Consider the following 56,993-nt stretch of genomic DNA (forward strand, 5'->3'; position numbering starts at 1 on the left):
CGCGGGGCGCGGGGCGCGGGGCGCGGGGCGCGGGGCGCGGGGCGCGGGGCGCGGGGCGCGGGTTAGTTGCGGCGGCGGGTGGGGCGTAGCCAGGTCCAGGCGCACCAGGCCAGCCAGGCCAGCGACACGACGGTGGCCAGGGTCCGCTGGCGTAGCGCGCTGAGCAGCATCACCACGGCCAGCACCGCCAGCCACGGCAGGAAGGCTTTCACGACGGGGATCCTCGCACGGCCGGTCGGTGTGCGGCGTGCGGCGGGGCGTCGAAGGCCAGGTCACGGGAAGAGTGAGCTTGCCATGAACAACTTGACGAGGCTGCTGAACTGGAGGAAGGTATGGCTGCCCTAAGTTAGTGAAGGCGTGCCTAATGAACACGGAGCGGGGATGTTCGCCACCTACCTGATCGGCCTGCGGGAGGGCCTGGAAGCGACCCTGGTGGTCAGCATCCTGGTCGCCTTCCTGGTGAAGTCGCAGCGCCGGGACCGGTTGCCCCAGGTGTGGGCGGGCGTCGGCCTGGCCGTCGCGCTCTCCGTGCTGTTCGGCTGGCTCATCGAGTACACCTCGACCTCGCTGCTGGCGCGTTCCGAGGATCGCGAGCTGTTCGAGGCGATCACCTCCGTCGCCGCCGTGGTGTTCGTCACCTGGATGATTTTCTGGATGCGCAAGGCGGCCCGCACCATCGCGGGTGAACTCCGCGGCAAGTTGACCGAGGCGCTCGCCGTCGGGTCGCTCGCCGTCGCCGGGATGGCCTTCCTCGCCGTGATCCGCGAGGGCCTGGAGACCGCGCTGATCTTCTACTCCGCGGCTCAGGGCGCGGCCGGGGACAGTGGGCCGCTGCTCGCGCTCATCGGCGGCATCGTGACCGCCGTGGTCCTCGGCGTGCTGCTCTACGCCAGCGCCCTCAAGATCAACCTCAGCAAGTTCTTTACCTGGACCGGCGCGCTGCTGATCCTGGTCGCCGCCGGCATCCTCAAGTACGGCGTGCACGACTTCCAGGAGGCCGGTGTCCTGCCCGGCCTCGGCGACCTGGCGTTCGACATCACCGCCGTGCTCGACCCGACCACCTGGTACGCGGCGCTGCTGGCCGGCATGTTCAACGTGACCCCCGCGCCCACCGTGCTCGAGACCATCGCCTGGATCGGGTACGCCGTACCCGTCCTGCTGCTCTTCCTGCGCCCGACCCGCCGTACCCCGGCATCGGGCGCGGCCACGACGGGCCCGGCGGCGCCCGCCACGCCGGCGCCGGCTGCGGCCTCGGGGCCCGGTGTCGAGGCGTCCGAGCGCACGTCGCCGTCCACCACCACCGTCACCGAACGCGGGGCCGACACCGGCGCCGAGGCAGAGGCGGCATCCGCGCCGCAGCGTGCCTGACCCCACGAGGAGAGACAGCACAGATGCGTACCACCCGATTCTTCGCGCTGGCCGCTGCCGGCGTGCTGGCGACGGCCGGCGTCGCCGCCTGTTCCAAGGCCGACAGCGATAAGTCGGACGCGGCGGGCGGCCCGATCGTGGTCAAGGCCACCGACACGGCCTGCGACGTCGCCACGACCGACCTCGGCGCCGGAACGGCCACCTTCAAGATCACCAACTCGGGCGCGAAGGTCACCGAGTTCTACGTGTACGCCTCCGGCGACCGGGTCATGGGCGAGGTGGAGAACATCGCGCCCGGGTTGAGCCGTGAGCTGCACGTCGAGCTGCCCGCCGGCACGTACGAGACGGCCTGCAAGCCGGGCATGAGCGGCAAGGGCATCCGGGGCGCGCTCAAGGTCAGCGGGTCCGCGCAGCCGCTTACCGCCGACGCCGCCCTGGCCGGCGCCACCGACAACTACCAGCGCTACGTCAAGAGCCAGACCGGGGCGCTGCTGGAGAAGACCGAGGATTTCGTCGCCGCCGTGAAGGCCGGCGACGTGGCGAAGGCCAAGACGCTGTACCCGGTCGCGCGCACCTACTGGGAGCGGATCGAGCCGGTGGCGGAGATCTTCGGCGACCTCGACCCCAAGATCGACGGCCGCGAGGAGGTCATCGAGGAGGGGATGGAGTTCACCGGCTTCCACCGGATCGAGAAGGACCTCTGGCAGTCCGGCGACATCAGCAAGGACGGTCCGATCGCCGACCGGCTGCTGGCCGACGTCAAGGAGATCGTGGCGAAGGCCAACGCCGAGAAGCTCTCCCCGCTCCAGCTCGCCAACGGCGCGAAGGAGCTGCTCGACGAGGTTGCCAGCGGCAAGATCACTGGCGAGGAGGACCGCTACTCGCACACCGACCTGTGGGACTTCGCCGCCAACCTGGAAGGTTCCAAGGCGGCCCTGTCGGCCCTTCGGCCCGCGCTGGAGCAGCGTGCGCCGGAGCTGGTCAAGCAGCTCGACACCGAGTTCGCGAACGTCGAGGCGCAGCTCGGCAAGCACCGCGACGGCGACGGGTGGAAGCTGCACACCGCGTTGAGCAAGGCCGAGCTCAAGGAACTCTCGGACGGCATCAACGCGCTCGCCGAGCCGATCAGCAAGGTCGCCGCAGTCGTCGCGAAGTGACCGGGACGCAGGGGGAGTCGAGTCGATGAGCGTACGCAGGTTGACCCGTCGGCGGGCTATCACGCTCGCCGGCGCCGGGGTGGCCGGAGTCGCGGGCGTCGCCGCCGGCGCGGGCGCGCTGGTCGGCGACTCGCGTGGTCCGGCGGCGGCCAGCGACCACCCGGCGGGCGCGGTGCCGTTCTTCGGCGAGCACCAGGCCGGCATCGTCACCCCCGCGCAGGATCGGCTGCACTTCGTCGCCTTCGACGTCATCACGAAGGACCGGGCCCGCCTGGTCGCGATGCTGGAGGAGTGGACGGCCGCCGCCGCCCGGATGACCGCCGGCCGGGACGCCGGGGTCCTCGGGGCGGTCGGCGGGATGCCCGAGGCCCCGCCGGACGACACCGGCGAGGCGCTCGGCCTCCCGCCGTCGCAGCTCACCCTGACCATCGGTTTCGGGCCCACGCTGTTCCGCGACGCCGACGGGCGGGACCGGTTCGGCATCGCCGACCGCCGCCCGGCCGCGCTGGCGGAGCTGCCGAAGTTCCCCGGCGACGCGTTGCAGGCCCCGATCTCCGGTGGCGATCTGTGCGTGCAGGCGTGCGCCAACGATCCCCAGGTGGCGGTGCACGCGATCCGCAACCTCGCGCGCATCGGCATGGGGGTGGTCAGCGTCCGCTGGTCGCAGCTCGGTTTCGGTCGTACGTCGTCGACCTCCCGGGACCAGGCGACCGCCCGCAACCTGTTCGGCTTCAAGGACGGCACGGCCAACCTCAAGGCCGAGGAGACCGACCTGCTGCGCGACCAGTTGTGGGTGCAGCCCGGCGACGGGCCGGACTGGATGACGGGCGGGTCGTACCTGGTCACCCGCAAGATCCGGATGCTCGTGGAGACCTGGGACCGGACCTCCCTGGTCGAGCAGGAGGAGATCGTCGGCCGGACCAAGGGCAGCGGCGCCCCGCTGGGGCGCAGCAAGGAGTTCGACGAGCCGGACTTCGCGGCGCGCGGTGACGACGGCAAGCCGCTGATCGCCGAGCACGCCCACGTCGCCCTCGCCCATCCGAGCCGCAACAACGGCGCGCACCTGCTGCGCCGGGGCTACAACTTCGTCGACGGCTCGGACGGTCTCGGCCGGCTCGACGCCGGTCTCTTCTTCATCGCGTACCAGCGGGACCCGCGCAAGCAGTTCGTGCCGATCCAGACCCAGTTGGCCCGCCACGACGTGATGAACGAGTACCTGCGGCACGTCTCCAGCGGCCTGTTCGCCTGCCCGCCCGGCGTACGCGACGGTGGCGACCACTGGGGCCGGGTGCTCTTCGGCTGACCGGCGACGCGACCCGTCCGAGCTGTGGTGGCGGCGGACCGCGTCGAGGGGGGATCATGAGGCTGTCCGTGCCGGGTGACGCCGGTCCCACCGAACTGAACGGGGATGCAATATTAATCCCATGAGAGCCCGGGTCCTGGTGGTCGACGACGACCCCGCACTCGCCGAGATGCTCGGCATCGTGCTGCGCAGTGAGGGTTTCCTGCCCTCGTTCGTGGCCGACGGCGAGCGGGCGTTGGCCGCGTTTCGTGACAGTCGTCCGGACATCGTCCTGCTCGACCTCATGTTGCCCGGAATGAGTGGTATCGACGTGGCCCGGTCGATTCGTGCCGAGTCCGGCGTGCCGATCGTGATGCTGACCGCCAAGAGCGACACCGTGGACGTCGTCCTCGGGCTCGAATCCGGCGCCGACGACTACGTGGTCAAGCCGTTCAAGCCCAAGGAGCTGGTGGCCCGGATGCGGGCCCGGCTGCGCCGTGGCGAGGACGTCGCACCGGAGATGCTGACCATCGGGCCGCCCGGCAACCAGATCAGCATCGACGTGCCCGCCCACACCGTCAGCCGCAACGACGAGGAGGTGAAGCTGACGCCGCTGGAGTTCGACCTGCTGGTCGCGCTCGCCCGCAAGCCGCGTCAGGTCTTCACCCGCGAGGTGCTGCTGGAGCAGGTCTGGGGCTACCGGCACGCGGCCGACACCCGACTGGTCAACGTGCACGTGCAGCGGCTGCGCGCCAAGATCGAACCAGATCCGGAGCGGCCGGAAATCATCCTCACCGTGCGGGGCGTGGGCTACAAGGCGGGCACCGGATAGCCTGGTCGCACTGTGTCGACCTCGCCGCCCCCGCAGAACACCACAGCCCGCCGGCTCGCTGCCGGTCGGGAGGTCTGGCGTGTGCTGAGCGGCCGGGTCGCGCGGCTGCTGGCCCGGGCGCACCAGACCTGGCGGCGTTCGCTCCAGGTCCGGGTGGTCACCATCACGTTGGTCGCCTCCAGCCTGCTGGTGGGCGGATTCGCGTACCTGATCGCTGACAAGATCACGACGATCCTGCTCGACAACGCGCGCACCGACGTCCAGCTGCGTCTCAAGGGCGGCGCCGGGTACGCGGCCAAGCAGGTCTCCCTCTACGGCCAGCCGCAGGAGGCGCAGCTCCAGGAGACCATCGAGGGCACGGTCAACTACCTGGCCGGGGGTGACCCCCAGCAGACCAGTGGCGTGGTGGTGGCCATCACCGCCGCCGACTACCCGACGATGATCCAGACCCGCACCGCGCCGGCGGCCAACGTCCAGCCCCTGATCAGCAAGGAGTTGCGGGCCGCGGTCGCCAGCGGCAAGGTGGCCAGCCAGATCCAGACCGGGCGGCTCACCGGCGAGCCGACGAAGTACCTGGTCTACGGCTCGCCGGTGCCGACCCGCTTCGGGCAGATCGAGCTCTACTACCTGGTGCCGCTGACCCGTCAGGACGACACCGCCGCCGACGCCCGGGCGACCGTGGTCGGCACCGGCATCGCCCTGGTGATCCTGCTGGGGCTGCTCGCCGCACTGGTCACCCGGCTGGTGGTCAACCCGGTCCGGGTCGCCGCGCGGACCGCCCAGCGGCTCTCCGCCGGCCTCCTCGACCAGCGGATGGTGGTCAACGGCGAGGACGACCTCGCGTTGCTGGCGGCCTCGTTCAACCAGATGGCGACGAACCTGCAACGGCAGATCCTGCGCCTGGAGGAGATGTCCCGGTTGCAGCGCCGCTTCACCTCCGACGTGTCGCACGAGCTGCGGACCCCGTTGACCACGGTCCGGATGGCTGCCGACCTGATCTTCGCGGAGCGCGACGAGTTCGATCCCGCGGTGGCGCGCAGCGCCGAGCTGCTCCAGGCCGAGTTGGACCGTTTCGAGGAACTGCTCACCGACCTGTTGGAGATCAGCCGGTTCGACGCGGGCTTCGCCATGCTGGACGCCGAGCCGACCGACCTGGTGCCGGTGGTGCACCGGGTCGTCGACCGGTTGGCCGGGCTGGCCGAGCGGGTGGGCGTGGAGATCGAGCTGGACCTGCCCAGCACCCCGGTGATCGCCGAGGTCGACCCCCGCCGGGTGGAGCGGGTGCTGCGCAACCTGGTCGGCAACGCCGTCGAGCACGGCGAGGCCCGGCCGGTGCTGATCACCCTCGGCATCGACGAGACCGCCGTGGCGATCACCGTCCGCGACCACGGGGTGGGGCTGAAGGTGGGCGAGGAGAAGCTGGTGTTCAACCGGTTCTGGCGGGCGGACCCGTCGCGGGCCCGCCAGACCGGCGGCACCGGGCTGGGCCTGTCGATCAGCTTGGAGGACGCCCGTCTGCACGGTGGTTGGCTGGAGGCCTGGGGAGCGCCCGGTCAGGGCGCCCAGTTCCGGCTCACCCTGCCGGCCCGCGCCGGCGACCGGCTCACCACCTCGCCGCTGCGGCTGGTGCCCGCCGACGCGGCGCTGCCGTTCGGCGGCCCACGCGACGGCGGCCCCCTGGCCATCGGACCGGGCAGCGGCGGAGCGTTGGCGATCGGCCCGGCGCCGACCGACAGCGGCGAGCGGGAGGAGGTGCGATCGTGAGGGCTCGACCACTGCTCGGCGCTTTCGGCGCGGCGCTGCTCCTCAGTGCCGGTTGCGGCATCCCGGCCTCTTCCGACGTGCGGGTCGACGGCAAGGCCGGCACCGCGACCGAGGCCGGATCGAGCAACGGCCGCAGCAGCGAGCCCCCGTCGCGGGCCGCCAGCGGCAGCGACAACGCGGCCTTCGTGCGCAACTTCCTGTCCGCCGCCGCTGGCGAGCCGGACCGGGCGTACGAGCGGGTGAAGGCGTTCATCGCCCCCGAACACCGGCCCCGCCTGCAGGACAAGAAGGGCAGCGAGGTCGCGCTGAACGTGGTGCGGCTGCGCGAGACCGTCTTCACCTTCAACAGCGACTCCACCACGACCGTCAAGATCACGGTGCAGCAGATCGGCGTGCTGCGGACCAACGGCACCCTGGCGCCCCCGGTCGCGACCGAGACCCAGTACGAGTTCCGGCTGCGCAGCGCGGCCCTCGGCGGCGCCGGCAGCGACGAGCGCGCCGGCCAGTACCTGCTCGACCCGCCGAGCGTGCTGCTGCTCAGCGACGTCGCCCTCCAGCAGTACTACCAGGACGAGTCGATCTACTTCTGGAGCTCCGACCGCACCCGGCTCGTGCCCGACCAGCGCTACCTGCCGTACGCGGTGCCGGACGAGCGCCGTGTCAACGAGGTCGTGCGGTGGCTGGTCGGCGGCCCGTCCGACTGGCTGCGGCCGGGTGTCGTCGGTCTGCCGGACGGCACCGAGCTGATCAACAACGCCACCGGCGCGAACAACCGGTGGGAAGTCAACCTGGACATGTCCGGCGACGACCAGAGCCGGATCGACCAGGTGATGACGCAGCTCGCCTGGTCGCTGGGTGACCTGCCGGGCGAGCTGGAGCTGAAGATCAGGAACAACTCCCAGCCCGTGCGGGACCTCGACGAGCTTCGGACGGCCCAGCAGCTCTACCCCGTCCGGGAGGAGCCGCAGCGGTACGGCGTCTACGAGGGCGCGATCCGCCCGCTCGACTTCGCCGGCGAGCCCAGCGGCGCGGTGCCCCTCACGCCGGAGGTCAACCGCGGCATCGTGTCGGCCGGTCTCGCGCGGGGCGTCAACCGGGTGCTCGCCGCGCTGGTGGTGACCGGGGGCAAGGACCGGCAGCGACTCGCGGTGGGCACGGGGGCGGACACGGTGGCCACCCTCGGCCGCAGCGCCGGGGAGTACGCCTCGATCGGGCGCCCGGTCTGGCTGCGTACCGTCGACACGCGTCCCGCGCAGGGGCTGGTGGTGGCCGACGGTCGCCTCTACCGCTTCGACGAGGCCGCCGGGATGGCCGAGGTGCCGCTCAACCTGCCCTCGCCGGAGGTCACCGCGGTCGCCTCCGCGCTGGACGGTCAGCGGGTCGCGTTGATCGCCGGTGGGCGGCTCTACGTCGCGGCGCTGAACCTCGACGGCTCCGGCAGCGGGGTGTCGATCGGCCCGCCCCGGGCGCTGGTCACCTCGTTGACGAACCTGACCGCGGTGGACTGGATCGGGGAGGACCGGCTGGTGGTGGCCGGCTCGGCGGGCCAGCCGGCGATCTACGAGATCAGCGTGGACGGCGCCCTGGAGACGCCGCTGCGCACCGATGTCGGCGCCAAGGTCAACCATTTGACGGCGTACCCCACCAACCGCAGTGTGCGCGTGCCCACCGGGTCGTACATGTACGAGGCCAACAAGGTCGCGTACCGCAGCAGCCCGTTCGAACGGATCGCGCCCGAGCAGGTCCGCGATGTCCCCACGCCGCCGGCCGGAGTCCGCCCGAGCAACCCGTCGGCTCCGTTCTTCCTCTACTGACGTCGTGCGCGGGCTCTGGGCGGACCTCGCCGACCTGGTCCTCCCCGCTGACTGCGCCGGCTGCCGGGAGCGTCGCCAACGGATGCGGCAGGGGGTCTGCCCCTCCTGCGTCGCGGCGCTGAGCGCGCTGCGTCCCCGGGTGACCCGCCCCACCCCCGCCCCGGCCGGCCTGCCGCGCTGCGTCGCCCTCGGCCCGTACGACGGTCCGCTACGGGAGGCGCTGCTGGCGTACAAGGAACACGGCCGGCACGGTCTGGCCCGTCCGCTCGGCGCGCTGCTGGCCGAGGTGGTCGCGGCGGCGGTCGGCGAGGTGCGTCCGCTGGCGCTGGTGCCGGTGCCGGGCACCGCGGCTGCGGCGCGTGGCCGCTACGGCGACCACCTGGACCGGCTGGCCCGGCACTGCGCGGCCCGGCTGGGCCGGTGCGGCTGGCCCGTACGGGTGCACCGGCCGTTGCGTGCCCTGCCCCGGCCCGACTCGGTGACCCTGGACAGCGCGGGCCGTGCGGCGGCCGCCGAGGCGGCGTTCCGCCCCCGTTCCGGCGCGTCGGATGGGCCGCGCCCGTCGGACGGTGGGCCCGCCGTGGTGCTGCTCGACGACATCGTCACGACCGGCGTGACACTGGCCGCGGCGGCCCGGGTGCTGACCGCGACCGGATGGCGACCGGGTGTCGCCGCGGTTCTCGCCGCAACCGAGAAAAGACTCCGTTTGTAACAGACCGTGTTTCCGTTTCACCCGTTGGTGTATGAGGTGCGAAAAATACCGGGCGGTCTTGGCAACAAGGGGTGACTGCCGGGCGAACAGGAGTTAGCGTTTCGCTGTCGGGGGTAGGAGGTCGTTCCATCCCGCCCCGGGCGGTGAGAGGAGGCGTAGCCGTACTGACCGGTCGACGCCAGCGGGTCTTCCTGAGGCGCACGACCGGGAGAAACCGGATCGAAGACGTCCGAACAAAGGAGGTCACGTGGACATCGTGGTCAAGGGCCGCAACGTCGAAGTGCCGGACCATTACCGGGTACACGTAGCCGAGAAACTCGCAAAGGTCGAACGTTACGACCACAAGATTATTCGCATCGATGTCGAGCTGTTTCACGAGCGCAATCCGCGCCAGGCCGACCACTGCCAGCGGGTGGAGATCACCTGCGTCTCGCGTGGTCCGGTAATCCGGGCCGAGGCCTGCACGAACGACTTCTACAGCGCGCTCGACGCCGCCATCGCGAAACTCGACACCCGGCTACGCCGCGCGGCGGACCGCCGGCGCGTACACCGTGGTCGGCACGCGCCGATCTCCGTGGCCGCCGCCACCGCCGACCTGCCGGTCACCGACCTGGTGGCCGCCCCGCTGTCCGCGTCGAACGCCCGCGCCGGCACCGCCGTCGCGGAGCGCGTCGAGGAGGAGTACGACCAGCCGTGGCACCTCGCCCGGGAGAAGGTTCACCCGGCCGAGCCCATGACCATCGACGACGCGTTGTTCCAGATGGAACTCGTCGGCCACGACTTCTACCTCTTCCAGGACAAGGAGACCGGCCGCCCCAGCGTCGTCTACCGACGTCACGCCTACGACTACGGCATCATCTCCCTCGACACCTGAGGCGGTTCGACCCGTCGAGCGCGGGGGTCGTGGCGGTCGTCCGTCACGGCCCCCGTGCTCCGTCAGCCCAGGTCGGCGGGGAGCAGGGCGAAGGTCAGGTCGTCGAGGCGAGTGCCCGCCAGGCCGGGCAGACGCCCCCGTTGCAGGCCCTCGCGCTGGAAGCCGACCCGCTCCAGCACGCGGTGCGAGGCGGTGTTCTCCGGCACCGTGCCGGCCGTCAGCCGGGCGAGGCCGGCCGGCCCGAACGCCCAGGCCGCGAGCAGCCGGACCGCCCTGGTGGCGTAGCCGTGCCCCCGCCACCGGGGGAGCAGCGCGTAGCCGATCGACCCCTCCCCGCTGGTCACCTCGGTGTACGACAGTCCGCAGCTGCCCGCCGGTTCGCCGGTGGCCACGTCGACGATGAGGAGCCGGGCGATGTCGCCGGTCAGCCACGCGCTCTCGGCCAGCCGGCAGCGCCGCTCGATCGACTCCCGCGTCGGCGGCACCGGCGGCGCCTGGTTGGCGACCACCTCCGACCGGCTGTGCAGCCCGTACATCATCTCCGCGTCCTGCGGCGCGAGCCGGCGCAGCGCCACCACCTGGTCGGTGAGCATCCCGTCGGGCAGGTCCGGCAGCAGCCGAGGGGTCGGGCCGGGCGGATCCTCGGCGAGGCGTACCCACGTCAGCAGGTCGTACCGTCTGCCGTTCCGGTCCTGACCGGCGGACCGCCGCAGGCCCTCGTAGCGGAAGCCGGCGGCCAGCGCGACGCGCTGGCTGGCCGCGTTCTCCGGCTCGGTGTGCAGCTCCAGCCGCCGCGTTCCGGTGTCGAAGGCGTGCTCGCTCAGCGCGCGGGTCGCGGCGACGGCCAGTCCGCGTCCCCGCGCGGCCGGCCGCAGCCAGTAGCCGATGTCCGCCTGACTCCGGGCGGGCATCGGGTTGCTCAACCCGGTAGCGCCGAGCAGCCGGTCGGTGGCCGGGTCCGCGATGGCGTACGCGGCGCCGCCGCCGGCCCAGACCGCCGGCGCGCCGGCCTCCACCCACGAGCGGGCGTCGACCTCGGTGTACGGGGACGGCATGGTGGACACGAACCGCTGGCTGAGCGGGTCCGCACACCCGTCGACCAGGTCCGCGATGTCGTCGGCGCGGAACGGCCGCAGCCGTACCCCGTGTGCCTCGACGACCGGCGGCGGGACCGTCACGTCAGGTCCTCGGCGAGCAGCGCGGCCACCCAGGCGTCGATCCGTTCACCTCGGTGCTGGACCCCGCCCCGGGCGGTCCCCTCGAAGGTGAAGCCCGCCTTTTCGGCGGCCCGCCGGGAGGAGGTGTTGCCCACGTTCGCCTTCCATTCGATGCGCGCCAGGCCGAGGGCCGTGAAGCCCCAGGCGCTGAGCGCGAGGAGCGCGGCCGGCAGGTACCCCCGCCCGCGTGCCGCCGGGGCGACCATGAAGCCCACGTCCCCGAGTAGCGGGTCGGCGGGGGAGAGCCGCAGGTCCAGAGTGCCGACGTAGGTGTCGTCCGGGTCGGCGATCACGAAGCAGGCGGAATCTCCCCGTGCCCAGGCATCCTGGGCGTAACCCCGGTAGCCCTGCGCGTCGGAGAGGTCGTACGGGTCCGGGACCGTGGTCCATCGGATCGTCTCCGGGTCCCGGCAGGTCTGCACCACGGCGTCGAGATCGCGCTCCTCCATCGGTCGGAGTCGTAGCTCGTTGCCGGCCGAGGTGGCGAACAGCGTCGGCTGTGGGCGACCGAAGACAGCGGCCCGGCGTGCCGCCAGGGTGCCTCGGGCGGCCGGCCCGGTCGACCCTGCTTCGGGTACCTCGCCGGGCAGCAGTGTGCCGATCCAGCCGTCCACGCCGCCCTCCGGCGCCGGGTTCGCCCGCCGTACCCGGCCGTCGATCCGGAACCCGGCCCGCAGCGCGACCAGCCGGGAGGCGTGGTTGCCCACCTCCGCCTGCCACAGCAGCCGGCGCAGCCCCAGCTTCTCGAAGGACCAGCGGGACACCGCCCGGGTGGCCCGCACGGTCACCCCCCGGCCGCGCGCCCACGGGGCCGTCCAGTAGCCGATCTCGCCGGTGCCGGCGTCGTCGATGGAGATCAGCCCGCACGAGCCGAGCAGGTCGCCGTTGGCCGCGTCGCAGACGGCGAACGGCGCCCTGATGCCGTCCGCCCATGCTCGCGGGCTCAGCCGCGTGACGAAATCGTGGGCGTGTTCGCGAAGGTACGGGCGCGGTACGGTGGTCCAACGCTGAATGTCCCGGTCCTGGCAGGCGCGGTACACGTCGTCGGCGTCCGCCTCCCGCCAGGGCCGCAGCAGGACGCCGTCCTCGATGATCTCCACAGGCTCCACCCGTGCATCGTGCCGGAACGTTCGCCCTGGGCGTAACCGGATAACGTCCCGGGCGCGGCCCGTGCGCGTGTTATGTCGGGTTCGGCGGAGCGGACCACCGCCACCAGTGACCATCGCGCCGATGTTGCGCCTACGATGGTTCGAGACTGTCTAGGGGAGCGTTGATCCGTGTCGATTCTGGAAAAGGTCCTTAACGCGGGCGAGGGCCGCATGGTGCGCCGGCTCAAGGCCATCGCCGCCGCCGTCAGCTCGATCGAGGACGACTACGTCAACCTCACCGACGAGGAGCTGCGCGGCATGACCGAGCAGTTCCGCGAGCGGCTCGCCGACGGTGAAACCCTCGACGACCTGCTGCCGGAGGCGTTCGCGGTGGCCCGTGAGGCGGCCGCCCGGGTGCTCGGCCAGCGGCCGTACGACGTCCAGGTGATGGGCGGCGCGGCGCTGCACTTCGGCAACATCGCCGAGATGAAGACCGGTGAGGGTAAGACGCTGACCTCGGTCATGGCCGTCTACCTCAACGCGCTCTCCGGCGACGGTGTGCACGTGGTCACCGTCAACGACTACCTCGCCCAGCGCGACGCGGCCTGGATGGGTCGCGTGCACGAGTTCCTCGGGCTGACCGTCGGCGTCGTGCTGCCCAACCGGCCGGCCGCCGAGCACAAGGCCGCCTACGAGTGCGACATCACCTACGGCACCAACAACGAGTTCGGCTTCGACTACCTGCGCGACAACATGGCCTGGTCGAAGGACGAGCTGGTGCAGCGGGGCCACAACTTCGCGGTCGTCGACGAGGTCGACTCGATCCTGATCGACGAGGCGCGCACCCCGCTGATCATCTCCGGCCCGGCCGAGCACTCGGCCCGCTGGTACGGCGAGTTCGCGGGCGTGGTGGCCCGGCTCCAGCCCGGCACGGATGGCGAGGGCGACTACGAGGTCGACCACTCCAAGCGCACCATCGCGGTCACCGAGCGCGGCGTCGCCAAGGTCGAGGACCGGCTCGGCATCGACAACCTGTACGAGTCGGTGAACACCCCGCTGGTCGGCTACCTCAACAACGCCATCAAGGCCAAGGAGCTCTACAAGCGCGACAAGGACTACATCGTCAGCGACGGTGAGGTCCTGATCGTCGACGAGTTCACCGGTCGCATCCTGCACGGCCGTCGGTACAACGAGGGCATGCACCAGGCGATCGAGGCCAAGGAGGGGGTGGAGATCAAGCAGGAGAACCAGACCCTGGCCACCATCACCCTCCAGAACTACTTCCGCCTCTACAACAAGCTGTCCGGGATGACCGGTACGGCGCAGACCGAGGCGAGCGAGTTCAACAAGGTCTACAAGGTCGGCGTCGTGAGCATTCCGACGCACCGCCCGATGGTCCGTGAGGACCGGCCGGACGTCATCTACAAGACGGAGAAGGCCAAGTTCAACGCCGTCATCGAGGACATCGCCGAGCGGCACCAGATGGGCCAGCCGGTGCTGGTCGGCACCGTCTCGGTGGAAAACTCGGAGATCCTCTCCCAGCTGCTGCGCCGCCGGGGCATCCCGCACAACGTGCTGAACGCCAAGTTCCACGCCCGCGAGGCGGAGATCGTCGCCCAGGCCGGGCGCAAGGGCGCGGTCACCGTCGCCACCAACATGGCCGGCCGCGGCACCGACATCCTGCTCGGCGGCAACCCCGAGTTCCTGGCGGCCAACGAGCTGCGCCAGCGCGGTCTCGACCCGCTGGAGAACGAGGAGGACTACGCCAAGGCGATGGAGGAGGTCCTGCCTACCTGGAAGCAGGCCTGCGACGCCGAGGCGGACGAGGTCGCCGCCGCCGGTGGCCTGTACGTGCTGGGCACCGAGCGGCACGAGTCCCGGCGGATCGACAACCAGCTGCGCGGTCGTGCCGGCCGGCAGGGCGACCCGGGCGAGTCCCGGTTCTACCTGTCCCTGCAGGACGAGCTGATGCGCCGCTTCCGGGCCGGCGCGGTCGAGGCCGTGATGGAGCGCTTCAACATCCCGGAGGACGTGCCCATCGAGTCGAAGATGGTCACCCGCCAGATCAAGAGCGCCCAGGCCCAGATCGAGGGCCAGAACGCCGAGATCCGCAAGAACGTTCTGAAGTACGACGAGGTGCTCAACAAGCAGCGCCAGGTCGTCTACGCCGAGCGGCTGCGGGTGCTCAACGGCGAGGACCTGTCCGACCAGGTCCGCAACATGATCGACGACACCGTCGAGGCGTACGTGCGGGGTGCCACCTCGGACGGCTACGGCGAGGACTGGGACCTTGAGCAGCTCTGGTCCAGCCTCAAGCAGCTCTACCCGGTCGGCGTGACGATCGAGGAGTTGGAGGAGGAGGCCGGCGGCTCGCGGGCCGGCATGGACGCCGACTTCCTCGTCGCCCGCCTCAAGGATGACGCCAACGCCGCGTACGACCGCCGCGAGGAGCAGCTCGGCACCGAAGGGGTGCGCCAGCTCGAGCGGATGGTGCTGCTCCAGGTGATCGACCGCAAGTGGCGCGAGCACCTGTACGAGATGGACTACCTCCAGGAGGGCATCAACCTCCGGGCGTACGCCCAGCGCGACCCGGTGGTGGAGTACCAGCGCGAGGGCTTCGACATGTTCGCCACCATGATGGAAGGCATCAAGGAGGAGACCGTCGGTTTCCTCTACAACGTGGACGTCCAGGTCACCGAGCCGGAGCCCGAAGCCGACTCGGAAGAGGTCACGCTGCTCGACAAGCCGGTGGAGATCCGGGCCAAGGGTCTGAACCGTGCGCCGCAGCGGCAGGGTCTGCAGTACTCCGCTCCGACCATCGACGGCGAGGCCAGCCCCGGTGCTGTCGCCTTCGAACAGGAGCAGCAGCAGGCGCCGGCGCTCGGCGTGGGCCGCCCGGCCCAGGGCGCTCCGGCGGCACCCGGGCAGGGCGCACCGTCCGCCCCGCAGCGGCCGGCCTCGGGGCTGCGCGGCCCGACGCTCCCGTCGGCGGGGTCCCGGCGTCCGGCCGCCAACCAGGCCGACGCCGGCAACGGCCCGTCCCGCAACGCGCCGTGCCCGTGCGGTTCGGGTCGCAAGTACAAGCGCTGCCACGGCGCACCCAACGGCGGCAACTGACCGACACCGCGTCCCGATGGGCCCCGGCCGACAAGGCCGGGGCCCATCGGCGTCTCCGGCCCCGGTCGGCGTCTGGCCCGGGAGTGAGATCGACTCCGCTTCCGGGAAGTCGGTGTGTCAACGGCCGGTTGATGCCGCGCTTTCCTGGACGTCGAGCTGATCAACGCGGTCAGAGGACCTGCAGGGCGGTGCACAGCCAGCGGCCCCGCCGGTGCTCCAGGCGTACCGCCATGGCCCAGCTGCGGCCACCAGGGCCACTCACCACGGCGGCTGCCTCCACGGCTGCCTCGCGAGGTTCGCAGACCCGCAGCCGGGTGAGCCGCAGTGCCGGCCGGGTCGCCCGACGCCGCGCCGGCCCGGCCCGCCCGCTGGCCCGAGCGAGTTCGGTGAGCAGGTCGGTCGCCCGGCCCGGGTCGAGCAGAGGGCGTACCTGTGCCGGCGAGCGGTAGCCGTTGACCACCTCAAGGCAGGTGCCGACGAAGCGGTGCGCGGCCCGGGTGGCCTCGGGCGCCGTCGTCGGGGGCAGGGGAGTGCCCGGCTGGTTGGCCGGATGCGCGGGCGTACGGCGTGGGGCCGTGCGGCGCACCGCGGGCCGGACGGGATCCGGTCGTGTCGAGGCGAAGAGGTCGAGGGCGAGCTGACCGTGGGTCGGCCCCGGCCAGTACGTCTCGTCCTGGTACGGCGGGTCGATGGGCGGGACGGGACGCAGGCGCACGGGTGGTCGGGAGACTCCGGGTCGCCGCTCGCTCATCGCTGCCTCCCGTGATCTTGCGTTTGCCTTCGTTTGCCTCCGACTAACTAGATTCTCGGACATGGAGTGGCCCCGGTCAATGGCGCCTGCGGCGAATGGGCCGCGCATCTGCATGATCGACTCAGGTTCGCGGAGGTGGTGGTATCCGGGCCGATCGAACGGCGCGACATCGGTGATCTGGAGTGGATCACCGAGCGGAGGGCCGGGCGTGGCTACTCGGGGTCGCGGTCGACGAGGGGATTCTCGCGTACCCAGTCGGCGGTCTCGGCGTACTTCTGCGCGATGTACTCCTCCAGTCGGGCCCGCTCGACCCGCCACTGACCGCGCCCACCGACCTTGATCGCCGGCAGCTCCCCGCTGCGGACCATGTGGTAGACCTGCGAGTCCGACACGTTCAGCTCGGCGGCCACGTCGGAGAGCAGCAGGAACCTCGGCTCCACAGGAACTCCCGGGGTTGACGTCGTTTGCCTCAGTTTGCCACCGACAGGGCTCACCACCCAACATCGCCGCGGCCATCGGTGGCGGACACACCGGCGGGAAACTTCCACCGGCCGGAGGCGAGGTGTATGACGGTCACGGCGTGCGGCATGATCTGCGCCCGTGCCGGCTACCGCCGGCACGGAATCGAGCGGGGAGACGACCGGTGACCGACGAGCTTGTCCGGGTGTACGTGCCGGCGACCGTACCCATGCTGGCCCGCCTGCGCGAGCAGGGGCTGACCGCCGACACCGCGCACGCGGTGACGCCCGCGCTGCGCGAGTGGTACGCCGAGGGCGACGAGGAGGAGTTGGAGTACGTCGCGTTCACCCGGGCCGCCCAGGACGCGCTGCACCTGCTCCGGGAGGATCCGGCCGCGCCACGCCGCCGCGTGGTCGTCTCGGTCGATCTGTCGCCCGCCGCGCTCGGTCGTGGCGACGGCGAGCTGGGCTCCAGCCTGGTGACGTTGACCGACACCGTGCCGGTGGGGGCTGTCGCGGCGATCCACGTGGACGGCACGGACGCCGTCGAAGAGGTCGCCGCAGCGGCCGACGTGGTGACCGAGGCCGCCGCCGGTGACCCGGACGCGCAGTTCACCGTCGACGGCGCCGAGGATCACGAGCTTGAGTGGTACGACGTGACGGAGTTGGACATCCTGCTGCGCGCCGCCGGCTGAGCAGCCGCACGCGTCTCAGCGGGCCGGGTCGGCGTCCGCCTCCCGGACCGCCGTGTCCGGCTCGTCCTCGTCGACGTCGCCGGTGGCGCTCGCGGTGGTCGCCGGCCCGGTGCCGGGTCGGCCGGTCGGGGCCGGCTCGTCGTCGATCTGTGCTGGGCCGAGCGTTCGGCCGAACGCGACGAGCGCGGTCAGCGCCCCCACGAACAGCACCCAGATGCCGTTGTCCACCCGCGAGGTGCCCAGCGACGTCTGCGCCACCGCGTCCGCCTCGCTGAGCGCGCTGGCCAGGTCGAGCAGTGAGCGGCCGCCGATCCGGATGATCACTTCGGCGAGCAGCAGGAGCAGGCCCGGTCCGGCGCCCGCGAGCAGGTACGCCGGCCAGCGCAGCGCGCGCGTCTGCGGATCACGCCGCAGGGCTCGACGCCGCGCCCAGGTGAGGTAACCGAAGGCGAGTAGTCCGGCGACCAGGCCGCCGAGGAGCGACTCGGTGCGGGACACCCACTTGGCCGCGCCGACGAGCGACTGCTGGGTGTCGCCCGCGCCGAAGAGGTCGAACAGCGGGTCCCGGGCACGGCTGAACGCCACTACGAAGACCAGCGTGCCCAGCGCGGCGGTCACCACCGCACCGACCGCCGGGGCGGTCCGGGCGCCCGCGATCGCCCCGCCGATGATCGCGGCGGCCGCGGTGGTGCCGGCGATCACGTTCGTGGTCGAGGTGTCGAAGTAGGTGAGGTTGATCGCCACCGCGGCGAGCAGCCCGACCACCATCCCGGCCCCGATCGCGCCGACGAAACGCAGCGTGGTCCCGTCGCCGTACCGGCGGGACAGCAGGTTGCCGAAGGCCAGCGCGGTGGCCGCGCCGGCCACGAGCGCGGCCGAGATCACGCCGGGCAGGGCGAACGCGGACAGGCTTATCGCGGTGATGCCGGCCGCCGCCGAGGTGATGGCCTGCCGGGTCGACCAGAGCATGGCGGCCAGCCAGCCGAGCGCCAGCAGCGCGAGGACCGCCGCTCCGGGCGCCGGGAGGGACCGGCCGGTCGGGCTGGTCGCGTCGACCGCCGGCTGGTCCGACTCCGCGGCTGAGTCGCGGCCGGGCTGCTTGGTCATCGTCTCCCCTTCGAGGCGCCAGGTCACCGACCATTCAGGGTACGCGGACCCCCGCGCCCCGCAGAGTACGAGCCACACCCCCGGGGTACGCCGGCCCGCCACAGCCGACCATTGGGACCAGTCGAGCCATCAGGACAAGTCGAGCGCCGTCGAACGCCCCAGGGGTAGGGCACGGCTGCAGCTCCGCAGGACGGGCGGCGCGTCGAGTTCGCAGGATGGGCAGCGCGTCAAGGCGTACCCCAGGGCTCGTCAAGGCGTACCGCAGGGCTCGTCAAGGCGTACCGCAGGGCTCGTCAAGGCGTACCCCAGGGCTCGTCAAGGCGTACCCCAGGGCGCGTCAAGGCGTACCCCCGAAGAACAGCGACGGGCGCGCGGACGGCAACCAACGTCGGGGCTGGGGCGAGCGTCCCCGGCGGAGGGATCAAGCCTGACCGCCCGGAGCCGGGGACGGTCGCCCCAGCCCCACCACGGCGAGCCGCACGGCGAGCCGCACAGCGAGCCGCGACCGGTAAGGAGAGAAGGGCCAGTCGGTCCTGAGCCAGGCAGTGACGGCGGCGGCAGGGCCAGCACCGACGCGTGAAACAATCGCGGGAGGTCCCGCCGCTGCTCGGCTACCCCGCGCGGCGTCCGGTGTCCGACTATCCGGTCGGTGCCCGCGGGTCCGGTTTCGCCACCGCTGTCGAGATCGCCAGGAGCCTTGATGGATGCCGTGTTCTCCGTTCCCGAGCCGCGCAACGAGCCGGTCCGCAACTACGAGCCGGGCAGCGCAGACCGGGAGCGGCTGCGGCGGCGGCTGACCGAGCTGGCCGCCGAGCGCATCGACCTGCCGATGACCATCGGCGGGCAGCAGCGGATGGCGGCGGGCGACCCGATCAACGTGGTGCAGCCGCACAAGCACGCGCACGTGCTGGGCGTGACCGCGCACGCCTCCCACGACGACGCCCGAGCCGCGATCAAGGCGGCCAAGGACGCCGCGCCGATGTGGCGGGCGCTGCCGTTCGAGGAGCGCGCCGCGATCTTCCTGCGCGCCGCCGAACTGCTCGCCGGCCCGTGGCGGGACACCCTCAACGCCGCCACCATGCTCGGCCAGTCGAAGACCGCGATCCAGGCGGAGATCGACTCGGCCTGCGAGTTCATCGACTTCCTGCGCTTCAACGTGCACTTCGCACGGCGTCTGCTCGAGGAGCAGCCGGCGTCGTCGCCCGGCGTGTGGAACCGCTTCGACCACCGGCCCCTGGAGGGCTTCGTCTACGCGGTCACCCCGTTCAACTTCACCGCCATCGCCGGCAACCTGCCTTCCGCGCCGGCGCTGCTGGGTAACACCGTGATCTGGAAGCCGGGCCCGACCCAGCAGTTCGCCGCGCACTTCACCATGCGGCTCTTCGAGGCCGCCGGCCTGCCGCCCGGCGTGATCAACATGGTGACCGGCCGGGGCGAGGAGGTGTCCGATGTCGTGCTCGCCGACCCGGACCTGGCCGGTATCCACTTCACCGGTTCGACGAAGGTGTTCCAGCACCTGTGGAAGACCGTCGGCGACAACATCGCGCGCTACCGGGGCTACCCGCGGTTGGTCGGCGAGACCGGCGGCAAGGACTTCGTGGTCGCGCACACCAGCGCCGACGTGGACGCCCTGCACACCGCGCTGATCCGCGGCGCGTACGAGTACCAGGGTCAGAAGTGCTCGGCCGCCTCGCGGGCGTACGTGCCGCGCTCGATCTGGGAAGGTGGCCTGCGTGACCGTCTGGCCGCGACCGCCGACTCGCTGACCTACGGCGACGTGGCCGACTTCGGCAACTTCGGTGGCGCGGTGATCGACGACAAGGCGTTCGCCCGGCACACTGCGGCGCTGGAGCTGATCAACGGTGACGACAGCTGCCGGGTGCTGGCCGGTGGCACGGCGGACGACTCGGTCGGCTACTTCGTCCGGCCGACGCTCTTCGAGTGCTCCGACGCCGCGCACGAGACGTTCACCACCGAGTACTTCGGGCCGATCCTCGGCGTCCACGTGTTCGACGACGCCCGCTTCGACGAGGTGGTCGCGCAGGCCGAGTCGATCGCCCCGTACGCGCTGACCGGGTCGGTGTTCGCCACCGACCGCCGGGTCGTCGACGCGGTCGGCGAGCGCATGCGGTACGCGGCCGGCAACTTCTACATCAACGACAAGCCGACCGGCGCGGTCGTCGGGCAGCAGCCCTTCGGTGGGGCCCGTGCCAGCGGTACCAACGACAAGGCGGGCTCCTGGCTCAACCTGGTGCGCTGGGTGTCGCCGCGCACGATCAAGGAGACCTTCGTGCCGCCGACCGACCACACGTACCCCCACATGGGCTGAAAGGAAGGGCCCCTTGTTAACGCCTGGTGCATAACAAGGGGCCCTTCCTTTCACCGGTGGTCCATCGATAGTCCTCTACGGACAGTCTGTCGCCGACAGTGCACTTAGGAAGTCCTTCTTGGGTGGCAAACCGCCAAATCCTGGACGCCGGCAGCGCAAAGTGGCAGCGTAACGGGCATGGCGGAATCCGGAGTCAACCCCACGGCGGCGGCCCTTCTCGGGCTGCTCCACGAGGGTCCCATGACAGGCGGCCAGTTGATGGCCGCCGCAGAGCGCCGGCTGGCGCCCTACTGGTCGATGACCCGTAGTCAGGTCTACCGCGAGTTGCCGGTCCTGGCCGAGCGGGGCTACGTACGGCTCGGCAAGCCGGGCCCCCGAATGAGCCAGCCGTACGCGCTCACCGCCAGCGGGAAACGGACGTTCTCCCGTTGGCTGGCGGAGAACCCGGGGCGGGACACCATCCGCAACCCGATCGCGCTCCGGATGGCCTTCGGCAACCTCCACTCGTCCAGCCAGCTCAAGAGCCTGTACGCCTCGGCCAACGAATACCACACCGAGGCCCTCGCCCAGGTCCGGGAGCAGGTCAAGAACGCCAAACGGGACGGCGAGACGTACGACGCCAGCGCGCTGGAGTTCGCCGTCGCCTACCACCGGGCGGCCCTGTCCTGGCTGAAGTCCGCCCCCGCCGGGTGACCGTCGGCGGTTTCACGGACACCGAACGGGCCGCGGCTTCCGGAACGCGGAGTTTATTTGGCGCGGACCTGCGGGGCTCGCAAGCTCACTCCTCGTCCGCGCAGTACGCTTGTCTGTCGTGACCGCTGCCGATTACGCCGAACAGCTCAAGGAACTCGACGCGACCCTGCGCAACATCGAGGCCGTCCTCAATCTGGACCGGCTGCACGAGGACAAGGCCCGCCTGGAGCAGGAGGCGTCCGCCCCCGACCTGTGGGACGACCAGGCCAAGGCTCAGCAGGTGACCTCGCAGCTGTCGTACGTCAACGGCGAGATCAGCAAGCTGGGCAGTCTGCGCTCCCAGCTCGACGACGCCCGGGTGCTGCTGGAGTTGGCCGAGGCCGAGTCCGACCCCGGTGTGCTGACCGAGGTCGAGGCGGAGATCACCGGGCTGACCAAATCCATCCAGGAGATGGAGGTCCGCACCCTGCTCTCCGGCGAGTACGACTCCCGGGAGGCGCTGGTGGCCATCCGGGCCGGCGCGGGCGGTGTGGACGCGGCGGACTTCGCCGAGATGCTGCTGCGGATGTACCTGCGCTGGGCCGAGCGGCACGGCTACCCGACGGAGGTCTACGAGACCTCGTACGCCGAGGAGGCGGGCCTGAAGTCGGCCACCTTCGCCGTCAAGGTGCCCTACGCCTACGGCACGCTCAGCGTCGAGTCGGGCACCCACCGGCTGGTCCGGATCAGCCCGTTCGACAACCAGGGCCGCCGGCAGACCAGCTTCGCGGGCGTCGAGGTGCTGCCGGTCACCGAGCAGACCGACCACATCGACATCCCGGAGAACGAGGTCCGGACCGACGTCTACCGCTCCTCGGGCCCCGGTGGGCAGAGCGTCAACACCACCGACTCGGCGGTCCGACTCACCCACATCCCCACCGGCATCGTGGTGACCTGCCAGAACGAGAAGTCCCAGCTGCAGAACAAGGCCTCCGCGCTGCGGGTCCTCCAGGCACGGCTGCTGGAGCGCAAGCGCCAGGAGGAACAGGCCAAGCTGGAGGGCCTCAAGGAGAACGCCGCCGGCTCGTGGGGCGACCAGATGCGCTCGTACGTCCTGCACCCGTATCAGATGGTGAAGGATCTCCGAACCGAGCAGGAGACCGGCAATCCGAGCGCCGTCTTCGATGGCGAGCTGGACGGTTTCATCGAGGCCGGTATCCGTTGGCGTAAGCAGCGGCAGCTCGCCAGCGACAGTGCGTAACGATGCGTGGGCGGAGCGCGTCATCGATCTCCAGGTGAGAGCCTGATTCGACGACGCGCGCCCCAACTGCGGGGCGTGGGGCTTGGCTCAGTTGTTACACCGCGTAGACTCACCACCCGTGATTCAGCTTGAGCAAGTGACGAAGACGTACCCGAAGGCGTCCCGGCCTTCGCTCGACAACGTGTCCGTCTCGATCGAGAAGGGCGAGTTCGTCTTCTTCATCGGTCCATCCGGCTCCGGCAAGTCCACCATCATCAAGATGCTGCTGCACGAGGTGACCCCCAACAAGGGACGCGTCATCGTCAACAGCAAGGACGTCACGTCGATGCGCTCCTGGAAGCGACCCCACTTCCGGCGTTCGATCGGCTGCGTCTTCCAGGACTTCCGGCTGCTGCCGAACCGCACCGCCTACGAGAACGTGGCGTTCGCTCTCGAGGTGATCGGCAAGACCAAGGCGGTCGCCCGCCGGGTCGTGCCGGAGGTGCTGGAGCTGGTCGGGCTCGGTGGCAAGGAGCATCGCTATCCGCACGAGCTCTCCGGTGGTGAGCAGCAGCGGGTCGCCGTCGCCCGGGCGTTCGTGAACCGTCCGCTGATCCTGCTGGCGGACGAGCCGACCGGAAACCTGGACCCGGACACCTCGATCGAGATCATGCGTCTGCTGGACCGGATCAACCGCACCGGCACGACCGTCGTGATGGTCACGCACGACTCCAACATCGTGAACCAGATGCGCCGCCGCGTCATCGAGATCGAGAGCGGCCGCATCGTGCGTGACCAGGCCCGCGGCGTCTACGGGTGAGCCGGCGCTTCACCCCTTTCGCAGCCTGACGACGAACACCTCATGCCGGAGACCCGGAGGAAATCCCGATGCGCGTGAAATACGTCCTGTCCGAGGTACTGGTCGGACTGTGGCGCAACGTGACCATGACCGTCGCGATGATCATCACGATGGCGGTCTCGCTGACCATGCTCGGTGCCAGCGGTCTGATGTACCGCCAGGTTGACGACATGAAGGACCTCTACTACAAGAACATCGAGGTCTCGATCTTCCTGACCCAGGAGGTGAGCGAGCAGCAGCGCACCGACCTGAACGACAAGCTGAAGAACGACCCCCTGGTCAAGGACGTCATCTACGTCAACAAGGACGAGGCGTACAAGAAGTTCCAGGAGATGTACCAGGACGCGCCGGACCTGGTGAACGCGGTCAAGCCGGATCAGCTTCCGGAGTCGTTCCGGCTCAAGCTGAAGAACCCGGAGCAGTACAAGAACATCTACGACCAGTACAAGGAGACCGAGGGCGTCGACGAGATCGTCGACCAGAGCCGGCTCCTGGACAAGATCTTCGACGTGCTCACCGCGATCCAGAACATCGCCCTGGCCGCCGCGGTCGTGATGGCGATCGCCGCGCTGCTCCTGGTGGCCAACACCATCCAGGTCGCCGCGTACAGCAAGCGGCGCGAGGTGGCGGTCATGAAGCTGGTCGGCGCGTCCAACTGGTTCATCCAGGCGCCGTTCGTGTTGGAGGCCGTGGTAGCCGGTCTGATCGGCGCACTGCTCGGTCTGGTGGCGCTGGTGGCAGCGAAATATCTGCTCTTCGACGGGTCACTCAAGGCGTTGCAGGGTCTGCTGTCGCCGATCAGCTGGGGCGACATCCTGGTCATCTTCCCGCTGATGGCCTTCGTCGGTGGCCTGGTCAGCGCCGCCACCGCCTGGATCACCCTGCGCTTCTACCTGCGGGTCTAGGTCCTGTTTCACAAGAACTGGTCGGCCTGCGGCGGGCCCGGACGACGACCGGCGGCGTTGCGGGGGTGTCCGGATACAGCACCGGTATCCGGACACCCCCGCGCCTTGCCGGATCGCCGCCCGGACTCCGCCTCGGCTCGACCGCCCTCATGAAACAGGACCTAGTCGAGTTCGTCGTCTGACAAGGACCCTCCCGCCGCCGGAAATAAACGGCGCGGGAGGGTCCTTGTTACTCCGGTAGCATGATCGGTTGTCCGGCCGGGGTGACCCGCGGTCGGACGAACCAGGGAAGGGGGTGGCGCCGATGCCACGGGAGAAGGGGCGCAAGGTGGTCGCCTCCAACAAGAAGGCGCGCCACGACTACGCGATCCTCGACACGTACGAGGCGGGCATGGCGTTGACCGGCACCGAGGTCAAGTCGCTGCGGGCCGGGCGGGCGTCGCTGGTCGACGCGTTCGCCCAGGAGCGCGACGGCGAGCTGTACCTGCACGCGATGCACATCCCGGAGTACACCCAGGGCACCTGGACCAACCACGAGCCCCGGCGTACCCGCAAGCTGCTGCTCAACCGTGGCGAGATCGACAAGCTGGTCGGCAAGACCCGGGAGGGCGGTCTGACCATCGTCCCGTTGCAGGTCTACTTCTCCGACGGTTGGGCCAAGGTGGAGATCGCCCTGGCCAAGGGCAAGAAGTCGTACGACAAGCGGCAGGACCTCGCCAAGCGGGACGCGGACCGGGAGATCGCCCGGGTGTCCGGTCGACGCGGCAAGGGAATGGACGACTAGTTCATCCTGTTTGTCCGGGTCGGCGTGCCGCCCCGGGGCTCGGGATGAAAGCGGTTGCGGCAGGCGTTAGGCTTGTCAGTGCCACCACATCGGTGGCCTGTCGAGGGGGTGACTGGTTTCGACTTCGTACGCAGCGACAGGGGAAGCGAGCCGAGGAAGCCGACGTCGTCTCGAGAATCGGTCGTCGGAAACTTATAAGCGCCAAGAACACTCGCGCTGACTTCGCTCTCGCCGCCTGAGGCGAGTAGCTAAGTCTGTCGGCCTGGGAACGCCTTCGTCCCAGTAGCCGGCATCAGCTAGAAGGCTGGCCAATCGGACCCGGTCGCGGGGTCCGTGCGGCGAGATCAATCAGCGACTGGGCCCGTCACACCAACTTGCTCGCGTGAGCGGTGGGGCCGAGTAGAGGCACAGCGAGCTGCGCTCGGAGAAGCCCTGACAAACCGGCGAAGGACCCGGGTTCGATTCCCGGCACCTCCACCACCTCGAAACGATGCGCCCCGGCCCACCGGCCGGGGCGCATCGTCGTATGTGACGAGTGGGGCTTCGCCGCCTACGCTGCGGCTGTGGCGAACCAGGGACTGCGTCTGTCGGTCGGCGCGTCAGCCGGTCAACGCACGCTCGCGGTGGTGACGGGGGTGCTCGTCGCGGCGGTCGGGGTGGCATTCGTGCTGGGGCCGGTGATCGCCGGCGGGCTGCTGCGTCGCCTCACCGGCCCCGGGGACGGGTTCGCCACCTACGAGGAGGCCCGCGATCTGCCGCCCGGCATGCTGCCGCCCGCGCTGCGGGAATCCGGAGGCGGGTCGGGGCGGGGGCTGTTCCTCGGGCTGTGTGGGCTCCCGTTCGTCCTGCTCGGTGTCTACCTGGTGCTGCGGGTGCTGCGGACGGCCGCGTGGTTGGACGGGAGCCGGGTGCACGTGCGAGGTGCGCTGCGCAGCCGAACCGTCGATCTCGCCAACGTACGCGTCGACCCCGGGCCGTACCGCGACCCGGAGGGCCGTGGTGGTCCTTCGGCCATCGTCGTCACCGATCGGGTCAGCGGGCAGCGGGCTACGATCCCGCTTCGGGGCATGGGTCTGCCGGTCCTGCCGCCGCCCGAGCTGCGCGCGCTGGCTGACGCGTTCGTCGCGGGTGGGCCCGAGGCTGCACCCGACGCTCGCGCCGTCGCCGCCCAACTGTGCCGACTGGCGGACGCCTGAGCTGCCGCGACCGGTGCCGGCGCTGCGACATCCGCGACCCCTGGGCCACGAGTGGGCCTTGTGACTGATGAGGTGGATGAGCACCAGAAGGACCCTGGACAGGGCGAACGGGCGGGTTCACCATCACGGTACGGGGTAGCGGCGCGGGAGGTGCCATGGTCACCGGTGGAGTCCAGCAGCCGTCGGGCGCGACCCGTCCGCATCCGTCCGACCTCGCCGCCGGGCCGATTTCCGCCGGGCTCGCCGCCGACCTGCACGCCCTGACCCGGGCCGTCGCCGTCGTAACGACCGAACCTCGTTGGCGCGATACCGTGCTGCTGCGCCTGCGTCCGGTCCGGCGGGACTTCGCCGAGCACGTGCGGGTCACCGAGGGGTCGGCCGGCCTCTATCGGGAACTGCTCACCCACTCGCCCCGCCTCGACCACGGCATCCGGCTGCTGACCCGGGAGCACGCCGCGATCGTCGCCGCGATCCTGGCCGTGCAGCGGGTCGCGGAACGGCCCGAGGCCAGCCCCGACGAGCTACGCCACTTCACGGGTCACCTGCTGGGGGTGCTCGCCCGGCACCGGCGTCGTGGCGCGAACCTGCTGTGGCAGGCGTACCAGACGGATCTGGGTGGCGAGACCTGAGCCGACGCCGGAACCGACGCCGCGGCGGCACCGTCGAACCCGGCATGCGTCGACCGGTCCTGCTGCTCGTTCTGCCCCTGCTGTCCATGGTGGCCTGCGCCACGCCCGGCCTCGGCCCCGCCGCCGATTCCGCCGTCGGCCCCACCGCGTCGACCCACCGTGCGTTCGACGACCGGGCCGCCGCGGTCGCTGCGGCCTGGCGGCCCGGTCCCGGTTGGATTGACGGGTACGTCCCTCTCCAGGCCCCGACCGTGCTCACCGGCGATCCGCGTTTCACCCCGGACACCGAGACGGCCTTCCGATCCGGCTGGTACCGCGCGCAGGTCGCCATCCCGTCGACCGGTGTCAGTGGCGAGATCCGTTTTCCGGACGGCCGGTTGACCCTGCCGCTCATCAGCGCCGCCGAGGCGTACCGGCAGCTCGCCCAGGGCGACCCGCTGCCCTGCCCGGGTCGGCCGAAGCGGCCCGGACTACCGACCCCCGGCGGTCCCACGGTCGAGCCTGGGCCGGACGGTTGGGCCACCAGCACGACGCAGACGGCCTGCCTCCCGCTGACCGTCACCGGGGTGACCCTCGGCACCGTGCCCGTCCGTACGAGTCGGGGCGAGGCGCAGGTCCCGGCGTGGCTGTTCACGGTGGAGGAGTTGGCCACCCCGGTGGCCCAGCTCGCCGTCGCGCCGACGGCGGTCACACCGGTCCCCTCGGTGTCCCCACCGACGCAGCCGCCACCGGACGGGGTGGTCGCCGCACAGGACCTCGTGGCGGTGGACGGCGCACGACTGACCGTCCGCCTCGGCGTCGGCTCCTGTGACACGGGCATCAGCCCGCTGGTGTCGGAACGGCCGGACGTGGTGGTGGTCGGCGGCACGGTCACCCGCTCCACCGGCGTCTGCAACGCCATGCTCAAGCTGCAGCCGGTCACCGTCACCCTGGACGCGCCGCTGGGGGCACGGCCCGTGCTGGATGTCGTCAACGGCGCTCCGCTGTCGATCGCCCCGCGGTGACGACGCCCCGTACGCCGGTCAGAGGATCGTGGGCACGTCGGTGCTGATCGGCACCGGCAGTACGGTGGGACCCCCGGCGCGCAGCCCGGCCGCGAGGGCCGCGCCGAACTCGTCGGGGGTTCGCACCACCTCGGTGGCGCAGCCGTAGCCGGCCGCGATGGCCGTGACGTCCAAGCCCGGCAGGTCCAGCCCGGGCACCCCCGGTGTGTCCTTCAGCTCGGCGAACGCCTTGAGGATCGCGTACTGCTGATTGATCGGCACGACGACCACGACGGGCAGGGACAGGCGCGCGGCGGTCCAGAGCGCCTGTACGGAGTAGTGGAACGAGCCGTCGCCGATCACCGCGACCACCGGCCGGCCGCGCCCGGTGTCCCGTTCCGCCAGGGCCACCCCGATCGCGGCCGGCAGGCCGTAGCCGAGGCCGCCGCTGGCCATCGTGAAGTACGACGCCGGTCGGGTGATGCGCAGGTTGCGGCGCAGTGCGGCCAGGTTGGACGGTGACTCCTGGACCAGCACGCCGTCGGCCGGCCAGTGCGCGGCCAGCGCGGCGAACATCGCGTCGGCGCTCAGCGGCACGGTGACCGCCGGCGGCGGCGGGACGGACCGGGGTGCCGGCGGCTGCCGGCCGGCGGCCGGCACCAGGTCGAGCAGGGCGGTGAGGGCCAGTCCGGGGTCGCTGAGCAGGCTGTCCCCGACCGGGGCTCGGGCGGCCTCGTCCGGGTCGTCCGTGACGTGCAGCAGCCGGGCGCCCTCCGGCAGGTGGTTGCCCGGCACGTGCGGGTAGTAGCGGAACACCGGGGCGCCGACGACCAGGACGGTGTCGTGCCCGTGCAGCGCCTCGGCGAGCGGCCCGATGGCGAACGGCAGGACGCCCCGGAACTGTGGGTGGTCCTCCGGGAAGACGGCCCGCTCCGGTGCCGGTGCCGACCAGACCGGTGCGGCAAGTCGCTCGGCCAGCGCGACGGCCGCCGGCCAACTGCCGGAGCGGTCCACGCCGGGGCCGAACACCAGGACCGGGTCGCGGCTGTCGGCCAGCACCCGGGCGAACATCTCCAGCCGCTGCGGGTCCGGCCCGAAGCGGGTCGCCACCGAGCGCGCCGCGGGCGGCGTCTCGGCGGGCTTGGCCCAGTCGTCCATCGGCAGGGAGAGGAAGACCGGACCGACCGGGGGCTGTACGGCGGTCGCGTACGCCCGCAGCAGCGCCGCCGGGATGTCCTGCGCGCGGACCGGCTCGTAGCTCCACTTGACGTACGGCTCGGGCAGCTCGACGGCCCGTCGGTTGGTCAGCCGGGGCTCCAGCAGCAGCATCTCCCGGGTCTGTTGACCGGCGGTGACGATCAGTGGCGTCTTGTTGTGCCAGGCGGTCACCAGGTTGCCCATCCCGTTGCCCATGCCCGGCGCGGTGTGCAGGTTGACGTGCGCGGGCCGGCCGGCGGCCTGGGCGTACCCGTCGGCCATCGCCACGGCCGTGGCCTCGTGCAGCGCGTGGACGTAGTGGAAGTCGGCCGGGAAGTCCTGCAGGAACGGCTCCTCGGTGGAGCCGGGGTTGCCGAAGACGGTGGTCATGCCCAGGGTGCGGAGCACGTCGTACGTCGCGTCCCGGACCGTTGCCATCGTCGCCTGCCTCCGCTCGCGCGCAGGGGCGACCGTGGGCCGCCCTCCCGATCAGCCGAATCTATCGGGATGTGACAGACCTTTCGGGCTTTTCCGGCGTCCGGGGAGGTCGTCCGGGAGCGCTCAGGGGAGCGTGAAGGGCAGTTTGATGCCGTCCAACGCCCGACCACACGCGCAGTCCTGCTCGGCGGGGAGCGCGGCCAACGCGTCCAGCAGCACGTCCCGCAGCCGGTCGGTGTTGGCCGCGAACACCCGGAACACCTCCTCCTGGGTCACCGTCTCGCCCGCCTGCACCCCGGCGTCCAGGTCGGTGATCAGCGCGATGGAGGAGTAGCAGAGCGCCATCTCCCGGGCGAGCACCGCCTCCGGGTGGCCAGTCATGTTGACGACAGTGCCGCCGATCGACGCGTACCAGCGGGACTCGGCACGGGTGGAGAACCGGGGGCCCTCGACCACCACCACGGTCCCGCCGTCCACCGCCGTGACGTCCCGCCCGGCCGCCGCCGTGAGCAGGGCGTGCCGGCCCTTCGGGCAGTACGGGTCGGCGAACGGCACGTGCACCGCGCCCTCGTCGTAGTAGGTCTGCACCCGTCCGCTGGTGCGGTCGACGAGTTGGTCCGGCACCACGAACGTGCCCGGGCCCAGCTCCGGGCGTAGCCCGCCGACCGCGCACGGCGCCAACACCTGTCGTACGCCGAGCGAGCGCAGCGCCCACAGGTTGGCCCGGTACGGGATTCGGTGCGGTGGGAACCGGTGGTCGGAACCGTGCCGGGGCAGGAACGCGACCCGTCGCCCGGCCACCTCCGCGATGGTCACCGCGTCCGACGGTGGGCCGTAAGGGGTGCCCAGCTCATGGGGGGTGCCGTCGAGGAGCGCGTACAGCCCCGAGCCGCCGATCACCGCGAGGTCCGCCGTCGGTGCCATAGAACCTCCGTCGCAACTGTCCGATCACCCGCCGCTCAGACCTTAGCCAGCGCCCGGGACGCAGGCTATGGTGCCAGGCATGGCGTTGACAGCGCGGCTGATACCGATGCACCGTGCGGAGGCGGCGGATGACGGATCCCGGGTGCGGGCTCACGGCTGACGGGTAGGTGGGATGCAGGGAGAGGGCCAGGCGATCGGCGGACGAGCGATGGAGTTGATGACCGGGCGGCTGCTGGTCGCGACTCCGGCGCTCAAGGACCCGAACTTCGACCGTACGGTGGTGCTGCTGGTCGCCCACGAGCCGGGCGGCGCGCTCGGCGTCGTCCTGAACCGGGCGACCGAGGTGCCGGTGGCCGAGGTGCTGGGCGACTGGAGCGACCTGGCTCGCCACCCGGCGGTGCTCTTCGAGGGCGGCCCGGTGCAACCCGACTCGGCGATCTGCCTGGCCCGGATGCGGCAGCCGCTACGGCGACTCAAGGGCTTCCACCAGGTGTCCGGGGCGGTCGGCACGATCGACCTCTCCGTCGACCCGGAGAAGCTGCGCGAGAGCATCGGAGGCATCCGGGTGTTCGCCGGCTACTCCGGCTGGGGCAGCGGCCAGTTGGAGCAGGAGATCGCCGACGGGTCCTGGTTTGTGCTGGACGCCCTGCCCGGCGACGCCTTCGTCGACCGCCCGGACGACCTGTGGCCGATGGTGCTGCGCCGGCAGGGCGGGATGATGGCCGCCGTCGCCCACTTCCCGCCGGACGTGGCGCTGAACTGACCCCGCCCCGGTGGGGACCCCGCGAGATGACCATGCGGGCGGGTCTGTGTATAGTTTCCCAGTGCCCGGGCGACCGGGGCGAGGCAAGGGGCCGTGGCGCAGCTGGTAGCGCACCACACTGGCAGTGTGGGGGTCAGGGGTTCGAGTCCCCTCGGCTCCACCCTTGTTTGTGCAGCTCAGCGGCTTGGTCGGGGATACCGATCAGGCCGCTGAGCTGTTTCGCGTGGTACCTCGCCCGATCGGGGCGCTCAGGGGAGTCTGCGGCGGAACTGTCGGTAGCCGGACGATGAAGGTCGCCCCGGCGCCGGGCCGGCTGTCGGTGGAGATCGTCCCGCCGTGGCTGGTGACCACCTCCTTCACCAGGGCCAGGCCCAGACCGAAGCGGCGGTCCGCGGCCCCGGCGCCGCGGTGGAAACGGTCGAAGAGGTGTGACGCGTCGGCGGGGTCGAAGCCGGCTCCGCTGTCCATGACCACCAGGTCCGCGCCCCGGCGCGAGGTGTGCAGTGCGACGTCGATGCGACCGCCGGTCGGGGTGTGGGTGAGGGCGTTGGCGAGCAGTTCGCCGACCACGCGGCGCAGGGCCGAGGCGATGCCGCAGACGAGAACCGGGGTGTCCGGGACGGTCATGTGCAGTTGGACGCCCTGCTCCCCGGCGCGGTCGGCCTCGCAGTCGACGGCCTGGGCGGTGAGGAGGGCCAGGTTGACGGGCTCGGCGGGGTGCCGGTCGACCGGGGTGGCGGCGAGGCGGGCAGAGAGCAGGAGCTCGTCGACGATCTCACCGAGCCGGCCGGTGGTCTCGATCAGGCGGTCGTAGTCGGCACGGTCGGCGCCGGCGCGGCGGGCCAGGATCTGGGCGCGGGTGTGTACCTGAGCGATGGGGGTGCGCAACTCGTGGCTGGCGTCGGCGACGAACCGGCGTTGCCGGCCGAGCGCCTCGGCGAGCGGCGCCACGGCTCGGCGGCCCACGGCGATGCCCGTGAGCGCTGCCGCGGCGAGGCCGACGATCGCGGCGAGGAGGAAGGCGGCGAGCAGGTGACGCCGGTCGGAGAGCTGGAAACGCGCGTCGAACACCGCTTGCACGACTCCCGTGCCGCGGGGCTGGGTGCGGACGTAGTAGGTCGTGCCGTTGCGGTCGACCTTGTCGCTGTGGACCTGGCCGTCGAGGGCCGCCGCGTCGATGGCGGACCGCAGGGGGAAGCCCGGCGGGGGCGGGTTCCGGCCCAGGTCGATGCGGCCGCCGTCGGACAGGATGATCCAGCTGCAGGCCGGCGGTCCGTTGATGGTGCCGTGGACCACGCCGTAGCTGAGCTCGCGTTCGATCTGTTCGTGCTGGTTGTGCAGCAGAGCGACGTAGGAGATGGCGGCGCCCAGGGCGAGTAGCGCCGTCATCGTGAGTCCGACGAGCAGGCTGACCCGAGCCCTGGCCCGGCGCAGCATGGTGTCCTCGAAACTCACAGGGTCCCCAGCTTGTAGCCGAGACCGTGGACGGTCCGGATCACCGAGCGGCCGAGCTTGCGGCGCAGGTAGTAGACGTACGTGTCGACCAGGGACGCCGCGGCGGCCTCGTCGAAGACCCGGCTGCGCAACTCGGAGCGGGAGTGGACGGTGAGCGGCCGGGCCGCGAGCACCCGGAGCAACTCGAACTCGCGTGCGGAGAGGGCGACCCGGGTGCCGTCGGGCAGGACGGCGTCGCGGGCGGAGAGGTCGAGCTGGCCCGACCCGAATCGCAGCACCTCGGTGGAGTCGGTGGTCCGGCGGCAGAGTGCCCGGATTCGGGCGCTCAGCTCGTCCAGGTCGAAGGGCTTCGTGAGGTAGTCGTCGGCGCCCGCGTCGAGGCCGGCGACCCGGTCCTCGATGGTGCCGAGCGCGGTCAGCAGCAGCGCCCGGGCGGCCACCGCCCGGGAGCGCAGCCGCACGACCAGGTCCAGCCCGTCGAGGGCGGGTAGGCGTCGGTCGATCACCATCACGTCGTACGGCCGGGTGAGCCCCAGGTGCAGACCGCGCTGGCCGTCGGGGGCCTGGTCGACGACGTATCCCTCGCCGGTCAGCGTCTCGGCCACCATCCCGCGTAGCTCCGAGTCGTCCTCGACGAGCAGGAGTCGATTCATGTATAGATAGTGACACCGGCAGATCGAGATGTCTCTATGTCTCGGAAAACTTGTCGTCGCAAACAACAATCTACGGGGTTCCGGCGGTGACGAGCGAGGGCGCAGCGGCGCGAGTGCGGGCCTCGCGCCGCTCGATCCAGCTCAGCAGCGGTGTCGTCATCAGCGTCGTGATGAGCGCGACCAGCACCAACACCGTGAAGAGCGACGGGTTGACGATGCCCGCCTCCAGACCCACGTTGAGCGCGATCAGCTGCATCAGGCCACGGGCGTTCATCAGGGCGCCGACGCGCAGGGCGACCCCGTTCGGCTCACCGCGCATCCGGGCCGCGGCCCAGCAGGCGCCGTACTTGCCGGCAATCGCCACGGCCACACACGCGGCGGCGAATCCGAGGACGGCGGGATTGCCCAGCAGCGCGAACTCGGTGCGCAGCCCGGAGTAGGTGAAGAACAGCGGCAGGAACACCGTCGCGGCGATCGGCGACAGCGTGTCGACCACCTTGTCGGTCTGCTCGGAGCGCGGCATCACCACGCCGACCGCGAAGGCGCCGAAGACCGCGTAGAGCCCGATCTCGTCGGTGTACCAGGCGACCAGGAAGAGCAGCGCCACCGTGCCGAGCAGCCGCGCGCGGTCGCCCGGGAACCCCATCACGTAGCCGGTCACCCGCCGCCCACCCAGCCACAGCGCCACCCCGAACAGCACCGCGCCACCCGCGGTGACCAGGGCCGGGCCGGCTTCGCCCGAGGCGAACGCCAGCACCACCGCCAGCATGATCCACGCGACCATGTCGTCGATCGCGCCGCTGGCCAGGGCGAGCATCCCATGCCGGGTACCGGTCTGGCCGCGCTCGGTGATTATCCGGGCAAGCATCGGAAAGGCCGTGATCGCCAGTGCCACGCCGACGAACGCCGCGGACACGCCGAGCGACACGTCGTCCGCACGGATCGGTACGAAGCCCGCCACGCCCAGGACCAGCAGGATGCCCAACACCAGCGGCGCGGTGACACCCGCGAGCGACACCGCTCCCGCCGTGCCGGCGAGATTGTTCAGCCGGTGGGAGGTGAAGGCGTATCCGGCCTGGAACATGAACAGCACCAGGCCGACCTGGCCGACCACGTACAGGATCGGCAGCAGCGGCGCGGGAAAGAGCGCGGCCTGCGCGCCCGGCCAGAGCAGGCCGAGCAGCGACGGGCCGAGCAGCACCCCGGCGAGCATCTCGCTCACGACGGCGGGCTGGCCCACCTTGCCGAGGAGCCAGGCGACCAGCTTGCAGAAGAGCAGGATGACCGCGACCGCGATGAAGAACCGCGGGGCGAGTTGAGTGGGCGTCACGAGCCGACCTCCTCGAAGAATCGGGTGCACAATTTCTGTCGTCGGGCGTCGACGACCATCCACGTCCCGCAGACCAGTTGCTTCACCGAGCGGCCCACGTCGAAGAGCCGGTCGCGCTGCCGCATGAGAGCGAGCCGCTTGCCGCCGGGCCCCGGAAGGCCCCGGGGCGTCAGGTACGCCGGACCGCGACTGGGCAGCGACCGGGTGTGCGCTGCCGACGAGCTGACCGAGAAGCGCCGTAGCACCTCCCGGGTCGCCGCGCGGAGCTGGACCGGTGCCGCGCCGCGCGCTGGACAGGCCCGGTTGGCGTTCACGCCGTACGGGATGAAGTGCGCGTCCTGCCGACGCAACGACAGCCAGCGGTCCGGGTCGAACTCGTCGTCGGCGGCGGGACCGGTGCGCTGGTAGGCCCGGTAGTTGAAGAGCAGCACCGATCCGGTGGGGAGGGCGTGATCTCCCACGGTGATAGGTCCGGAGGTGATCCGGTGTGCGATACCGAACAGCGGATACACGCGGAGCGTCTCGTCGATGATCCGGTCGAGGGAGTCGTCCGACGTGTCCTCGACGGACCGGGCGCACAGCAGGATGTGTGTCATGGCCTCCGACATCTGCACCACGGCCGTGTTGAAGAACGCGCCCTGCAGGTACCAGGCGGTCTCCAGGGCGGTGAAGGGCGGCGGCAGCACGACCGGGCACGTCCCCGCGTCGATCCGGTCCAGCAGGTAGCGGGTCAGCCGATCCCGCCGGGACATGTGCCGCAGACCCATCCCCTTCAGCGCGGTGACCACGTCGTCCGCGTTCGCCACGACGAGGTCCCGCACCTCGCGCGGGCAGGCCGCGCCGAACACCAGCTCGTACGAGACCTCGGCCCAGATCGGCATCATCAGGTCCCGGAGCCGTACGTGGCTGATCCGGTCGGTCGGAAGAGCGTCGAGGATCCGCCGGGTCGCGGCCGTCGCCAGCTCGTCGGAGCGCGGGTGGGGGACGGCCAGCACCTGACGTGTCGTCCGCGCGACCGTCTTGTACCGCTCACCGGGCTCAAGGTGCTCCTGATGCATGTGCGGGCCGGGCGCGAGCCAGTACCAGAACAGGTCCGACAGGCCCGCCCCGCGGCTGCGCCCGTCGGCGGCCGGGTCGCTGTAGACCCGCTCGAAGTCCTCCGGCCCCACCAGCGGCCCGGGGATGGGAACGCCCTCGGTCCCATTGACCCGTTGGAAGATCCACTCTCGGAGGTCGACCACGGCCTTCACCGGGTCACCACCACATCCGGCGTCAGGTCGGCCGGTCGCCGCGCTCCGGCCAGGGCGAGGGCATGATCCAGCTCGCCTGTGATCCGTTCGAGCACCTCCCGTACGCCCACCGACCCGGCCGCCGCGAGCCCCCGCACCACCGGCCGCCCCACCAGCACCGCCCGCGCTCCGAGCGCCAGCGCGACCACCACGTCGGTGCCGCCGCGCACACCCCCGTCGAGCAGCACCGGAAGCTGCCCCTGCACGGCTGCCACCACCGCGGGCAGCGCGTCGAGCGTGGGAACCGTCCCGTCGAGCTGTCGTCCGCCGTGGTTGGACACGATCACACCGGCGGCACCGTGCTGGACCGCGAGGCGGGCGTCCGCGGGATGCAGGATTCCTTTGAGCAGGATCGGTAGTCCCGTGACACCGCGCAGCCACCCGATCCGGTCCCACCCCGCCGTCGCGTCCATCGCGATCGAACGCACCCGCCCTGTCGCGTCGCGCATGTTCTCGCAGGCGTAGCCGGGCGGCAGGTCCGTAAAGCCGTTGCGTTGGTCACGCTCGCGCCTTCCGAACACCGGAGAGTCCACGGTCACCACCAGCGCCTGGCAGCCCGCCGATTCGGCGCGCTTGACCACGTACTCCGTGAAGTCGAGGTCGGGTTGCGGGTACAGCTGGAACCACAGCGTCCCGCCGGCCGCCGCGATCTTCTCGACCGGTTGGGTGGCGGCCATGCTCACCACCATCGCCGTGCCGGCCGCCGCAGCCCCCCGCGCGGTGGCCACCTCGCCCTCGGGATGCGCGAGCCGGTGGAAGGCCGTCGGAGCGACCAGCACCGGTGCGGCCAGCGACGTGCCGGCCACCGTGGTCCGCAGGTCGCGCTCGCCGGTCGCCCGGAGCACCCGGGGCACGAGCCACCGTCGCGCGAAGGCCTCCTCGTTGCCGGCCAGGGTGCGCTCCCGCCCGGCGCCGCCCTCGAAGAAGTCCTGGTGGACGGGGTCCATGTCAGCCCTCGGCACCGGACAGGCAACGGCGGAGAAACTCCTCGAGTGGCCCAACGTGGACGTCCGGCCGATCCCACCGGTTCTCCAGGTTCTCGGCAAGGTGGTGGGTGCTGATCAACTGGCCATCGCGGTGGTAACGGACCACCGGGTGCAGGTACGCCGCGTCGTGCGCCTGCCCCACGACATCCTGGGCGACCCGGGACACGGTGATGTCGAACGGGTCGACCTGGTCGTGGTCGGGCCCGTACTCCAGCGTGACGACGAATGCCTGGTCGTACTCGTGGTCGGCGGTGTGCAGGCCCGTCGACACGAGGTAGTCCACCGGCACCTCCTCGTGGTACCGGGCCTCGTCTCCGGCGACGGTGAGCACGTCGGCGAGGAACCCGAACTGCTGCCACAGGGCCGAGCTGCGGTTGACCCTTGCGATGACGGCCGCGGTCATGGCCGCCGGCTCGGCGGCGAGCCTGTCCGACGGCCAGTCCGTGGCGTCGTACCGGCGGGAGAGGATCCGGTGCAGAGCGCGTACGGCGTAGCGGAAGCCGTGCACGAAACCGCTCGTGGACTTCTTGAAGTCGCGTACCTGCGAGATCGTCCCGGCGAAGAACAGCCCCGGCACGTTCACCGACTCCCACGCTTCGGTCTGGGCCGGGAATCGGTCCCTGATGGCGAGCTGGGGTCGGGCCGAGGAATCGAAGATCGAGGCATCGAACCGGAATCCGGTACACGCCAGCACCCGGTCGTAGTGCAGTTCCTTCACGACCTCGTTGGCCCGGGAGAAGCTGAACGTGACTTTGTACCCCGTACCGTCGCGCTCGATGCTCTTGATCGTGCCGTCGAGGATCGCGTTCGCGGACTTGAGCTGATAGGTGTCCAGGAAGTTGTTGTTCACCGCGCGCAGGTGCCCGACGTAGTGGGTACGCCACGCCATCCGGACCGAGCTGGGCCCTGCGACGTGGATCAGTGTCGTGGTCTCCATGAGGCTGTCGGCGGTCTCGAAGGCGGAGTTGCCCTTGCCGATGATGAGGACCTTCTGGTCGAGATAGTCACGCGGCTCGACGCTCATCACGTCGTACCCCTCGGCCAGCTCGAATCCGGCGATGTCCGGCTCGTAGGTCTTCGAGACGCCGGTGGCGACGATCACCGCGCGGGCCTCCCAGCGCTGGTCGCCGGCCTCGACCGTGAAGACGTCGTCGTGCTTGGACACCCGGGTCACCCGGGTGCCGTACCTGACCTTGACGCCCGTCTTCGCGGCGAAGTCCGCGAGGTAGCGCACCATCACGTCGGCATCCGGGAAGTACCGCTCGGTGTACTGCGTGAACAGCAGCGCCGGATCGTCGGTGAGCAGGGAGTTCCAGTCGAGCCGCAGATTCAGCTCAGGATCGTCCGTGCCGGTGTGCGGCTTGTTGATCGAGATGAGTGTCCGGTGCCGCGGATAGGTGGCGAAGAACGCCCCCGGCCCGTCGGCGCCCTCCAGCACCAGATAGTCGCGCGTGCCGTCGGCTTCGAGCAGGGCGGCGAGCTGAAGACCGGCCGGACCGGCCCCGATGATCAGGTAATCAAGCATCACGGCGCTCACCGTACGAGTCGGAAATCAGAGATTTTTCAAGCTCTTCCAGAATCGCGACCGCCGTTCGTACGTCCCCGTCGAGTGGTCGGTCCGGGTCGACCGGGGGTATCGCCTCCTCCAGGGCCCGCAGAGCACGGTCGCAGCCCACCGCCGTCGGGCGGCGCGCTCCGACATGCACCGCCTGGCGCAGACCCAGTCCGAGCGAACCGGTGATCAGGCGCAGGAGTTCCGCCTGGTCCAGGGCGCGGAGCGCGGCCTGGGTGCCGAGCGGGATGACGTCCTGGTTGTGCAGGTTGGTGGGGAGGCTCTGCGCGCTCGCGGGCACGGTGTCCCGCCTGATCTCGGTGATGAGCGCCGTCGACGCGAGCTGGACGCCCTGTAACCCGTGCTGCTGCCCCGGCCCCGCCGCGAGCATCGGCGGCAGCCCGCCGTTGCGACCCGGATCCACCAGCAGGTCGAGCTGGCGCTCCGCGAGGTTGCCGATCTGGGCGATCACCATGGACAGGACGTCGGCGGCGAAGGCGGCGGGCTGACCGAAGAAGTTACCGCCGTGCACGACCTTGTCGTCGTCCGGAAAGAACAGCGGGTTGTCGCTCACCCCGCCGAGGTCGGCCGCCACGACGCCGTCCACGTAGCGCAGGGCGTCCTCGGCCGCTCCGAGCAACTGCGGCGCGCAGCGGATGCTGTACGGCTCCTGCAGGGGTCTGCTGCCGGACGGCCGCAGCCCGGCACAGGTCGCCCGCATCGCGGCGCCGACGTCGATGGCGCCGGAGTGGCCGTAGGCGGCCAGCAGGGCGGGGTCGAGGAACTGCGGGTCGCTGCCGAGCAGGTCCGCGAGGAGGCACGTCAGCGTCTGGACCACACGGTGCGCGGTGCGGACCCGGGCCAGGGCGAGGGTCAGCGCCGCGGTGGTCAGCGACGTGCCGTTGACGAGCGCGAGCGCGTCCCGGCCGTCGAGCGGCAGCGGCTCCAGCCCGGCCTTCGTCAGCGCGTCCCCGGCAGGCATCCGGACGCCGTCCACATAGGCGTGTCCACGGCCGCGCAGCGCCTGGGCGGCGGCACCGAGCGGGATCAGATCGCCGCTGGCGCCCACCGAGCCGAGCCGGGGCATCGCCGGCGTGAACGTCGTGCCGAGCATGGCCGCGAGCGCGTCGATCACGTGCGGCGAGACCCCGGACGCGCCCCGGGCCAGGGACCAGGCGCGGACCAGCAGCGTCGCGCGTACGACATCCGGGGCGAGGTCGGGTCCCTGACCCGCGCCGAGGTGGGCGAGGGTGTTGTCGGCCTGGTCGCGTTGGTCGGCTCGGCCCGCGTACCCCACCAGCGCCCCGAAGCCGGTGGTGGCGCCGTAGATGGCCCGGTCGTCGCCGAGTGCCTTGCCGAGGAACGTCCGGCCGCTCGTCACCCGGCCGCGCACCTCGTCGCTGATCACGAGCGTGACCGGGCCGGCCGCGAGGCGCAGGTCGGCGGGGCGCAGCGGTGCTGCCAGATCCACCTGAATCGTCATGGAACCGGATGCTAGAAACAGTTTCTCAGAGCGCTCTGAAATCGCCTCAGTACATTTCGCCGCATGACGCACGATTGCCTGATCATCGGAGCCGGACCGGCGGGTTTGCAGCTCGCGGCCCTGCTCGAGCGCGACGGTCACGACTATGTGGTGCTGGAGGGCGGCCCCCGTCCGGGCATGTTCTTCGAGACCTATCCCCGGCACCGCCAGTTGATCTCGATCAACAAGGTGTGGACCGGCTCGGCGGACCCCGAGTTCAATCTACGGTCGGACTGGAACTCGCTGCTGTCCGACGATCCGGCGCTGCTGTTCAAGAACTACAGCACGCGTTACTTCCCCGCCGCTGAGGATCTGGTGCGTTATCTCGCCGACTTCGCGCGAGGTCTGCGCGTCCGTTACGACACCCGGGTAACGGCGGTGTCGAAGACCGGTGACGTGTTCACGGTGCAGGCCGGCGACCAGGTCTTCAAGGCCCGCAGAGTCGTCGTCGCCACCGGCGTCTCCCAGCTCTACGTGCCGCCGATCGAGGGCGTGGAACTGGTCGAACGCTACGACACGGTGAGCGTCGACCCCGCCGATTTCGTCAACCAGCGGGTGTTGATCGTCGGTAAGGGAAACTCGGCATTCGAGACCGCTGACGCGCTGATCGAGACCGCCGCGACGATTCATGTCGCCGGACCGCACTCCATCAGGCTGGCCTGGCAGACCCATTACGTCGGTCACCTGCGCGCGGTGAACAACAACTTCCTGGACACCTATCAGTTGAAGTCGCAGAACGCCGTCCTGGACGGCACGGTGGAGCGGATCAGTCAGCGGGAGGGCGGCGGGTACCGGGTGCTCTTCCGGTACGCCCGGACGGTCGAGAATCTGCGCGAACTCGAGTACGACCGGATCATCCTCTGCACCGGGTTCCGCTTCGACGCGTCCCTCTTCGCCGAGTCGGCCCGGCCGGAGTTGGTCATCAACGATCGGTTCCCGGCGCAGACCCCGGCCTTCGAGTCGGTGAACGTTCCCGGCCTCTACTTCGCCGGCACCCTCAGTCAGCAGCGTGACTTCAAGAAGTCCACGAACGGCTTCATCCACGGCTTCCGCTACGCCACCCGGGCACTGCACCACATCATCCGCGAGCGGCACCACGGTGAGCCCTGGCCGTCCCGGCAGGTCGCGCTGACGCCGGAGGCGATCGCCGCCTCGATCATCGCCCGGATCAACGTGACCTCGGCGCTGTGGCAGCAGTTCTCGGTGCTCGGCGACGTGATCACGGTCGAGGGCGAGGCCGCCCGCTACCGGCAGGAGGTGCCGGTCGCCTATCTGCGGGACGCGGAGCCGGACGTGTTCGCGCTCGTGATCACCCTCGAGTACGGCCCCGACCACGACCACGTCGACCCGTTCGACATCACCGTGCCGCGCCCGGCCGAGAACGACGCGACGGCCGCCCAGGACGCCACCTACCTCCACCCGGTGGTGCGGGTGTGGCGCGACGGGCAGGTCGTCGCCGAGCACCACCTGGCGGAGAACCTGGAGAACACCTGGGACCTGCCGACCGTGCATCAGCAGCCCCTTGAGGTCTTCGTCAAGGGTGTCCTCGCCGATGCCCGCTGACGTCTGGCCGCAACCAGTCCTGGACCTCCTGAGCGCCGGCGGGGACCGGCCGGTCTTCGAGGACGGGCCGGTCGTCACGACCGCGTCGGAGATGGCGGGGCTGATCCGGCGTATCGCGGCCGGGCTGCGCTCGTGCGGCGCGGGGCCGGGCGTGGGTGTCACGCTCGACCTGCCGGTCACCGCCGCGGCCTTCGCCGCCACGGTTGCCGCCTTCGCCGTGGGCGCGCGGGTGTCCGGGTGGCGTGCGGACCTGAGCCCGGCACAACTGTCCGGCTCCCTCGTGGTCGACCCGACTCGGCTGGCCTCGTTCACCGAGCAGCCTGACGACGGGCTGGCACTCGTCGCGGCGGGACGGGCCGAGGATCCCGCACGGATCATCTGGACCAGTGGGAGCACGGGAACACCGAAGGGCGTGGTCCAGACCTACGCCGCCATGTCGGCGTCCTGGGTCCCGTACCCGGACCGGTGGCCCCCGGCCGTCGCCGAACTGGCCACCCGGATGCAGCGCTACCTGGTCTTCGGCTCGCTGGCCAGTCAGGTGATGCTGGAGTACGGCATCCTCTCCCTCGTGGCGGGCGGCACCCTCGTCGTGGCGCCCCGGCCGGTCTTCCCGGACGCCCTGGTCGAACACCGGGCCACGGCGAGCGTGATCACGGTCGGCAAGCTGCACCAGTTGATCCGGGACCAGCGCTCCCACCCGGTGGACCTGCGTCACCTGCGGGCGCTGATGGTCTCCGGCTCGCCCCTCGCGCCGGGCCGACTGGCCGAGGCGCTCGACGTGCTGGGTCCGGTGCTCTTCCACGGCTACGGCCAGACCGAGACGTCGATGATCGCGATGGTGACCCCCGCCGAGATGCTGACCGACCCCGCCACCCTCGCCACGGTCGGCCGCCCGGCCGTGGAGGTCGCTCTTCGCGACGGGGAGATCTACGTCCGCACACCCGCGCAGGCATCGTCGTACTGGCAGGACCCGGACGAGTCGGCCGAGGTGTTCGTGGACGGCTGGGTGCGGACCCGTGACCTGGGTGAACTCGACGCCGACGGTTACCTGCGGCTGCTCGGGCGCACCCGGGACGTGATCATCATCAACGCGCAGTTGGTCCATGCCGGAGCGGTGGAGCGGGCGCTCGCCGCTGACCCCACGATCGCCGAGGCGTACGTCGTCGGCGATTCGGACGAGGCGACCGGCGAGGCCGTGCACGCGTTCGTGGTGCCGGCGGCCGGGAGGACACCCGATCCGGACCTGCTGCGCAAGCTCGTGGCCGCACAGGTGGGCGACCTCGCGGTGCCGCGCACCGTCACGGTCATCGACCGGGTCCCGCTCGCCGCCAGCGGCAAACCCGACAAGAGTCAACTCCGACAGCTCCGGTAGCGGAGTTGCGCGAGACGCCCTGACCGAGGCGGCGGTCAGGGCGTCTCGCCGTCGGGCTACTGGCCGAAGCGCGCCCGGATGTCGTACTCGTAGGACGCCTTCTGCCAGATCACCGAGAAGCGGCCGGTCGGGCTGGACGCCGGCTGCGCGTACCGCCCGTCGGGGGCGATGATCTCGTCCGCCCCGAACGTGCCGTCCTGGCCGATCGTCCGGGCGTGCACCTGCGTGGTGGAGACGTCCGGACCCCAAGCCTGCCAGGTGACCAGGCCGTCGCCGTCGTCGTCCAGGGCGACCTTCGGCCAGTCGCCGACGCCGAGCCGGGTGACCGTGCCGAGCACTCCGGTGGAGGAGATCGAGCGGGCGAAGACCTGGATACCCTCGGGAGTCCAGCGGCCCCAGGTCAGCACCGCGTCGCCGTCGAGATCGCCGGCGAGTTCGTCGAAGAGGCTCAGCTCGTGGGCGGCCGGCGAGACGCTGAGGACGCTGCCCAACGTGTCGGCGTGGCTGTAGTGCCGGGCCCGCAGGCGGGGCGGCTCACCCGCCTTGGACCACCGGTAGCTGATCACCGCATCGCCGTCCCGGTCCACGGCGAGCGAGACGCTGGCGTACCTAACATCGGTGGCCCGTCCGGCGATGACGCGCAGCGGCGCGACCCCCTCCGGGCGGACCCGACGCGCGACGACGCGCTCGTAGCTCTCCGTCCAGGCGACGACGGCGGTCCCGGCGCGGTCGACGCCCACTACCGGCTGGTCCACGCCGACACCGAGGGTCAGCTCGGGGCCGAGGGAGCTGTCCGCGCCGAAGTAGCGGGCCTTCGTCGTGTACGCGCCGTCGCGGATCTCGGTCCAGGTGACCAGCGCCAGCCCTGACGGGTCGACCGCGACGGCCGGACTCACCCCGTGCCACGTGGCGATCATCTGCAGCGGACCCAGCTCGCCGGTGGCGGACACCCGCCGGCCGGCCACGAGGCCGTCCTGCGTCCACACCACGGCCGAGTCGCCGTCGTCGTCGGACGCGACCTTGGGCCAGAAGGCGGACGCGCCGAGCGGCGAGAGCGTCTGGACCGGGCCGGCTGTGCCGTCGACCGAGACGAGCTGCGCCTTCACCTGGTCGTTGCAGCTACTCGCGTTGTTGTCGCAGCCCGCCCAGGCGAGCAGCGAGTCGCCCTGCCGGTCGACCGCCACGAAGGGCTGGTCCAGCCCGCTCCAGCCGGGCTCCGACACGACCTGGATCGGCGACCAGGTGGCCGCCCACGCGGGTGCCGGCACGGCCGCCAGGGCCGCCAACACGCCGACCACGCCGGCGGTGAACTGTCGTGTACGCCGTCGGGTCGCTGTTCTGTCTGGTCCGTGCACCGTCGCCCCCTCGATCGATGAACATGCTTGATCAGGAGGGATGATGCCATCGAGTCACGCGCACCGCTCGTCGAGAACGGCTACGCGAAACGCCCCGACCGGATGGTCCCGGTCGGGGCGTTCTCGACTGTATGTCCGCTAAGAGGCGTATCAGCCCTGGCGGCTCTTCCACTGCGGGTTCGCGCGGTTCACCACGACCACCCGGCCGCGACGACGGACCACCACCGAACCGGGCTTCTGCTTGAGCGCACGCAACGAGCTACGTACCTTCATGTCTGCCTCCTCGGCCTGGGGGTCTGGCCTGAAATCCGTACCGGTTATCGGAACGCCGGTGCCCGCCGCGTGATTCCCAGGCCCCGGGTGTCGAACCTTTGACCTCCCGCGCCCGTACCAGTGGCGGGAGGTTCAAGCCATGAGGGTGCGTCGGATGCTCGTCGTGGTGCTCGTCGTCATGGCGGCGGCACCGCTGGGCGCGGCGCCCGGCTGGGCGCACGGCGCCCCCACCGATCCGGTCAGCCGGGCGGCGGCCTGTGGGCCCGAGGGCCGGTACGCGTCGACCAGCGCCTGCCGGGCGGCCGTGGCGGCCGGCGCGGCGGTGCGCGAATGGGACAACGTACGCGTCGCGGCCATCAACGGTCGGGACCGGGAACGGATCCCGGACGGGGAGCTGTGCAGCGGCGGGCTCTCCGCGTACCAGGGGCTGGACCTGCCCCGGACCGACTGGCCGAGCACCCGGTTGACCACCGGCGCGACGTTCACCTTCCGGTACCGGACCACCATCGAGCACCGGGGCACCTTCCGGCTCTACGTCACCACGCCCGACTACGACCCGCGTAAACGGCTCACCTGGGCAGATCTGGAGCCGCGTCCGTTCCTGACGCGGACCGACCCGCCGGTGCGGGCCGGCGCGTACCAACTGGCCGGTCGGCTGCCCACGGGGCGTACCGGCCGTCACCTGATCTACACGATCTGGCAGAACTCCAACACCCCGGACACCTACTACTCCTGCTCCGACGTGGTCTTCGCCGCCCCGGGCGGGACCGGGACGCGCGCGTCGGCGAAGGCGTCGGCGCGTACCCCCGCGAGCCGGCCGGTCGCCAGCGAGTCGGCGGTGGCGGCGGCGGCCGACCCGGGCGTGCCGGTGGCGTCGGTGCGCGACCTCGACGGCCGGTGGCCGGTGCTGGCCGGCGCGGCCGTCGTGCTGGTCCTGGCGGTACTGGTCGGCGTGGGTCGGCGGCGACGCGACCCCGTCGCGCCGACGGGACCACGGTGCGAGGTGCGCAACCACCGGGCCGGGCGGCGCCGGATCTGGTGACCCGGCCCGCCCGCGATCCGGCGGTCAGCCCAACAGGCGGTCGATCTCGGCCAGGTCCTCGGTGCCCAGGTCGAGGTTGTGCACGGCGGCGACGTTGGTCTCCAACTGCTCGACGCTGCTCGCCCCGATGATGAGGCTGGTCATCCGCGCATCGCGCAGCGCCCAGGCCAGCGCGAGCTGGGCCAGGGACTGACCGCGCCGCTCGGCGACCGCGCCGAGCCCCCGGATGGTGGCCATCTTCTCGTCGCCGAGGTCGCTCTCGTTGAGAAAGACGCTGGTCCGCACCCGCGAGTCGGCCGGGATGCCCTTGAGGTAGCGGTCCGTCAGCAGGCCCTGCGCGAGCGGGCTGTACGCGATGCAGCCGGCGCCGACCTGCTCCAGCGTGTCGAGCAGGCCGTCGTCCTCGGTCCAGCGGTTGAGCATCGAGTACGACGGCTGGTTGATCAGCAGCGGCGTGCCCAGGTCGCGCAGGATCGCCGCGGCCCTCGTGGTCTGCTCCGAGTTGTAGTTGGAGATGCCCACGTAGAGGGCCTTGCCGGAGCGGACGATGGCGTCCAGCGCGCCCATCGTCTCCTCCAGCGGGGTGTCCGGGTCGAACCGGTGCGAGTAGAAGATGTCGACGTAGTCGAGGCCCATCCGGCCCAGCGACTGGTCCAACGACGAGATCAGGTTCTTACGCGAGCCCCACTCGCCGTACGGGCCGGGCCACATCAGATATCCGGCCTTGCTGGAGATGACCAGCTCGTCCCGGTACGGCTTCAGGTCGGTGGCGAGCATCCGGCCGAAGTTCTCCTCCGCCGAGCCGGGCGGCGGGCCGTAGTTGTTCGCCAGGTCGAAGTGGGTGACGCCGAGGTCGAACGCGCGCCGGACGATGTCCCGCTGGCGCTCGTACGGGCGGTCCGGGCCGAAGTTGTGCCACAGGCCGAGAGAGACGGCGGGCAGCCGCAGGCCACTGCGTCCGCTGCGCCGGTAGGTCATGGTGTCGTAGCGGTCTTCCGCGGCGAGGTAGGTCACGATCATGAGCCTAGCCCCGGTCCGGCGTGCCCGAGATCGGGCGTGGAAAGCCGGACATCGGGGTAGTTTCGACCCGACGACCGGCCCTGCACCGCGGAAAGTGAGCGACGTGGACGACATCACCGCACTGATCCTGGACGACCACGCCGCCTTCCGGCGCGGCTTCGCCCGCCTCGACGACGCCCGCGACGAGCAGGAACTGCTGGCCATCTGGGACGCCCTCGCCCTGCACCTGGACATCCACGCCGAGGCGGAGGAGGCGATCCTCTACCCGCACCTGGTCAAGCACGGCGACGACGGCGAGGACGAGACCGAAGACGCGATCGGCGACCACAACAAGATCCGGGACGCCATCGCCGAGTCCAAACTGCACCCGGTCGGCTCGAAGCCCTGGTGGGACGCGGTCGGTACGGCCCGCCGGGAGAACAGCGAGCACCTGGCCGAGGAGGAGGACGAGGCGCTGCCCGACTTCCGCCGGCACGCCGGCTTCGAGCTGCGGGCCGAACTGGGGCAGCGCTGGCTGACCTTCTACGGCGAGCACAAGAACGGCCGCGACCTGCCGTTCCGCGACAAGGACCCGCAGGGGTACGTGGCCGACCACCGCTGAGATCTCCCCGCTGCGGGGGAGTCGCGCACCCGGTCCACGCCAGCAGAATGACCGGATGACCCTCCGCGCGGCGCTGGCCCCGCTGGTCGCCGGCAGCACCTGGCGACGCGGCGTGTTCCTGCTGCTCGGCGGCGTGCTGGCCCTGCCGTACGGGGTCCTCGCGGTGACCTTCGCGCAGATGCTCACCGACTCGGAGATCCCCCGCCCGCTGGTGTACGTCCTGCTGGTGGTCGCGGCGCTGATCGCCGTGGTGCCGCTGCTGCTGGACGGCAGCCGGGCCCTGGAGATCGCGGCCGTACGGGCGCTGCTCGGCGTCGACCTGCCCGACCCGGCGCCGGGACACCGGGGCGATCGGGAGAGCCGCCTGCGCAGCGCGCTCTGGATCGCCACGCACCTCATCGTCGGCGCGCTGGTGATGACCGCGCTGTTCAGCGCCCTGCCGATGGCGCTCGCGTTCATCGCGCAGCAGTTCGGTGTGGGCGACGAGCTGACCAGCCGGGAACGGTTCGGGCCGCTGGACGGGCGGGACAGCGGCTGGCTCACCCTCGCTGGGGTCGCCCTGCTGGTGGGCCTCGGCTACGCCGTGGCCGGGCTCGGCGCGCTCGCCGTCTCGATGGCCCCGGTGCTGCTCGGACCCGCCCAGGCCGAGCGGATCGCCGCCCTGGAGGCGCGGGCCACCCGGCTCGCCGAACGCAACCGGCTGGCCCGCGAACTGCACGACTCCGTCGGTCACGCGTTGACCGTGGCGACCCTCCAGGCCGGCGCCGCCCGTGAGGTGCTGGACACCGACCCGGAGTTCGTCCGGCGCGCGCTGACCGCCATCGAGGACGCCGGCCGGACCGCGATGGACGAGCTGGACCACGTGCTGGGGCTGCTCCGCGAGACCGGCGGCGGCCGGCCCTCGGTGGCGCCACAGCGTACGCTCGCCGACCTGGACCGGCTGGTCACCGACGCCCGCGCGGCCGGGCTGACGGTCTACGACAGCCGCGCCGGCGATCCCGCGGCGGTGCCCGCGGTCGTCTCCCGGGAGGGTTACCGCATCGTCCAGGAGGGACTGACCAACGCCGCCCGCCACGGCCACGGGCCGGTGACGCTGCGGCTCGACCTGCACCGCGATGCCCTGGAGTTGGAGATGGAAAATGCCCTCGGCCGACAGCGCCGCTCCGATCCGGGTCGGGGCGGGCGGGGCCTGGACGGCATCCGGGAACGGGTGCTGCTGCTCGGCGGCCGGCTCACCGTCGGCCCGCACGGCGACCGGTGGCTCGTCCGAGCCCGCCTGCCGTACGAGGACGCCCGATGACCACCGGCGTGCTGATCGTCGACGACGACGAGCTGATCCGGGTCGGCCTGCGAGCCATCATCGACGCGCAACCGGACCTGCGAGTGCTCGCCGAGGCCGCCGACGGGGCCGAGGTGCCGCCCCTGGTCGCCCGGCACCGCCCGGACGTGGTGCTGATGGACGTGCGGATGCCCGGCATCGACGGCATCCAGGCCACCCGCCACCTGCTGGCCACCTCCGCCGACCCGCCCCGGGTGCTGGTCATCACCACGTTCGCCAACGACGAGTACGTCTACGAGGCGCTGCGCGCCGGCGCGTCCGGCTTCCTGCTGAAGCGGGCCCGCCCGGCGGAGGTCATCGAGGCGGTCCGCGTCGTGGCGGCCGGGGAGTCGCTGCTGTTCCCGGCGGCGATCCGCCAGCTCGTCGGGGCGTACGGGCCGGTGGGCGGGGACCGCCTGCAGGCCGCCCGCCTCACCGAGCGGGAGGCCGAGGTGCTGCGGCTGATGGCGACCGGCCGGTCCAACCCGGAGATCGCCGCGCACCTGGTCGTCGGGGTGGAGACGGTCAAGACGCACGTCGGCAACGTGCTGGCCAAGCTGGGCGTCCGCGACCGTACCCAGGCGGTCATCGCCGCGTACGAGTCCGGCTTCGTCACCCCGTCCGGCTGATCCCCCGGCCGAGGGCTCCCGGCCGTTCCCCCGGTCGAGGGCTCCCGGCGTTCCCTCGGCCGAGGGCTCCCGGCCGTTCCCTCGGCCGGGGGAGCGGGTTCACCGCCGCCCGGGAGGGAACCGGTCGCCGATCGGTCGAGGCTGAGAGCATGACGACGATCAATGACCTTCGAGCCCGTACCGAATCCCGCTGGCCCGACCGGCTCGCCCCGCTCGCCGCCGGTTGGCTCGGCCTGTGGGGCGTACTCGCCCTGCTCGGCACGCTCACCGGCGCCGGCTACCCGTTCGGCCCGAACGACCTCCACGGCGGTGACGTCAGCCTGCTGCGCCTGGTGCCGGTGGACGTGGCCACCCCGCTCTTCGCCGGAGTCCTGCTGACCGCCGCCGTGGCCGCCCTCGCCATGAGCCGGCCAGCGGTCCGGCCACCCGGCCCGCTGCGGGCACTGCTCGCCGGCTACGGCTGGGCGGTCGTGTTCCTGCTCGCCGTGGTCGTGCCGGACGTCCGCGTGCTGGTCATCCTCGGCTACCTGCCGATCCTGATCGTCGGCGCGCCGTTCGGCTGGCCGCCGGTCGACTACTCCGACATCTTCAACTGGGCCCTGTTCGGCCGCTTCGCCGCGCTGCTCGGCGGGCTGCTGCTGGCCGGGGCGGTGCTCGCCTGGCAACGCCGTACCGCCGCAAGCTGCGTCTCCTGCGGGCGGGACGGCACCGACCGTGGCTGGACCACCCCGGCCGCCGCCGCCCGCTGGGGTCGGTGGGCCGCCGGCATCGCGGCGATCATCCCGTTGACGTACGCGGCGATCCGGTTCGCCTGGACGGCGGGCATCCCGCTGGGCATCTCCCGGGAGTTCCTGACCGAGATGCAGGACAGCGGGCTGGTCTGGGCCGGGTTCGGGCTGGCCGCCTTCGCCACCGCCGGCGCGATCCTCACCCTCGGGCTGGTGCAGCGTTGGGGTGAAACGTTCCCCCGCTGGATGGTCGGGCTCGCCGGTCGTCGGGTGCCGGTGAAGCTGGCCGTGGTGCCGGCGACCCTGGTCGCCATCTCCGTCACCGCGGCGAGCCTCGGCCTGCTCAGCAACCCCCAGTTCTGGGAGCTCACCGGCGGGACCAGCCTGACCGGGGCGCCCATGCTGCTCTGGCCGCTGTGGGGCGTGGCGCTCGGCGCGGCCACGTACGCGTACCACCTGCGCCGCCGGGGCGCCTGCCGGCGCTGCGGCCAGGGCTGAGGGTGGCCGTGGGGGTGCCACCCGAAGCCGGAGGCGCCCCCGAAAATGTGAGCTAGCGTTACTCGGGTGACTGCGCCTACCCCGGTAATCCCGGTTCCACCGGCCGACCTGCCCGGCACGCTCGGCGCGCTACGGGCGGCCGGTCACCAGTACCGCACCGTCAAGCAGGAACTCCGCGACAACCTCCTCGCCCGGATGCGCTCCGGCGAGACCCGTTTCCCCGGCATCGTCGGCTACGACGACACCGTCCTGCCCGAGGTCGAGCGTGCTCTGCTCGCCGGGCACGACATGGTGCTGCTCGGCGAGCGCGGCCAGGGCAAGACCCGACTGATCCGCGCCCTGGGCTCGCTGCTCGACGAGTGGACCCCCGTCATCACGGGCTCGGTCCTCAACGAACACCCGATGCGCCCGCTCACCCCCGCCTCGGTCGCCCAGGTCGCCGAGGCCGGCGACGACCTGCCGATCGGCTGGCTGCACCGCTCGATGCGCTACGGCGAGAAGCTCGCCACCCCGGATACCAGCGTCGGCGACCTGATCGGTGACGTCGACCCGATCCGGATCGCCCAGGGCCGCACCCTCGGCGACCCGGAGACCATCCACTTCGGGCTGGTGCCGCGTACCAACCGTGGCATCTTCGCCGTCAACGAGCTGCCCGACCTGGCCGAGCGCATCCAGGTGGCGCTGCTCAACGTGTTGGAGGAGCGCGACATCCAGGTCCGCGGCTACCAACTCCGGCTACCGCTGGACCTGCTCCTGGTGGCCAGCGCCAACCCTGAGGACTACACCAACCGGGGTCGCATCATCACGCCGCTCAAGGACCGGTTCGGCGCGGAGATCCGTACCCACTACCCGGTCGACCTGGAGTTGGAGCTGGCGTTGATCCGCCAGGAGGCGGATCTGGTCGCGGCCGTCCCCGAGCACGTGCTGGAAGTGCTGGCCCGCTTCGCCCGCGCGGTGCGGGAATCCCCGTCGGTGGACCCGCGCTCCGGAGTCTCCGCCCGGTTCGCGATCGCCGCCGCCGAGACGGTGGCCGGTGCCGCGCTGCGTCGTGCCGGCTTGCTCGCCGCCTCCGCCGACGTGTTAGGAGGGGCCCCCTCTACAACCGCAAGCGATAACAAGGTGCCCTTCCTTGCACCGGAGGCGGCGGTGGCCCGCGTTGGTGACGCGGTGTCGGTGACCAGCACGCTGCGCGGCAAGGTGGAGTTCGAGAGCGGCGAGGAGGGACGGGAGGTCGAGATCCTGGCGCACCTGCTGCGGACCGCGACCGCCGAGACGTTCCGCGCCCACCTGGCCGGCCTCGACCTGTCCGGGTTCACCGCTCTCGTCGAGGACGGGACGGCGATCGAGACCGGCGAGCTGGTCGGCTCCGCCGAGCTGCTGCGCCAGGTGGGCACGGTGCCCGGTCTGGCCAAGGTGCTCGACCGGCTCGGCCTGGGCGACGCGCCCACCCCGGAGGAGGCCGCCGCGGCCGTGGAGTTCGTGCTGGAGGGGCTGCACCTGACCCGCCGGCTCGGCAAGGACGTCACCGAGTCCGGGCGCACCGTCTACGGCGGCCGGGGCTGACTGTGGCCGGCAACCGGTTCCGGTACGGCCAGTGGAACGGCGGGCCCGATCCGCTGGCACCCCCGTACGACGTGCGTGAGGCGGTGGACGCGGTCGGCGCCGAGGTGCTGGCCGGCGGCAGCCTGCGGCAGGCGCTGCGCGATCTGCTGCGCCGTGGCCCGCAGGGGCGGGGCGGGCTGGACGACCTGGCGGCTCGGGCGCGACGGCTGCGCCGCGAGGCGCTTCGTCGCGGCGACCTCGACGGCGCGGTGACCCGCGCACAGGCCCTGCTCGACCAGGCTCTCGCCGCCGAACGTGACGAGCTGCGGAGCCGCGACGACGACGACGCGCGGTTCGCCGAGTCGGTGCTGGACAATCTGCCCCGCTCCACGGCCCGTGCGGTCGAGGAGCTGGCCGGCTACCAGTGGGCCAGCGAGGACGCCCGTCGTTCGTACCAGCAGATTCTCGACCAGCTCCGGGACGACGTGCTCGGTCAGCGGTTCGCGGGCCTGCGGGACGCGGTGCGCGCGTCCGCCGATCCGGCCGCGCAGCAGCGGCTCGCCGAGATGATGCGGGACCTGAACGACCTGCTGGCCCGGCACGGCCGCGCGGAGGACACCACCGACGCGTTCGCCGAGTTCATGCGCCGGCACGGCGACTTCTTCCCGGAGCAGCCGGAGACGGTCGACGAGCTGATCGACGTGCTGGCCCGCCGTTCGGCGGCCGGTGAGCGGCTGATGAACTCGCTGTCCGAGCGGCAGCGCGCCGAGCTGGCCGGTCTGATGCAGCAGTCCCTCGGCGACCGGCTCGCCGGTGAGCTGTCGGCGCTCGACGCGAACCTGCGGGCGCTGCGGCCGGATCTGCGCTGGGGGCGCGGCGAGCGGGTCCGGGGCGACCAGCCGTTGGACTACGCCGACGCGGCCGGCGCGCTCGGCGAGATCGGCGAGCTGGACGACCTGCTGGATCAGCTCGACCAGGAACACCCCGGGGCCACGCTTGACGACGTGGACGTCGACGCGGTGGCCCGGACGCTGGGCCGGGACGCGGCCGACGACGTCCGCCGGCTGCGCGAGCTGGAACGCGAGCTGCGCCGGCAGGGCTGGGTGGGCCGGGACGCGGACGGGCTCACGCTCAGCCCGAAGGCCCTGCGCCGGCTCGGCGGCACGGCGCTGCGGCGGGTCTTCGCCGACCTGACGGCCGGTCCGCGCGGTCAGCACGACCTGCGTTCGGCGGGTGCGGCCGGCGAGGTCAGCGGGGCGTCCCGCCCGTGGGAGTACGGCGACGAGCAACCGCTGGACGTGGTTCGTACGCTCACCCGGGCGGTGCGCCGGGCCGGGCCGACGGTTCCGCTGCAACTCGAAGCGGACGACTTCGAGGTGGTGGAGACCGAGAAGCGTGCCTCGGCGGCGGTGGTGCTCTGCGTGGACCTGTCGTACTCGATGATCTCGCAGGGTCGTTGGGGGCCGATGAAGCAGACGGCGCTGGCGTTGGCGCACCTGATGGAGACCCGTTTTCCACAGGACGCCCTGCAGATCGTGGGCTTCGGTCGGGAGGCGACGACGCTCACCCAGCAGGAGTTGGCGGCCGTGGAGCCGGACCTGCAACAGGGGACGAACCTGCAACACGCGCTGCGGTTGGCCGCTCGGCACCTGCGCCGCCATCCGGATGCCGAGCCGGTGGTGCTGGTGGTCACCGACGGGGAGCCGACCGCCCACCTCGACCCGGACGACGGGGAGGCGCTGTTCCACTGGCCGCCGCTGCCGGAGACGATCGAGGCGACGGTCCGCGAGGTGGACCGGCTCAGCCGCTACGGTGCGACCCTCAACCTGTTCATGCTCGGCGATGACGAGGGCCTGCGCCGCTTCATCGACGCGGTGGCGAGACGCAGCCGTGGCCGCATGTTCACCCCCGACACCGACGACCTGGGCGAGTACGTGGTGTCGGACTACCTCCGCTCCCGCCAGTCCCGCCGCTGAACGGACCACCCCGTCGATCATGGAGTTGTGGTGGGTGGCAAATGCCGCTCGTCCGGGTGAATCGGGCACCACAACGCCATGATCGACGGGGTGGGGCGGTGGGGTGGGGGTGTGGTGGTGGCGAGTGGCGGGTTGCGGCGGGCTTATGACTCGGTGTTTGCCGAGATCGACGGGGTTTCTTTTGGGGCTGCCCCTCGGGGGCAGTTGAGCGCCGAGCAGATCGTGGCGCACCTGGTGGCGAACGACGAACTGATGATCCAGGCCAGCGAGGCGTTGCTCGCGGGGTCGCCGTTCGCCTACTACGAGCTGGAGGAGGACATCCACCGTCCGCAGCTCGACGCGTTGGTCGCCGAGCAGGGCGGTCTGCGCGGCCTGGCGGCGTTGCTGCACGGCACCAGCGAACGGCTGTGCGGGCTGGTCGACCAACTCGGCCTGGCGGCGGAGGCACCGGTGGAGACCCACCTGCGCGAGGGCTTCGACCTGATCGTCGACGAGCCGCTGCCCTGGTCCCGCACGCTGGACCTGCACGCGAGGGTGCACCTCCCCAAACACCAGGCCCAGCTCCACCTACTCCGGACCTGACCGCCCCCCACGGACCTCGTCGATCTTGCACTTTCTGCGGCGACAAAGGCATGTGTAAAGGGCATCTCGACGACAGCAAGTGCAAGATCGCGGGGGTCAGGCGCGGGTCAGCTCCTCGCGGGGGTGGAAGGTGCGGCGGTAGGTGGACGGGGCCACGCCGATGCGTTGGTGCAGTTGTTGACGTAGGGCTGCCGTCGTGCCGAAGCCGCAGCGGCGGGCGATCTGGTCGACGGTGAGGTCGGTCGTCTCCAGGAGGAGTCGGGCGTGGTCGGTCCGTTGCCGCAGTAGCCACTGCGCGGGGCTCAGTCCCGTCTCCAGCCGGAAACGTCGGGTGAAGGTGCGGACGCTCATCCGGGCCTGCTCGGCGAGGTCGCGCAGGGCGATCGGCTCGTGCAGGCGCTGTCGGGCCCACTCGCGGGTGGCGGCGGTGCTCGCATCGGTGGCCCGGGGGACCGGCTGTTCGATGTACTGCGCCTGCCCGCCGTCGCGCCACGGCGGCATGACACAGCGTCGGGCCGCCCGGTTGGCGATGTCGCTGCCGTGGTCGAGGCGGATGACGTGCAGGCAGAGATCGATGCCGGCGGCCACTCCGGCCGAGGTGAGCACCCGGTCGTCGACGATGAAGAGCACGTCCGGGTCGAGGTCCACCCGGGGGTGCAGGCGGCGGAACCGCTCGGCGTACGCCCAGTGGGTCGTCGCCCGGCGTCCGTCCAGCAGGCCGGCCGCGGCCAGCACGAACGCGCCGGTGCAGATCGACATGATCCGGGCGCCCCGTTGGTACGCCGACCGCAGCGCCTCGGCCACCTCCGGCTCGACGGTGCCCGAGGTGAGCGCCGCGCCGGCGTGGATGCCCGGGACGATCACCGTGTCGGCGGTGTCGAGCAGCTCCAACCCGTGGTCCGGGAGCACCTGGAAGCCGGCGGTGCTGCGGACCGGCCGGCCGCCCGGGGTGCACACCCGGACGTCGTAGCGGTACGCGTCGTCGGCGCCCCGGGCGGTGCTGAAGACCTGGGACGGGGTGCCGAGGTCGAGGCCGACGACCTGGTCGAGGGCGAGGACGGCGATCCGGTGCGGGCCACTACTCATGGCCCGATTATTGCGTACGATGGCTTTCCGGCCACTCGTCCTAGCCGGAGGCGCGGCCCAGACTGGTCGCGTGAGCAAGAATCGTCGCCTGCACCCCGCCTGGCTCGTGGCCGGTGTCGCCTTCGTGGCGCTCGTCGGCGCGGCCGGGTTCCGCGCCACGCCGTCGGTGCTGCTGCACCCGCTGCACGCGGAGTTCGGCTGGCCGCTGGCCACCATCTCCGCGGCCGTCTCGGTCAACCTGCTCCTCTACGGGCTCACCGCGCCGTTCGCCGCCGCGCTGATGGACCGGTTCGGCATCCGCCGGGTCGTCTCGGTGGCGCTGCTGCTGGTCGCCGCCGGCAGCGGTCTGACGGTGTTCATGACCGCGAGCTGGCAGTTACTGCTGTGCTGGGGCGTCCTCGTCGGCCTGGGCACCGGCTCGATGGCGCTCGCCTTCGTGGCGACCGTCACCGGGCGCTGGTTCGTCCGTCGTCGGGGCCTGGTCACCGGCGTGCTGACCGCGGGCGGGGCCGCCGGGCAACTGATCTTCCTGCCGCTGATCGCCGTGCTGGTACGCGACCACGGCTGGCGCACGGCGGCACTCGTCGTGGCCGGTGCCGCCCTGGCTGTCGTACCCCTGGTGGTGTGGCTGCTGCGCGAACACCCGGCGGATCTCGACCTGCCCGCCTACGGCGCGACCGAGGTCGTCGCGGCGCCGCCGCCGGCCGGCGGCGCGGCGACGCGGGCGCTCGGCGCGTTGGCCGCCGCGGCCCGGACGCGGCCGTTCTGGCTGCTGGCCGGCGGGTTCGCGATCTGCGGAGCGACCACGAACGGCCTCGTCGGTACGCACTTCGTGCCGGCCGCGCACGACCACGGCATGGCCGAGACCACGGCGGCGGGACTGCTCGCGCTGGTGGGGCTCTTCGACATCGTCGGCACGATCGCCTCCGGCTGGCTGACCGACCGGGTGGACAGCCGGCTGCTGCTCGGTGCCTACTACGCGCTGCGCGGGCTGTCGCTGCTGGTGCTGCCCAGCCTGTTCGCGGGTACCGCCGAGCCGAGCATGCTGGTGTTCATCGTCTTCTACGGCCTGGACTGGGTGGCCACGGTGCCGCCGACCGTTGCGCTGTGCCGCGAGTACTTCGGTGGCGCGGGCGCGGTCGTGTTCGGCTGGGTGTTCGCCGCCCACCAGTTCGGGGCGGCGCTCGCGGCCACCGGCGCGGGGCTGGTCCGCGACCGACTCGGCGACTACGCGGTGGCCTGGTACGTGGCCGGTGCGCTGTCGATCGGCGCGGCAGGGCTGTCGCTGCTGCTGCGCCGACGGCCGGGTCGACCGGTGCCGGAGGCCGTCCTCGTCGCCGCGACCGCACCCCGCGCCTGGAGCTACCGCGGTTAGCCGACCGTCCACTGTTGGGCGGGCCGGCCGTCGCAGGGCCGCTGCCGGATGTCGTTGCCGGCCTCGACGCCGTCGTCGTCGGCCTGCGCGC

General features: G+C 71.5%; 51 protein-coding genes, 1 tRNA gene and 1 other RNA gene (1 of these 53 running past the window's edge). 33 read left to right on the forward strand and 20 right to left on the reverse strand.

Annotated elements, in window-relative coordinates:
* Positions 1-62: 62 nt before the first annotated feature.
* Positions 63-212: a hypothetical protein gene (locus AB0B55_RS19990; RefSeq protein ID WP_357134730.1), complete on the reverse strand. Its 150-nt coding sequence runs from the start codon at positions 210-212 to the stop codon at positions 63-65.
* A gap of 169 nt (positions 213-381) precedes the next feature.
* Here AB0B55_RS19990 and efeU point away from each other — a divergent pair, with 169 nt between their 5' ends.
* From efeU to raiA, 8 genes are all read left to right on the forward strand, one after another.
* Entirely contained in the window at positions 382-1,368 is a 987-nt protein-coding gene (gene efeU, locus AB0B55_RS19995) for an iron uptake transporter permease EfeU (RefSeq protein ID WP_357134731.1), read from the forward strand.
* A gap of 23 nt (positions 1,369-1,391) precedes the next feature.
* The gene (efeO, locus tag AB0B55_RS20000; protein WP_357172801.1) at positions 1,392-2,525 is read left to right on the forward strand and encodes an iron uptake system protein EfeO; all 1,134 of its coding nucleotides are present in this window, start codon (positions 1,392-1,394) and stop codon (positions 2,523-2,525) included.
* A 25-nt stretch (positions 2,526-2,550) separates the two neighbouring features.
* Positions 2,551-3,828: an iron uptake transporter deferrochelatase/peroxidase subunit gene (gene efeB, locus AB0B55_RS20005; RefSeq protein ID WP_357172804.1), complete on the forward strand. Its 1,278-nt coding sequence runs from the start codon at positions 2,551-2,553 to the stop codon at positions 3,826-3,828.
* 121 nt (positions 3,829-3,949) lie between these two features.
* Entirely contained in the window at positions 3,950-4,639 is a 690-nt protein-coding gene (mtrA, locus tag AB0B55_RS20010; protein WP_355052014.1) for an MtrAB system response regulator MtrA, read from the forward strand.
* Between the two features lie 12 nt (positions 4,640-4,651).
* Positions 4,652-6,403: an MtrAB system histidine kinase MtrB gene (mtrB, locus tag AB0B55_RS20015; RefSeq protein ID WP_357172807.1), complete on the forward strand. Its 1,752-nt coding sequence runs from the start codon at positions 4,652-4,654 to the stop codon at positions 6,401-6,403.
* Positions 6,400-8,217 carry an LpqB family beta-propeller domain-containing protein gene (locus tag AB0B55_RS20020; protein WP_357134739.1) on the forward strand — a complete coding sequence of 606 codons (1,818 nt, stop codon included), beginning with the start codon at positions 6,400-6,402 and terminating at the stop codon, positions 8,215-8,217. The genes mtrB and AB0B55_RS20020 overlap by 4 nt, the downstream gene beginning before the upstream one ends.
* A gap of 4 nt (positions 8,218-8,221) precedes the next feature.
* Positions 8,222-8,929 (forward strand): ComF family protein, encoded by a 708-nt coding sequence (locus AB0B55_RS20025; RefSeq protein WP_357172810.1) that lies wholly within the window; start codon positions 8,222-8,224, stop codon positions 8,927-8,929.
* A gap of 247 nt (positions 8,930-9,176) precedes the next feature.
* Positions 9,177-9,803 carry a ribosome-associated translation inhibitor RaiA gene (gene raiA, locus AB0B55_RS20030; protein WP_357134743.1) on the forward strand — a complete coding sequence of 209 codons (627 nt, stop codon included), beginning with the start codon at positions 9,177-9,179 and terminating at the stop codon, positions 9,801-9,803.
* Between the two features lie 62 nt (positions 9,804-9,865).
* Here raiA and AB0B55_RS20035 read toward each other — a convergent pair whose 3' ends face one another.
* On the reverse strand, positions 9,866-10,981 hold the full coding sequence (locus tag AB0B55_RS20035) for a GNAT family protein (RefSeq protein ID WP_357134745.1): 1,116 nt from the start codon (positions 10,979-10,981) through the stop codon (positions 9,866-9,868).
* Positions 10,978-12,129 (reverse strand): GNAT family N-acetyltransferase, encoded by a 1,152-nt coding sequence (locus AB0B55_RS20040; RefSeq protein ID WP_357134747.1) that lies wholly within the window; start codon positions 12,127-12,129, stop codon positions 10,978-10,980. Before AB0B55_RS20040 ends, AB0B55_RS20035 begins: the two co-directional genes overlap by 4 nt.
* 168 nt (positions 12,130-12,297) lie before the next feature.
* Between AB0B55_RS20040 and secA the strand changes: the two genes are divergently transcribed.
* Positions 12,298-15,225, forward strand: a complete 2,928-nt coding sequence (gene secA, locus AB0B55_RS20045) for a preprotein translocase subunit SecA (RefSeq protein ID WP_357134749.1) — start codon at positions 12,298-12,300, stop codon at positions 15,223-15,225.
* A 169-nt stretch (positions 15,226-15,394) separates the two neighbouring features.
* On the opposite strand, the gene AB0B55_RS20050 is transcribed toward secA, so the two are convergent.
* Both AB0B55_RS20050 and AB0B55_RS20055 read right to left on the reverse strand, forming a co-directional pair.
* Entirely contained in the window at positions 15,395-15,976 is a 582-nt protein-coding gene (locus AB0B55_RS20050; RefSeq protein ID WP_357134751.1) for an Rv3235 family protein, read from the reverse strand.
* Positions 15,977-16,188: 212 nt separating this feature from the next.
* Positions 16,189-16,416: a helix-turn-helix domain-containing protein gene (locus tag AB0B55_RS20055; protein ID WP_357134753.1), complete on the reverse strand. Its 228-nt coding sequence runs from the start codon at positions 16,414-16,416 to the stop codon at positions 16,189-16,191.
* Between the two features lie 203 nt (positions 16,417-16,619).
* Between AB0B55_RS20055 and AB0B55_RS20060 the strand changes: the two genes are divergently transcribed.
* Positions 16,620-17,129 (forward strand): hypothetical protein, encoded by a 510-nt coding sequence (locus AB0B55_RS20060; protein ID WP_357172813.1) that lies wholly within the window; start codon positions 16,620-16,622, stop codon positions 17,127-17,129.
* A gap of 15 nt (positions 17,130-17,144) precedes the next feature.
* Here AB0B55_RS20060 and AB0B55_RS20065 read toward each other — a convergent pair whose 3' ends face one another.
* Complete coding sequence (locus AB0B55_RS20065) at positions 17,145-18,236, reverse strand: hypothetical protein (protein WP_357172816.1); 1,092 nt, start codon at positions 18,234-18,236, stop codon at positions 17,145-17,147.
* Between the two features lie 700 nt (positions 18,237-18,936).
* Here AB0B55_RS20065 and pruA point away from each other — a divergent pair.
* The 10 genes from pruA to AB0B55_RS20115 all read left to right on the forward strand — a co-directional run bounded on the left by pruA (position 18,937) and on the right by AB0B55_RS20115 (position 27,854).
* On the forward strand, positions 18,937-20,565 hold the full coding sequence (pruA, locus tag AB0B55_RS20070) for an L-glutamate gamma-semialdehyde dehydrogenase (RefSeq protein WP_357134758.1): 1,629 nt from the start codon (positions 18,937-18,939) through the stop codon (positions 20,563-20,565).
* Between the two features lie 177 nt (positions 20,566-20,742).
* Positions 20,743-21,258 (forward strand): PadR family transcriptional regulator, encoded by a 516-nt coding sequence (locus AB0B55_RS20075; RefSeq protein WP_266249116.1) that lies wholly within the window; start codon positions 20,743-20,745, stop codon positions 21,256-21,258.
* Between the two features lie 118 nt (positions 21,259-21,376).
* Entirely contained in the window at positions 21,377-22,498 is a 1,122-nt protein-coding gene (prfB, locus tag AB0B55_RS20080; RefSeq protein ID WP_357134759.1) for a peptide chain release factor 2, read from the forward strand.
* 118 nt (positions 22,499-22,616) lie between these two features.
* Positions 22,617-23,297 carry a cell division ATP-binding protein FtsE gene (gene ftsE, locus AB0B55_RS20085; protein WP_007455859.1) on the forward strand — a complete coding sequence of 227 codons (681 nt, stop codon included), beginning with the start codon at positions 22,617-22,619 and terminating at the stop codon, positions 23,295-23,297.
* Between the two features lie 68 nt (positions 23,298-23,365).
* Positions 23,366-24,241: a permease-like cell division protein FtsX gene (gene ftsX, locus AB0B55_RS20090; protein ID WP_355052001.1), complete on the forward strand. Its 876-nt coding sequence runs from the start codon at positions 23,366-23,368 to the stop codon at positions 24,239-24,241.
* 304 nt (positions 24,242-24,545) lie between these two features.
* Positions 24,546-25,025 carry an SsrA-binding protein SmpB gene (gene smpB, locus AB0B55_RS20095; protein WP_124775313.1) on the forward strand — a complete coding sequence of 160 codons (480 nt, stop codon included), beginning with the start codon at positions 24,546-24,548 and terminating at the stop codon, positions 25,023-25,025.
* Between the two features lie 104 nt (positions 25,026-25,129).
* Positions 25,130-25,505, forward strand: a transfer-messenger RNA (tmRNA) gene (gene ssrA / locus AB0B55_RS20100).
* An 83-nt stretch (positions 25,506-25,588) separates the two neighbouring features.
* Complete coding sequence (locus tag AB0B55_RS20105; RefSeq protein ID WP_357172819.1) at positions 25,589-26,221, forward strand: hypothetical protein; 633 nt, start codon at positions 25,589-25,591, stop codon at positions 26,219-26,221.
* A gap of 155 nt (positions 26,222-26,376) precedes the next feature.
* Positions 26,377-26,850, forward strand: a complete 474-nt coding sequence (locus tag AB0B55_RS20110; protein WP_357172821.1) for a hypothetical protein — start codon at positions 26,377-26,379, stop codon at positions 26,848-26,850.
* Positions 26,851-26,894: 44 nt separating this feature from the next.
* On the forward strand, positions 26,895-27,854 hold the full coding sequence (locus AB0B55_RS20115) for a hypothetical protein (RefSeq protein WP_357128004.1): 960 nt from the start codon (positions 26,895-26,897) through the stop codon (positions 27,852-27,854).
* Between the two features lie 18 nt (positions 27,855-27,872).
* On the opposite strand, the gene mdlC is transcribed toward AB0B55_RS20115, so the two are convergent.
* Both mdlC and AB0B55_RS20125 read right to left on the reverse strand, forming a co-directional pair.
* A complete protein-coding gene (gene mdlC / locus AB0B55_RS20120; protein WP_357172824.1) occupies positions 27,873-29,468 on the reverse strand; it encodes a benzoylformate decarboxylase in 1,596 nt (531 codons plus the stop codon).
* 123 nt (positions 29,469-29,591) lie between these two features.
* Positions 29,592-30,392, reverse strand: coding sequence for an S-methyl-5'-thioadenosine phosphorylase (locus tag AB0B55_RS20125; RefSeq protein WP_357127998.1), 801 nt, complete (start codon positions 30,390-30,392; stop codon positions 29,592-29,594).
* A 172-nt stretch (positions 30,393-30,564) separates the two neighbouring features.
* Between AB0B55_RS20125 and AB0B55_RS20130 the strand changes: the two genes are divergently transcribed.
* Together AB0B55_RS20130 and AB0B55_RS20135 are read left to right on the forward strand one after the other, a co-directional pair.
* Positions 30,565-31,155 (forward strand): YqgE/AlgH family protein, encoded by a 591-nt coding sequence (locus tag AB0B55_RS20130; protein ID WP_357127995.1) that lies wholly within the window; start codon positions 30,565-30,567, stop codon positions 31,153-31,155.
* A gap of 87 nt (positions 31,156-31,242) precedes the next feature.
* A tRNA-Ala gene (locus tag AB0B55_RS20135) sits at positions 31,243-31,315 on the forward strand.
* A gap of 41 nt (positions 31,316-31,356) precedes the next feature.
* Here the strand turns inward: AB0B55_RS20135 and AB0B55_RS20140 are convergent.
* From AB0B55_RS20140 to AB0B55_RS20170, 7 genes are all read right to left on the reverse strand, one after another.
* Positions 31,357-32,610: a HAMP domain-containing sensor histidine kinase gene (locus tag AB0B55_RS20140; RefSeq protein ID WP_357127988.1), complete on the reverse strand. Its 1,254-nt coding sequence runs from the start codon at positions 32,608-32,610 to the stop codon at positions 31,357-31,359.
* Positions 32,607-33,263 (reverse strand): response regulator transcription factor, encoded by a 657-nt coding sequence (locus AB0B55_RS20145; RefSeq protein ID WP_357127985.1) that lies wholly within the window; start codon positions 33,261-33,263, stop codon positions 32,607-32,609. Before AB0B55_RS20145 ends, AB0B55_RS20140 begins: the two co-directional genes overlap by 4 nt.
* 70 nt (positions 33,264-33,333) lie before the next feature.
* Positions 33,334-34,593 carry a cation:proton antiporter gene (locus AB0B55_RS20150; protein WP_357127982.1) on the reverse strand — a complete coding sequence of 420 codons (1,260 nt, stop codon included), beginning with the start codon at positions 34,591-34,593 and terminating at the stop codon, positions 33,334-33,336.
* Entirely contained in the window at positions 34,590-35,834 is a 1,245-nt protein-coding gene (locus AB0B55_RS20155; protein WP_357172827.1) for a cytochrome P450, read from the reverse strand. The genes AB0B55_RS20150 and AB0B55_RS20155 overlap by 4 nt, the downstream gene beginning before the upstream one ends.
* Before the next feature lie 5 nt (positions 35,835-35,839).
* Complete coding sequence (locus AB0B55_RS20160) at positions 35,840-36,829, reverse strand: alpha-hydroxy acid oxidase (protein ID WP_357127976.1); 990 nt, start codon at positions 36,827-36,829, stop codon at positions 35,840-35,842.
* Between the two features lies 1 nt (position 36,830).
* Positions 36,831-38,393 (reverse strand): FAD-dependent oxidoreductase, encoded by a 1,563-nt coding sequence (locus AB0B55_RS20165; RefSeq protein WP_357173319.1) that lies wholly within the window; start codon positions 38,391-38,393, stop codon positions 36,831-36,833.
* Positions 38,386-39,903, reverse strand: coding sequence for an aromatic amino acid ammonia-lyase (locus AB0B55_RS20170; protein ID WP_357127973.1), 1,518 nt, complete (start codon positions 39,901-39,903; stop codon positions 38,386-38,388). Before AB0B55_RS20170 ends, AB0B55_RS20165 begins: the two co-directional genes overlap by 8 nt.
* A gap of 63 nt (positions 39,904-39,966) precedes the next feature.
* Here AB0B55_RS20170 and AB0B55_RS20175 point away from each other — a divergent pair, with 63 nt between their 5' ends.
* Complete coding sequence (locus tag AB0B55_RS20175; RefSeq protein ID WP_357172830.1) at positions 39,967-41,505, forward strand: NAD(P)-binding domain-containing protein; 1,539 nt, start codon at positions 39,967-39,969, stop codon at positions 41,503-41,505.
* On the forward strand, positions 41,495-42,877 hold the full coding sequence (locus AB0B55_RS20180) for a fatty acid--CoA ligase family protein (protein WP_357172833.1): 1,383 nt from the start codon (positions 41,495-41,497) through the stop codon (positions 42,875-42,877). The genes AB0B55_RS20175 and AB0B55_RS20180 overlap by 11 nt, the downstream gene beginning before the upstream one ends.
* Positions 42,878-42,933: 56 nt before the next feature.
* Here AB0B55_RS20180 and AB0B55_RS20185 read toward each other — a convergent pair whose 3' ends face one another.
* Together AB0B55_RS20185 and AB0B55_RS20190 are read right to left on the reverse strand one after the other, a co-directional pair.
* Positions 42,934-44,232 (reverse strand): hypothetical protein, encoded by a 1,299-nt coding sequence (locus AB0B55_RS20185; RefSeq protein WP_357172836.1) that lies wholly within the window; start codon positions 44,230-44,232, stop codon positions 42,934-42,936.
* Positions 44,233-44,382: 150 nt separating this feature from the next.
* Positions 44,383-44,505: a 50S ribosomal protein L36 gene (locus tag AB0B55_RS20190; RefSeq protein WP_030490864.1), complete on the reverse strand. Its 123-nt coding sequence runs from the start codon at positions 44,503-44,505 to the stop codon at positions 44,383-44,385.
* Between the two features lie 139 nt (positions 44,506-44,644).
* On the opposite strand from AB0B55_RS20190, the gene AB0B55_RS20195 reads away from it, so the two are divergent.
* Positions 44,645-45,547 (forward strand): lytic polysaccharide monooxygenase, encoded by a 903-nt coding sequence (locus AB0B55_RS20195; RefSeq protein WP_357172839.1) that lies wholly within the window; start codon positions 44,645-44,647, stop codon positions 45,545-45,547.
* 24 nt (positions 45,548-45,571) lie between these two features.
* Here AB0B55_RS20195 and mgrA read toward each other — a convergent pair whose 3' ends face one another.
* Entirely contained in the window at positions 45,572-46,567 is a 996-nt protein-coding gene (mgrA, locus tag AB0B55_RS20200; protein ID WP_357172842.1) for an L-glyceraldehyde 3-phosphate reductase, read from the reverse strand.
* Positions 46,568-46,670: 103 nt separating this feature from the next.
* Between mgrA and AB0B55_RS20205 the strand changes: the two genes are divergently transcribed.
* The 7 genes from AB0B55_RS20205 to AB0B55_RS20235 all read left to right on the forward strand — a co-directional run bounded on the left by AB0B55_RS20205 (position 46,671) and on the right by AB0B55_RS20235 (position 54,441).
* Positions 46,671-47,168 (forward strand): hemerythrin domain-containing protein, encoded by a 498-nt coding sequence (locus AB0B55_RS20205; RefSeq protein ID WP_357172845.1) that lies wholly within the window; start codon positions 46,671-46,673, stop codon positions 47,166-47,168.
* Between the two features lie 55 nt (positions 47,169-47,223).
* On the forward strand, positions 47,224-48,468 hold the full coding sequence (locus AB0B55_RS20210; protein WP_357172848.1) for a histidine kinase: 1,245 nt from the start codon (positions 47,224-47,226) through the stop codon (positions 48,466-48,468).
* Positions 48,465-49,115 (forward strand): response regulator transcription factor, encoded by a 651-nt coding sequence (locus AB0B55_RS20215; RefSeq protein ID WP_357172851.1) that lies wholly within the window; start codon positions 48,465-48,467, stop codon positions 49,113-49,115. The genes AB0B55_RS20210 and AB0B55_RS20215 overlap by 4 nt, the downstream gene beginning before the upstream one ends.
* 149 nt (positions 49,116-49,264) lie before the next feature.
* Entirely contained in the window at positions 49,265-50,341 is a 1,077-nt protein-coding gene (locus AB0B55_RS20220) for a hypothetical protein (protein WP_357127945.1), read from the forward strand.
* Between the two features lie 66 nt (positions 50,342-50,407).
* Positions 50,408-51,904 (forward strand): sigma 54-interacting transcriptional regulator, encoded by a 1,497-nt coding sequence (locus tag AB0B55_RS20225; protein WP_357172853.1) that lies wholly within the window; start codon positions 50,408-50,410, stop codon positions 51,902-51,904.
* Between the two features lie 2 nt (positions 51,905-51,906).
* Positions 51,907-53,859 carry a VWA domain-containing protein gene (locus tag AB0B55_RS20230; RefSeq protein WP_357127939.1) on the forward strand — a complete coding sequence of 651 codons (1,953 nt, stop codon included), beginning with the start codon at positions 51,907-51,909 and terminating at the stop codon, positions 53,857-53,859.
* Positions 53,860-53,976: 117 nt separating this feature from the next.
* Positions 53,977-54,441, forward strand: a complete 465-nt coding sequence (locus tag AB0B55_RS20235; protein WP_357128041.1) for a hypothetical protein — start codon at positions 53,977-53,979, stop codon at positions 54,439-54,441.
* Positions 54,442-54,537: 96 nt separating this feature from the next.
* On the opposite strand, the gene AB0B55_RS20240 is transcribed toward AB0B55_RS20235, so the two are convergent.
* Complete coding sequence (locus AB0B55_RS20240) at positions 54,538-55,527, reverse strand: DJ-1/PfpI family protein (RefSeq protein ID WP_357172856.1); 990 nt, start codon at positions 55,525-55,527, stop codon at positions 54,538-54,540.
* Positions 55,528-55,546: 19 nt separating this feature from the next.
* On the opposite strand from AB0B55_RS20240, the gene AB0B55_RS20245 reads away from it, so the two are divergent.
* On the forward strand, positions 55,547-56,902 hold the full coding sequence (locus tag AB0B55_RS20245; RefSeq protein WP_357127932.1) for an MFS transporter: 1,356 nt from the start codon (positions 55,547-55,549) through the stop codon (positions 56,900-56,902).
* Here AB0B55_RS20245 and AB0B55_RS20250 read toward each other — a convergent pair.
* Positions 56,899-56,993, reverse strand: partial view of an RICIN domain-containing protein gene (locus AB0B55_RS20250; protein WP_357172859.1) — the 3' end only. It continues 616 nt past the right edge of the window; the window shows 95 of its 711 coding nt (coding positions 617-711); its start codon lies off the right edge, out of view; its stop codon occupies positions 56,899-56,901. The two genes, AB0B55_RS20245 and AB0B55_RS20250, sit on opposite strands and share 4 nt — an antisense overlap.

This window comes from Micromonospora sp. NPDC049107 (assembly GCF_040648595.1).
In the GTDB taxonomy this organism is placed as follows: domain Bacteria; phylum Actinomycetota; class Actinomycetes; order Mycobacteriales; family Micromonosporaceae; genus Micromonospora.

Bases quoted from the DNA above. Each gene is read 5' to 3' on its own strand.
- efeU (WP_357134731.1), top strand. From the start codon at position 382: ATGTTCGCCACCTACCTGATCGGCCTGCGGGAGGGCCTGGAAGCGACC.
- efeO (WP_357172801.1), top strand. From the start codon at position 1,392: ATGCGTACCACCCGATTCTTCGCGCTGGCCGCTGCCGGCGTGCTGGCG.
- efeB (WP_357172804.1), top strand. From the start codon at position 2,551: ATGAGCGTACGCAGGTTGACCCGTCGGCGGGCTATCACGCTCGCCGGC.
- mtrA (WP_355052014.1), top strand. From the start codon at position 3,950: ATGAGAGCCCGGGTCCTGGTGGTCGACGACGACCCCGCACTCGCCGAG.
- AB0B55_RS20050 (WP_357134751.1), bottom strand. From the start codon at position 15,976: ATGAGCGAGCGGCGACCCGGAGTCTCCCGACCACCCGTGCGCCTGCGT.
- AB0B55_RS20065 (WP_357172816.1), bottom strand. From the start codon at position 18,236: ATGACCAAGCAGCCCGGCCGCGACTCAGCCGCGGAGTCGGACCAGCCG.
- pruA (WP_357134758.1), top strand. From the start codon at position 18,937: ATGGATGCCGTGTTCTCCGTTCCCGAGCCGCGCAACGAGCCGGTCCGC.
- AB0B55_RS20075 (WP_266249116.1), top strand. From the start codon at position 20,743: ATGGCGGAATCCGGAGTCAACCCCACGGCGGCGGCCCTTCTCGGGCTG.
- ftsX (WP_355052001.1), top strand. From the start codon at position 23,366: ATGCGCGTGAAATACGTCCTGTCCGAGGTACTGGTCGGACTGTGGCGC.
- smpB (WP_124775313.1), top strand. From the start codon at position 24,546: ATGCCACGGGAGAAGGGGCGCAAGGTGGTCGCCTCCAACAAGAAGGCG.
- AB0B55_RS20110 (WP_357172821.1), top strand. From the start codon at position 26,377: ATGGTCACCGGTGGAGTCCAGCAGCCGTCGGGCGCGACCCGTCCGCAT.
- AB0B55_RS20115 (WP_357128004.1), top strand. From the start codon at position 26,895: ATGCGTCGACCGGTCCTGCTGCTCGTTCTGCCCCTGCTGTCCATGGTG.
- mdlC (WP_357172824.1), bottom strand. From the start codon at position 29,468: ATGGCAACGGTCCGGGACGCGACGTACGACGTGCTCCGCACCCTGGGC.
- AB0B55_RS20125 (WP_357127998.1), bottom strand. From the start codon at position 30,392: ATGGCACCGACGGCGGACCTCGCGGTGATCGGCGGCTCGGGGCTGTAC.
- AB0B55_RS20130 (WP_357127995.1), top strand. From the start codon at position 30,565: ATGCAGGGAGAGGGCCAGGCGATCGGCGGACGAGCGATGGAGTTGATG.
- AB0B55_RS20145 (WP_357127985.1), bottom strand. From the start codon at position 33,263: ATGAATCGACTCCTGCTCGTCGAGGACGACTCGGAGCTACGCGGGATG.
- AB0B55_RS20160 (WP_357127976.1), bottom strand. From the start codon at position 36,829: ATGGACCCCGTCCACCAGGACTTCTTCGAGGGCGGCGCCGGGCGGGAG.
- AB0B55_RS20165 (WP_357173319.1), bottom strand. From the start codon at position 38,393: ATGCTTGATTACCTGATCATCGGGGCCGGTCCGGCCGGTCTTCAGCTC.
- AB0B55_RS20170 (WP_357127973.1), bottom strand. From the start codon at position 39,903: ATGACGATTCAGGTGGATCTGGCAGCACCGCTGCGCCCCGCCGACCTG.
- AB0B55_RS20175 (WP_357172830.1), top strand. From the start codon at position 39,967: ATGACGCACGATTGCCTGATCATCGGAGCCGGACCGGCGGGTTTGCAG.
- AB0B55_RS20180 (WP_357172833.1), top strand. From the start codon at position 41,495: ATGCCCGCTGACGTCTGGCCGCAACCAGTCCTGGACCTCCTGAGCGCC.
- AB0B55_RS20190 (WP_030490864.1), bottom strand. From the start codon at position 44,505: ATGAAGGTACGTAGCTCGTTGCGTGCGCTCAAGCAGAAGCCCGGTTCG.
- AB0B55_RS20195 (WP_357172839.1), top strand. From the start codon at position 44,645: ATGAGGGTGCGTCGGATGCTCGTCGTGGTGCTCGTCGTCATGGCGGCG.
- mgrA (WP_357172842.1), bottom strand. From the start codon at position 46,567: ATGATCGTGACCTACCTCGCCGCGGAAGACCGCTACGACACCATGACC.
- AB0B55_RS20210 (WP_357172848.1), top strand. From the start codon at position 47,224: ATGACCCTCCGCGCGGCGCTGGCCCCGCTGGTCGCCGGCAGCACCTGG.
- AB0B55_RS20215 (WP_357172851.1), top strand. From the start codon at position 48,465: ATGACCACCGGCGTGCTGATCGTCGACGACGACGAGCTGATCCGGGTC.
- AB0B55_RS20220 (WP_357127945.1), top strand. From the start codon at position 49,265: ATGACGACGATCAATGACCTTCGAGCCCGTACCGAATCCCGCTGGCCC.
- AB0B55_RS20240 (WP_357172856.1), bottom strand. From the start codon at position 55,527: ATGAGTAGTGGCCCGCACCGGATCGCCGTCCTCGCCCTCGACCAGGTC.
- AB0B55_RS20245 (WP_357127932.1), top strand. From the start codon at position 55,547: ATGGCTTTCCGGCCACTCGTCCTAGCCGGAGGCGCGGCCCAGACTGGT.